Source organism: Actinacidiphila sp. bgisy167 (assembly GCF_057707665.1).
Genome location: NZ_JBYIQP010000028.1, coordinates 1 through 56078, shown reverse-complemented (window position 1 = coordinate 56078; position 56078 = coordinate 1). Strand labels below are relative to the sequence as shown.

Genomic DNA, 56078 nt, shown 5'->3' with positions numbered 1-56078 from the left:
GCACCGGTCCAGGGCGCGCTGCGGCACCCGCACGGCCACGCCGTGCTCGGCCTGGCCACGCCCCCGCCTGTGCCGCCGGCTGTGCGCCATGGTGCTTCCTCCCGGCGCCGACGGGCGCCGTCGTCACGTCACCCTGTCACGTCACCCTACGCGCCCGTCTGCCCGGAAGCACCGGAGCGGCGTGCGACACCGGTCCACCGCGCGCGTCCTGTGGGCGACGGCGCCGCGGCGCGTATCCCGTGCGCGGGTGCCTGGACGACTTCTCGCACCCGTGCGGCGCCCTGCCCGGGGGCACCGGAGCGGCGTGCGACACCGGTCCGGTGAAGCCGCGCCGTCCTCCGGCCGAAGGGCGCGACGGGCCTGCGACGACGCCGTGCCACGGACGCTTCGCACCCCCACGCGACCGCCGTGCCCCCGGGGTAGATTCGGTGAGGACCGCGGGTCACGGCGGGGATGGCGGAGGCTGCGATGACAGAGGCCGCGAACACAGCGGGCCGGACCGGGACGCTGACGCTGGGCGGGGCGGAGGGACGCTGGGTCCTCGTGGCGGTCGTCCTGGGATCGGGCATGACGCTCCTGGACAGCACCGTCGTCAACGTCGCCCTCCCGACGATCGGCAAGGATCTCGGCGCCACTCTCGCCGGCCTCCAGTGGACGATCAACGCCTACACCCTCACCCTCGCCGCCCTCATCCTGCTCGGCGGCTCGCTCGGCGACCGCTTCGGGCGGCGCAGGCTCTTCATCGTCGGCACCGTGTGGTTCGCGCTGGCGTCGCTGCTGTGCGGTGTCGCGCCCGGTATCGAGGTGCTGATCGGCGCCCGCGCGCTGCAGGGCGTCGGCGGGGCGCTGCTCACCCCCGGCTCGCTGGCGCTGATCCAGGCGTCCTTCGCGCCCCAGGACCGGGCTCGCGCGATCGGCGTGTGGTCGGGCCTGGGCGGCATCGCGGGGGCGCTGGGGCCGCTGCTCGGCGGGTGGCTGGTCGACGCCGTCAGCTGGCGCTGGGTGTTCTTCATCAACCTCCCGCTGGCGGCCCTGGTCGTCGCCGTCGCCGCCCGCCACGTCCCCGAGAGCCGCGACGAGTGCGCCACCGGTGGATTCGACGCGGCCGGCGCCGTGCTCGGAGCGGTCGGGCTCGCGGGAGTCACCTACGCCCTGATCGCCGCGGGCGGCAGCCACCCGGACGTCGCGGCCGTGTCCGTCGCCGCCACCGTGGGCCTGGCGGCGTTCGCCGGATTCGTGGTGACCGAGCGGCGCAGCCCGCACCCGATGCTGCCGCCGAGCCTGTTCGCGAACCGCCAGTTCACCGCGGCGAACCTGGTCACCTTCGCGGTCTACGCGGCACTGGGCGGCCTGTTCTTCTTCCTGGTGCTGGAGCTGCAGACGCAGGCCCGTTACTCCCCGCTGGCCTCCGGGACGGCGCTGCTGCCTATCACGGTCATCATGCTGGCGCTGTCCGAGCGTGCGGGCCGACTTGCCGAGCGCATCGGTCCTCGCATCCCCATGACGGTGGGCCCGGCGGTCTCCGCTGTCGGCCTGCTGCTGATGCTGCGGATCGGCGCCGACACCTCCTACGCCGCCGACGTCCTGCCCGCAGTGTGCGTCTTCGCCCTGGGCCTGACGGCCACCGTCGCCCCTTTGACCGCCACCGTCCTCGGCGCGGCCGACGTCCGGCTCGCGGGCACGGCGTCCGGGGTGAACAACGCCGTGGCGCGGGCGGCGGGCCTGCTCGCGGTGGCGGCCCTGCCGCTGCTGGCCGGACTCTCCGGCGACGACTACCGGGACCCTGCCGCCTTCGGCCGCGGCTTCCGTGTCGCCGTCGTGATCTGCGCCGGGATGCTGGTGGTGGGCGCGCTGCTGGCCTGGTTCGGCATCCGCTCCGACGTGCTGCGTGAGACGCCAGGGGAGCCGGCGGAGCCGGTCCCGGAGTGCAGGCACTACTGCGCGATCGACGGGCCGCCGTTGGAGAGCGGTGAGGCGCCCGTGCGTGGAACGCCGCCCGCGCGGGGGAAGGCGCCGGGCGGTGGGAGCGGTGCGGGGAAGGGCGGCCCTGAGGTCGGGTGAGCGGGCTCTCCGGCGAGACCACCGGGATCGGCCTGGTCGGTCTCCGGGTCGGATGTGCTGCGTGAGACGCCAGGGGAGCCGGCGGAGCCGGTCCCGGAGTGCAGGCACTACTGCGCGATCGACGGGCCGCCGTTGGAGAGCGGTGAGGTGCCCGTGCGTGGAACGCCGCCCGCGCGGGGGAAGGCGCCGGGCGGTGGGAGCGGTGCGGGGGAGGGCGGCCCTGAGGTCGGGTGAGCGGTGCGCTGCCTGGACGGGACGGGGTCAGTAGTCCTCGGACTCCGGGAGGAGGTGCATCGCGGCCTCTTCGGCGGAGGCGGCCGCCCCGTCGATGCCGATGTCCTGGGCGACCAGCCCTTCGGTGTCGTAGTGGGTCCCCTCGTCGGGGGCGAGCAGCCGCCCGGCGCGGGGCCCGCCGACCTCGCCGTCGATCAGCTCCCCGTCGGTGTCCCAGGTGTCCCCGATGCCGTCGCCGTCGGGGATCGGCAGGTCCGGGAGTTCCTCGGCCAGGCGTTCGTCGAGTGTCTCGCCCCGCAGGCGGCCCGCCGCTGTGGTGGCGGGCTTGTTCACCGCCCAGGGCCGCTCCGGCGGTGAGTAGCCCTCGTCGAGTATCTGGTCGACACCGTGGTAGTCCAGGGTGTCCTCAGGTTCCAGCAGCCCGGCGTCGTCCTGGACCTCTGACCCGTCCGGCTGGTAGACCTCGTCACCCATCTCGTTCTCTCGCATGTCCGTCTCCTCGTTCACGCGCCGCCACGACCGCGGCGGGCCGCCTCGCGGGCCGCGCGCCCCCTCTTTCCTCCACATTCATCCGTCCGGACGCCGATCGCCACCTGGAAGCGTGAAAGATGTCGGTGCGGGGTGTCCGCGCGGGCCCCGCCGCCCCGGCCGCGCCACCGTCTGGGTGCGCGGCGGCCGGGGCGGCGATCCGAAGAGCCGGGCCCCTTGATCAGCGACCGCCGGACCGCCGGCCGGCAAGGCCGAAGTCGTCGCAGTCGAGGCCGGAAAAGCCTCGGCCCGAACCCGAGAAGCCGCGGTCCAGGCCGGAGAATCCGCGCCCGAATCCGCCGACCACGCGGAAGGACGCCTTGGTCTGGATGCGCGGCGGGCACCGCACCGTCACGGTGTACCAGCCGGGCCGGGTGTTCTTCGGCACGCGGAAGCTGCCCGCCAGCAGGCCGCTCCTGCCCAGGGGCAGCAGGTTGACCTGGCCGCCGGCTTCGGACTGGCCCTTGGAGTAGTTGGCGTCGCGACCGCAGGCCGTGGTCGTGACGGTCAGCCGCATGCCGGGGACGGCGTAGTAGGGGGTGACCCACGCATCGGAGATGTCGCTGGCGGAAGCAGAGGGAACAGTGACACCGATGAGGGCCGCGGCCATGGCGACACCGCCAAGAACGCGTGTTGTAGGCATGAGGCAGCCTCCGAGTCGAAACAGTGGGAGAGAAGAGCCGTCCCGTTGACGGGCGGCTCACGCGGAGCAAAACAGCGGCCCGCTCTGCGCGCCACTCGAGGACGACGCCGTATCCCACCCGCACAGCCGAGCGTGCCTGCCGGCGCCGCGCGTCCCTCCAGGTCACACGCGTGCCTGGGCATCGCCGGCAAGCAAGCGGGGGCTTCCGGCGTACAGGTGACGCGGTGCCAGATCCGCGACGACGAAGGACTGACGCACAGTCACGAGCGTGTCGGCCGACCCGTCGCCCCCGCCGCGCCGTCCCACCGCATGCCTCCCGTGCCGCGCGGGTGCGGCGCGCGGCGCGCGTGCGCCGAGGGCGTCGCCGGGACGGACGCCGCCCGCCCGGTCGCTTCGGTCCGGCTACCCGGTCCCCCTCCGCTGCCGCCGTTCTCGTGGGGCCCCTGGGATACGTCCCCGACGGCGCGGACGCCCCGGCTGACCCTTCGGAACCCACTGTCCACGCCGTTGATCGCCATGCGGAACCCGCTCAACACCATGACGGCAAGCCGGAGTTGTTCCGCATCGGGGCGGGGCGAGGGCGCGGCGACGAGGACCACGGCGATCCCCAAGGAACGTGCCGTGCCGCGATCCGCGGCTCAGGCCGCCCGCTCCGCCGGCCATCGGGCCCCCGGTCCGGAGCAGTGCCTTCCTCAGGCGCACGGAGTCCCCGCGGCCCTCAGCGCGCGCACCGGCGAGATCGTGCCCGAGGGGCGGTGGGCGCCCTCGGGGCCTGTCGCGATGGCCGGCGTCCCGTTGGGGGAGGGGCGGCCGTCGGCAAGGGAGACCACCCGGTTCCCCCGGTCTCCGGCGGCGCGAGGAGCCCGCGACGACCCGGCAACACAAAACGCAGGGGAGGGCCGGGCGGGGACGGCACCCGCCCCCGCCCGGCCAGGGTGCCCGCGTGGCGGGAGCGTCAGCAGATACGGGGCAGCTGCTCGCCCAGCGGCAGGTCCACCACGCGCGTCCCGCCCAGGCCCGTACGGGCGACGACCATGCCCGCGTGCTCCGCCACGCACTCGCCGATGACGGTCGCGTCGGCCCCCAGGGGGTGCGCGCGCATCGCGGCCAGCACCTCGTCGGCCACCGCGCGGGGCACGAAGGCCACGAGCCTGCCCTCGTTCGCGACGTACATCGGGTCCAGACCCAGCACCGCGCAGGCGTTGGCGACCGCGGGCGGCACGGGCACCGCCCGCTCCTGCAGGGCCACGCCGACGCCCGAGGCGGCCGCGATCTCGTTCAGGGCGGCGGCGAGACCGCCGCGCGTGGGGTCACGCAGCACGTGCACGTCCTTCGTGACGCGCAGCACCGCCTCGACCAGGCCGCCGAGCGCCGCCGTGTCGCTCGTGATCTCGACCCCGAACTCCAGGCCCTCGCGCACACTCATCACGGCGACGCCGTGCGCCCCGATTTCCCCGCTGACGATGACGACGTCACCCGGCGCGGCCCGCTGCGGACGGATGTCGACCCCCTCGGGGACCAGCCCGATGCCCGCGGTGTTGATGTACAACCCGTCCCCGTGACCGGCCTCGACCACCTTGGTGTCCCCGGTGACGACCTCCACCCCCGCGGTGCGCGCGGCCGCGCCGAGCGCCTCGGCGACCCGGGCCACCACCGGCATCTCCACGCCCTCCTCCAGGATGAAGCCGCAGGAGAGGAAAGCGGCCCTGGCCCCGCTCATGGCCAGGTCGTTGACGGTGCCGTTGACGGCGAGGTCGCCGATGCTGCCGCCGGGGAAGAACAGTGGCCGCACCACGTACGAGTCGGTGGAGAACGCGATCCGGGCCCCGCCCAGCGTCACGGTCGCCGAGTCGGCGAGCGCCGACAGCGCCTCGCCGCCGAAGGCCGGGGCGAAGACGTGCCGAACGAGTTCCGCAGACAGCACGCCCCCGCCGCCGTGGCCCATCACCACCCGCGGCTGGTCGCGCAGCGGCACCGGGCAGGTCCAGCCGGAGAAGTCCGGGGCCGCGGGGGTCCTCGCGATGTCGACGCTGTCAGCCAACGGGGCTCGCCTCCAAGGGTGTGGTCGTCCCGCCGAGCCGGCGGTAGAGGTAGTACGCGGCACAGGCCCCCTCGCTGGAGACCATCGTGGCGCCCAGCGGGGTGCGCGGGGTGCAGGCACCGCCGAACGCCTCGCACTGGTGCGGCTTGATCAGCCCCTGCAGCACCTCGCCGCTGCGGCAGGCCGCCGGTTCCCTCGTGGTGATGCCGGTGACGGAGAACCGGTGCTCGGCGTCGTACTCCCGGTAGCGCTCCGACAGCCGCCAACCGCTGTCGGGGATGACGCCGATCCCGCGCCAGGCGCGGTCGGTGACCTCGAAGACGTCCGCGAGCATCGCCTTGGCCGCGGGGTTGCCCTCCGGGCGGACGGCGCGCGGGTAGGCGTTCTCCACCCGGAACTCACCGCGCTCCAACTGCCGCACCGCGCGCCGTACGCCCTCCAGGATGTCCAGCGGCTCGAAGCCCGTGACGACGATGGGCACACCGAAGCCGTCCGCCAATGGCGGGTACTCCTCCGTCCCCATCACGCTGCAGACATGACCGGCCGCCAGGAAACCCTGCACGCGGCAGTCCGACGAGCGCATGATGGCCTCGATGGCCGGGGGGACGCGGACGTGGGAGACCAGCATGCTGAAGTTGCCGATGCCGAGCTTGCGCGCCTGGTACACCGTCATCGCGTTGGGCGGGGCGGTGGTCTCGAAGCCGATGCCGAAGAAGACGACCTGCCGGTCCGGGTTCTCCCGGGCGATCCGCAGCGCGTCGAGCGGCGAGTAGACGACGCGCACGTCACCGCCCTCGCCGCGGACGCCGAACAGGTCGCGCCCGGTGCCGGGGACGCGCAGCATGTCGCCGAAGGAGCAGAAGACCACCCCGGGGCGGGAGGCGATCTCCAGCGCCTTGTCGATGACCTCCAGCGGGGTCACGCAGACGGGGCAGCCGGGGCCGTGGATGAGTTCCACCTCCTTCGGCAGGAGCTGGTCGATGCCGTGCCGGATGATGGTGTGGGTCTGGCCGCCGCACACCTCCATCAGCGCCCAGGGCCTGGTCACCGTCGCGTGGATGTCGTCCAGCAGTCTCCGCGCCAGCTCCGGGTCCTGGAACTCGTCGATGTACTTCACCGCTCCGCCTCCGCCGTCGTTCCCGCCTCGGCCGACGCCTGCTGCCAGGCGTCGCCGAACTCCTCCTCCAGCAGCCCGAGATCGCCGAAGAGGGCGAGCGTCTGCCGCGCCGACTCCTCGTCGAGCCGCTGCAGCGCGAAGCCGACGTGGACGATGGCGTACTCGCCGACCCGCAGGTCGGGCAGGTACTCCAGGCACACGTCCTTCACCACGCCGCCGAAGTCGACGGTCGCCATCCTGGTGCCGTCACGATCCTCGATCTCCAGCACCTTGCCGGGTACCGCCAGGCACATCAGCTGTCTCCTCGCTGTGGGTGGGGGGTCGGGCGGCCGCCGCGGGCCGCGACGACGAGCTGGCCGAGCGCCAGACCGCCGTCGTTGGGCGGCACGAGCCGGTGCCGCAGCACCGTGAACCCGTCGGCGCGCAGATCGCGCGCGCACGCGGAGGACAGCGGCGCGTTGGCGAGGACACCGCCGCTGAGCACCACCGTCGAGACGCCCTCGCGTTCCCGCAGGGCGGCGCACACACCGACGACCAGGTCGGCCACCGCCCGGTGGAAGCGCCCGGCGATCACCCCGGCGGGCACTCCCGCGGCCAGGTCGGCGACGACAGCGGCCAGCACCGGCCCGGGGTCGCAGGCGGTGGCCCCGGCGGCGCCGGCCCCGGAGCGCAGCGCGAAGGCGTAGCCCCCGGCGGGCAGCCCGCCCGCCGCCACGGCCGCGGCCTCCAGCTCGACGGCCGCCTGCGCCTCGTAACCGGCCTCGTGGCACACGCCCGCCAGGGAGGCGACGGCGTCGAAGAGCCGGCCCATGCTCGACGTCGGGACGCAGTGCAGTCCGCGCTCCAACTGAGCTGCCAGAATCACGCGTTCGGCCTTCGGGCAGGCGTCCGCGCACGGCAGGCCGGGCGACCACGGCAGACCGGCCGCCCGCAGATGAGCCAGCGCCATACGGTAGGGGCGGCGTACCGCCGCGTCCCCGCCGGGCAGCGGCACATACGCCAGGTGCGCGGGCCGCCGGAAGCCGTCGTAGTCGGCCAGCAGGAACTCGCCGCCCCACACCGCGCCGTCGTCGCCGTATCCGGTGCCGTCGAAGGCGACCCCGATCACCGGGCTCGTGCCGTCCAGCCCCGCCTCGGCCATCGCCGCCGCGACGTGCGCGTGGTGGTGCTGCACCTGCCGCAGCGGCCGGTCGCCCGCGGCGCGCCGCGCCCAGCCCACCGAGCGGTAGCCGGGGTGCCGGTCCGCGGCGAGCAGCGCCGGCCTGACCCCGGTGATCTGCTCCAATTGGCGTTCGGCGGCGGTGAACGCGCTCAGGGTCGCCAGGTCGTCCATGTCGCCGACGTGGGCCGACAGCCAGGCGTGCCGGCCCTCTCCCACGCAGAAGGTGTTCTTCAGGTCGCCGCCCACGGCGAGCGCCGGCCGGACGGGCACGGGCAGCGGCACCGGGAAGGGGGCGTAGCCGCGTGAGCGGCGCACGGGCAGTTCCTCCCCGTCGCAGATCCGCACCACCGAGTCGTCGCACGGCACGTGGATGGGCCGGTCGTGCGCCAGCCACGCGTCGGCCAGGCCCGCCAGCCGCTCCAGCGCCTCCTCGTCGTCGGTGACGATGGGCTCCCCGCCCAGGTTGCCGCTGGTCATCACCAGCAGCCGGGGCCCCGGGGGATCGCCCGGCAGCCCCAGCAGCAGATGGTGGACGGGCGTGTACGGCAGCATCAACCCGAGATCGGCCACCCGCGGCGCCACCGCCTCCGCCACGTCGCGCGCCCCCGCGCGGCGCCGCAGCAGGACGATCGGCCGGCGGGCGCCGGTCAGCAACGTCCGCTCCGCCGGTTCCAGGTGGGCCAGCCGCTCGACGTCCGCGAGCTCCCGCGCCATCAGGGCGAACGGTTTGTCGCCCCGGCCCTTGCGCCGCCGCAGCAGCCGCACGCTCTCCTCGTTGTCCGCGTCGCAGGCCAGGTGGTAGCCGCCCAGGCCCTTCACCGCGACGACGGCGCCCGCCGCCAGCAGCCGCCGCGCCCGCGCGACCGGATCCCCCTCCTGCCCGGCACGTTCCGCGCCGGGCAGGACGAGCCGCAGGCGGGGACCGCAGTCGTGGCAGGAGATCGGCTGCGCGTGGAATCGGCGGTCGGCGGGATCCTCGTACTCGGCCCGGCACCTCGCGCACATCGGGAAGCGGGCCATCGTGGTGTGGGGGCGGTCGTACGGCAGGCCGGTGACGATGGTGAAGCGGGGGCCGCAGTGCGTGCAGGTGATGAACGGGTGCCGGTGGCGGCGGTCGGCGGGGTCGCGCAACTCGGCCAGGCACGCTTCGCAGGTGGCCGTGTCGGGGGAGACCAGGGTGCGGGAGGACGCTCCACCGGGGCGCGAGGCGCTGATGGTGAAGTCCGTGCCGCCCGCCGGGGGGAGCGGGCGGTGGGACACCGACTCCACCACCGCCAGCGGCGGCGCCTCCGACCGCAGCCGGTCGCAGAAGGCCGCGACGGCGGCGGGCGTGCCCTCGACCTCGGCGACCACCCCGTCGCCGGTGTTGCCGACATGGCCCGCGAGCCCCAGCTCACGGGCGAGTCCGAACACGAACGGCCGGAAGCCGACCCCTTGCACGACCCCCTGGACCAGCACCTGGCGGCGTTGCGCGCTCGGGGCCGCGGACTCCGGCTGAGCCGGCATCAGTTCGTGTGGCCCGGAGAGCGGGTGGGGTCGACGACGTCCCCGTGCGGGCGCGCGTGCGGGTGCCGGTGCTCCTGCGGGTGTGCATGCCCGTGTCCGTGCTCTGTATCGTGCGCGTCCCCGTGTCCGTGGGCCTGCCCGTGGCCGTCGGCCACCGCGGTACGCGCCATTACCGGGCGGTGCACGGGTGCTCCCGCGTGGACGGCCAGCGCCCGCTCCAGCAGCACACCCGCGCCCTCGCCGGCCCGCGAGGACGTGAGCACCACCTCCACACCCGGGTTGACCTGGGCCACGGCCCCGCGGAAGGCCGCCTCGTCGAAGCCGACAGCCTCGGCGATGTCGTACTTCGTCACGACCACCAGATGCGCCAGGCCGAAGGCCGTGGGGTACTTCAGCGGCTTGTCCTCGCCCTCGGTGACCGAGGCCAGCACGACGCGCAGCGACTCCCCGAGGTCGTACGAGGCGGGGCAGACGAGGTTGCCGACGTTCTCCACGAACAGCAGGCGGGTGCCCTCCGGCAGCCAGGTGTCGACGTGTGCGCGCACCATCGCGGACTCCAGGTGGCACAGCCCGTCGGTGAGCACCTGCCGCACAGGCGCGCCGGAGCGGGCCAGCCGGGTCGCGTCGTTCTCGGTGGCGAGGTCGGCGGTGAGTGCCGCGACGGGTACCCCCCGCAGCCGGGCCAGCCCCAGTTCCGACTCCAGCAGCGCCGTCTTGCCGCTGCCGGGGCTCGATAGCAGATTCACCATCACGGTCCCGCGGGCGGCCAGTTCCTGCCGCAGTGCCTGAGCGCCGCGGTCGTTCCTGGCGAGCACGGACTGGCGCAGATCGGTCACCTTGCACATGGCTCTCAGCGCTCCTCGGGGAGTGGGGCGGCCGGCCGGCTCCGCTCGGCCCACCGCACCTCGGTGATCCGCAGTTCGCGGCCGGACAGCAGCTCGGTCGCCGCGCCGTCACAGCCCGGGCAGCTCAGCCGCGGGGGCATGCCGGTGGGCCAGACCCGTGCGCAGCGCGTGCAGCCGGCCCGGCCCGCGACGGTGTCGGTGGTGAGGGCCGCGCCCTCCAGCACGGTGCCGGCGCAGGCGAGGTCGAAGCTGAAGAGCAGGGCGTCCGCCACGACTCCGGCGAGTTCCCCGACCTCCAGATGGACGGACTGTGCACGGGGAACCGCACCCGTGTCGTCAGCGAGCCGGGCGGCGGCCTCCTCGACCTGCTCCACCACCGCCACTGCGATGGACATCTCGTGCATCGGTCTCTTCTCCGGTGTGCGGGGCCGGCCGGACCCCGGCTGCCGGTGGCCGGCGGGCGGTCCGGCGTGCGGTGCCGGCGGCTCACGCGGCTCCATTGAAGGCCCGCCGGCCGGGGGCCCCGGACCGCCACGCCGCCGGGCCGGCGACGGCCTACCCGTTCGGCCTCACATCGACCGGATGTGCAGGTAGCGCTTGACGTCCGGCAGGACGCGCGACACGGCGAGGGCGGCCACGGCCGCGCCCACCACGCCCAGGGCGATCTTCCACATGGCGGGGTGCTCCTTTCTGCTCGTCGCTGGTTTGCGATGTCCGGGTTCCGCTGCCGCGGCGGCCGCTCAGGCCACCGTGTGCGGGTCCGCGGGCCGGCCGCACTCCTCGCCGACGACCCGCAGCACCAGGCGCACGGCCTCGTCCACCGCGGCGGCGACGGGGGCGCTCAGGCCGATGCCTTCCTCCAGGCAGGCCGGCTCGCAGCCCACCACCAGGACCCGCGAGGGCTTGGGGGCGCCCGTTCCGGCGCTGAGGGTGTCGAGCAGCGCCAGCACGGTGTCCGGGGTCATCCGGTGCCCGTCGACGAGGAGGTCGCCCGGGCCGTCCGCGCCCGGCGGCGGCGTCTCGATGACGTGCAGTGTGCCGGGGGCGCCGCCGCGCGCCACGGCGTCGACCAGGACGACGCTGCGGTACCCGTCGAGGAGCTGGTACGCCAGGTGCACGCCCCGTACGCCGGTGTCGGTGACGCGGACGCCGTCGGGCAGCGGCTGCCGCGACAGCCGGCGCACCACCTCCACACCGAAACCGTCGTCGCCGAGGAAGATGTTGCCGATGCCCGCGACGAGCACGCCTCCGGCGCTCATATGTCCTCCAGGGGTGCGAGTTCGTCCGGCTGGAAGTAGAGGAAGCGGCCCTGCTCGCGCCGGATCTCCGCGCCGGGGTCGCCGTCGACGGTGACCGCGAGGTGGACCCCGCCGTCCACGTCGTGCAGTACGGCCTCCACCTGGGCGCTGCGCCCCTGCAGGAAGAGGTCCTGCGCGTCGGTGCGCCGCAGTCCGGGGCGCAGCACGACCCGGCTGCCGGCCGACACCCAGGTGCCGCCGACCAGGGCGCGGTCCCGGAGCGGGTCGGCCGAGCCGTCGGCGCCCGGGTCCCACCAGGGGGTCTCGGGCACCGCGCCGGAGGGCGTCTGCGCGGTGGCGACCGCGCGCCGCCCGCGCACCGCGCCGTGCAGACGCTCCATCACCTCCGGCGGCATCGAGTCGGCGAGGTCGATCACCGCCGCGGCGCGGTCGTCGGTGCCGCGCGCCTGCAGCTTCTCCTCGTCGGTGAGGGCGGCGGTTCGCAGGGCCAGGATCTCGTCGATCTCGGTGGCGTCGTAGAGCGCGCCCGGGCTCTCCGGTGCGATCCGCGGATGGTCCTCGAGGATGATGGGGGAGGACAGCACCACGTTCGCCGCGGCGTCGTCCCCCGCCAGCACCGGCCAGGTGTTCTCGTTGCGGCACTCGGCGACGGCGGCCTTCGCCCACTCCGGCGGGTCGGTCATCGACACGAAATAGCCCGCGGTCAGCCCGAGCATCAGATGGGCCGAGACCAGCGCGTGCGGCAGCGCCTCCTCCCGGCAGGCTGCGACGGCGCCCCCGGTGTTCTCGGCGACCGCGGTCAGCCGCAGCACCCGGTAGGGGCCGGGCAGTTCCTCCGCGGAGATCCGCAGGACGCCCTCGAGAGGGGCCCGGCGGCGCATGACGCGCCCGGCGGTGAGGCCGTAGGCGTCGGTCAGGAGCTCGGTGTCCTCCGTCGCCGGGACGGTGAAGGGCAGGACGACGTCCTGCGCGGTGAGCGCCGCGATGTCGACGGACACGTCGACGCGTTCCTCCACGCCCTCGTCCCAGGGCACCAGCACCCGGTCGGGCAACCGGAGCTCGTCGGTCGGCTCGAACTCGCCGTCGAGCAGCATCCGTTCCACCGTGCGCCGCTGGGCGTGCAGGAAGCGCAACTCCGCGTGGAGCACGGCGTCGGCGCGCGGCTCCATGAGGATCTGGGTCCGCTGCAGGACGGGTTCGCCGGACGCTGCCGCCCACGCCGGGGGCATGAGCACCCCGAACTGCCAGCGCATCCGGTTCTTCGCCGCGGACGCCCGGTACGGATAGAGCACATAGCCCTCGAACAGCACGGCGTCGGCCGCCTGGCGGGCGGTCGCGAAACGATCCTCGGCGGCCGTCACCGCGTACCCCCGGCCGTAGCCGCGGCGCGGGCGAGCAGGGCGTCGACGGTCGCCTCCCACGAGGGCAGGGCGTGCGCGCTGCGGAAGGAGCGCAGCGACTCCAGCGCGGCGCGGGGGAGCCGGATCCAGCCGCACCCGGGGAAGTGGGCGTCGATCGCCTCGCGCCACACGGCCACCGGCATGCGGCACACGGCCTCCTTGTCCCAGGGCACCGGCCGCACCTGGAAGCCGCCGGGCCCGGCGAAGGCCGTGCCGGAGAAGAGCAGGAGCAACGGCGCCTCACCGTCCTCCAGGGACTCGAAGTACTTCGTCGAGGCGACGTCCATGTCGTAGGTGCACGGCACCGGCAGGTCCACCTCGGTCTCCCCGGTGAAGCCCGGCACCATCAGCGCCACCTGCGCGAACTGCAGCGGCTGCAGCGTGCTGCCCCACCGCTCGCGCCCGCCGAACAGGTCACGAAGACCCCGCTCCTCCGTGTGGCCGTACGCCCGCTGCGCCGGCTCGATGCGCAACTGGCAGCGCAGCGCGAGGGCGTGCACCCGCTCCCCGCCGTGCGCGGTGATCCGCAGCCGGAAGACCAGCGTCGGTCCGGCGGCGTACGGATCGGCCCGTACCCCCGTGCAGCCGAAGTCCAGCTCGGTCACGTCGGCAACCCCTCCCGCGGCGCCGAGGCGGCCCGCTCTCTCACGTCGTCGAAGAAGGCGGCCAACTCGGCGCGGGCGCCGGAACCGCCGTCGAATCCCTGCCAGTTCAGACGGAGCCGGCCCACCAGCTCATAGGCCCGGTCGACCGGGAGGAGGAAGCACTCGCCGGAGCCACCCGTGCCGCCGCTGTCGTCTCCGCCGCCGTCGCGGTCCCGGCGGACCAGCAGCGCCTCCACGTCCGGTCGCAGCGCGTCGGCCAGCGGCGAGCCGCCGAATACGGCCCGCCAGGTGTCGGGGTCGACCTCGCTCTCGGTGGCGCCGGCCGGGCTCGGGTAGAGGACCACGGGCCGGTCGAGCGCCGAGTTGTGGAAGAAGAAGGCGACCGAGACGGGGATGCGCAGCCGCTGCCATGAGGCCGCGTCGGGCACCGAGCCCGGGTCGCTCAGCACCCGGTCGGGCACCGAGGCGAAACGCCCGCCGCCCGCCCCGGGCCGTTCGAACAGCAGCGCGCACGGGACGCAGGCGCAGGCCAGCGCGCGGTTGCCGGTGTCGACCAGATGCCGGTGCGGGCCCGTCAGCTCCACCCCGCACAGCTCGCAGCGCTCGGGCGCGGGCTGCCGGGGCGTGACGAAGCGGCGCAGTCCTGTTCCGCGGGCCCGCCCGCTCACGGCGCCCCCGGCGGACGGTCGCCGATCTGCAGCAGCGCGGGCTCTCCCGCCGCCGGACCGGAGCGCGGCATCTCGACCACCGCCACCTCCGGGGCGAAGCAGGACAGCGCGGCCTCGATGCGCTGCCGGGTGGCGTCCATGGTGCTGGGGCAGCCGCAGCCGCCGTCCTCGCGGGCACTCAGCCGCAGCGTGCCGGTCTCCGGGTCGAAGTGCTCGATGCCCACCGTCGCGCCGGCACGGGCCGCCTCCACGGCGCGCCCGACCCGGGTGAGGGTGTCCTCGGGGTGCAGGTCGTGCAGGGTCAGCAGCCCCGCCACCATCTCGTCGGCCATCAGCACGGCGAGCGGGTCGGCCGCCCCGTTCTTCAGCAGCGAGACCGCGCGGGTCAGGCCCGCGCCGTAGAACTCCATGAGGGTGCGCACCAGTTCCTCCGCGGCGCGCGCCGTCTCGTCGTCGCCAGTGGCCGCGAACGCGTCGAGGATCTCCTCGACGCGCCGCGCCGTCTGCTCGGCGCTCATCCGGCCATACCGCTCAGGCCGGTGGGGACGTGGAGCTTCTCCACGGTGCGCCCGCCGCCGACGTACATGTGCACGCCGCACGGCAGACACGGGTCGAAGCTGCGCACGGCCCGCATGATGTCGATGCCCTTGAAGTTCTCCGGCGGGTTCTCCTCGAAGATCGGCGTGTTCTGCACCGCGTCCTCATACGGGCCCGGGGTGCCGTAGCTGTCGCGGACGCTGGCGTTCCACGGGGTCGGCGGGTACGGGTGGTAGTTGGCGATCTTGCCGTCGCGGATGACCATGTGGTGCGAGAGCACACCGCGCACCGCCTCGGTGAAGCCGACGCCGATGCTCTCGTCCGGGACCTCGAACTTCTCCCACGTCTGGGTGCGGCCCGCGCGGACCTCCTCCAGACCCTTCTCGGCGAAGTGCAGGGCGCAGGCGGCGGCGTAGGCCTGGAAGTAGGTGCGGGCCCGGTTGCGCTCCAGGGCGTTGCTCCACTGCGGGATCTTCCACTCGAGGGTGGTCTCCGGCTTGGTGAGCGTCCGGGGCAGGTTGATGACCACGCTGTGGCCGGTGGCCTTCACATAGCCCAGGTCGACCAGGCCGTTGAGGGCGGTCGACCACAACCGGGCGAGCGGGCCGCCGCCGGTGTCCAGCGCCAGGTGGTCCTTGCCGTCGAACCAGCGCGGCGACATCACCCAGCTGTACTTGTCGCCGAAGTCGCGCTTCTGCGGCGCGGGGATGGTGTGCTGGTTCCAGGGGTGCCGCGGGTCGACGGCGTTGCCGAGCGGGTCGTGGGTGACGAACTGCTGCTGGCCCTCCCAGTCCTGGTAGTAGGAGCTGCCCAGCAGGATGCGGATGCCCAGGTTGATCTGCGTGAGGTCGTTGGTGACCAGTTTCCCGTCCACCACGATGCCGGGGGAGACGAACATCCTCCGTCCCCAGTCGGTCATGTTGGCGTAGGTGAAGTCGCAGTGATCCGGGTCGTTGAACGCGCCCCAGCAGCCCAGCATGACGCGGCGGCGGCCGACCTCCTCGTAGCCCGGCATGGCCTCGTAGAAGAAGTCGAAGAGGTCGTCGTGGAGCGGCACGACGCGCTTCATGAACTCCACATACCGCATCAGGCGGGTGAGGTAGTCGGTGAACAGCTGCACCGACGCGATGGTGCCGACACCGCCCGCGTAGAGGGTGGAGGGGTGGACGTGCCGGCCCTCCATCAGGCAGAACATCTCGCGGGTGTAGCGGCTGACCTGCAGCGCCTCGCGGTAGAACTCGCCCTCGAGCGGGTTGAGCGAGCGCATGATGTCGCCGATGGTGCGGTAGCCGTGGTCGGCGGCGTGCGGGGCCTCGGTGCGGTCGGCCTGCTCCATGACACCCGGATTGGTCTCGCGGACCATCTTCTCGCAGTAGTCGACCCCGACCAGGTTCTCCTGGAAGATGTTGTGGTCGAACATGAACTCCGCGGCCTCGCCGAGGTTGATGATCCACTCGCCGAGGTGCGGCGGCTTCACCCCGTACGCCATGTTCTGCGTGTAGACCGAGCAGGTGGCGTGGTTGTCGCCGCAGATGCCGCAGATGCGGCTGGTGATGAAGTGCGCGTCGCGGGGGTCCTTGCCCCGCATGAAGACGCTGTAGCCGCGGAAGACCGACGAGGTGCTGTAGCACTCCGCGACGCGCTTCTGCTTGAAGTCGATCTTCGTGTGGATGCCGAGGCTGCCCACGATCCGGGTGATCGGATCCCAGGACATCTCCATCAGGCCGCTGCCGTCTCCGGCCGTCCTCGTCTTCGGAGCCATGGTGTGTGCGTGCCCTTCGTCAAGCGGGGGAGGTGGGTGTCAGCGGCCTGGGCGGTGCCATGGGCTCACCAGGGAGCCTTGTAGCCGGTGGTGAGCTTCCGGCCGGTGTGGCGCCACTTGGGCTCCTTGTCCACGGTCCTGGCCGTGATGGAGCGCAGCCGCCGGATCGCCGCGCCGTACGCGCCGCTGGCGGCGCTGGACAGCCGCGCGCCGGGCGGCTCGTCCATGAACGGCATGAACATGTCCGGGAACCCGGGCATGGTGCAGGCGATGCAGATGCCGCCGACGTTGGGACAGCCGCCGATGCCGTCCATCCAGCCGCGCTTGGGCACGTTGCACTTGACGACCGGGCCCCAGCAGCCGATCTTGACCAGGCACTGCGGCGAGTCGTAGCGGTCGGCGAACTGGCCCTGCTCGTAGTAGCCCGCGCGGTCGCAGGTCTCGTGCACGGTCGCGGCGAACAGCCACGCCGGGCGCAGCTTGTCGTCGAGCGGGATCATCGGCGCTGAGCCGGCCGCCTGGTAGAGCAGGTACGTCAGCGTCTCGGCGAAGTTGTCGGGCTGGATCGGGCAGCCGGGCACGCAGACGATCGGGATGCCCGCCTTCGACTTCCAGTCCCAGCCCAGGTAGTCCGGCACGCCCATGGCGCCGGTCGGGTTGCCCTCCATGGCGTGGATGCCGCCGTAGGTGGCGCAGGTGCCGATGGCGACCACGGCCAGGGCCTTGGGCGCGAGACGGTCGATCCACTCGCTGGTGGTGATCGGCTGACCGGTCTCGGGGTCGTCGCCGAAGCCGCACCAGTAGCCCTCCGCCTTGATCGCCTCATTGGGGATGGACCCCTCGACGACCAGGACGAACGGCTCGATCTCGCCTCGTTCGGCCTTGAAGAACCACTCGATGAAGGTGTCGGCGCCCCCGACCGGACCGCACTCGAAGTCGATCAGCGGCCAGTGCACCTGGACCTTGGGGAGGCCGGGAAGGCCGCCCAGGGCGATCTCCTCGATGCTGGGCAACGTCGCGGCGGTCAGCGACACCGAGTCGCCGTCGCAACTCAGCCCCGCGTTGATCCAGAGGATGTGGATCGGGGCTTCCTCGTCTCCGGCTGCCGGGGTCCGCGTGGCGTCGTTCTGGGTCGAAGCAGTCGCACCCATCGGGATGCCTCCTCATCGAGCGACAAATGCCACATAAAGGCATCTATTCCCCTTCATAGCGAGTGGCTCGCCGGGACGGGACGTCGAAGAGGGCCAATACGGTGACCGCACCGCGATCGCGGGTCTCGCCGGTCGGCCTGCTGCTCTCTTTCCGCCGGTACGGCGTCGCTGTCGGGCCGCCGTTCCCGGCCGGGGGTGCTCCGCACCGCGCGGTCACCGGTCGGCCGGGCGTGAGGCCGGCGGAACGCGAGGCTGTGCCGGGGAGACGCAGCGAGCTTGGCAGTGGTGCGTCCAGCACGGGGAGAGCACCCGCCGAAAGCCCATGTAGCGGCGCGTACCAGCCGCTACTGTGGGCGCATGAGCAGCCAGAGGCAGATCAATGTGCGGGTGGACGCGGAGACGGCCGCCGGGATCGAGGCGCGCGCGGCGGCCGCCGGTATGAGCGTGACGGAATACGCCCGGCAGGTTCTCGCGGACGAGGCGAACGATCTGCGGCACCGGTTCCTCGGCGCGGGCGCGCACTTCGCCGATGCCTGGGGCGACACCTTCGCCGAGCAGTTCGGGCACCCCAAGGCCGGAGACGATGCCGGGGCCGCCGCGTGATCGTCCACATCGACCGGGCGTGGCTGCTGGACCTCACCCACCGGAACATGCCCGGTGACCCCGACGTGACCGACTTCGGGTCGATGGCGGCCGCGGTGGCGAGACACGCGGACAAGGTGATGGACACCCCGGTGTACGCGGAGGCGCACCATCGTGCGGCCGCGCTGATGCACCAGCTCATCCGGGTGCCGGCGCTGGAGCACGCGAATGAGCTGTTCGGTGCTGTGGTCGCGGCGGCGTACCTGACGGCGAGCGGGGCGATCGTGACGGTCGGCGCGAAGGAGGCGGCGGAGCTTGCGGCACGCATCGACCGGGACGCCCTGAATGTGCGGGCGGTGGCGGAGGCCCTCCGAGGGTGGGTGGCGGCGTAGGAGGGCGCACTGGGTGAGCGAGGAAGACACGTCATCGGCATCGACAGCGGCCGCCGCGCAGTCGGCGACGTGTGGCCGGACGGTCACGCGAGCTCGGCTCCGGTCGCCGTGCTGCAGGCCTGCCTCCGCGCGTGTGCTCGTCCTTGCCGGGAGGGTCCAGGTGCTGCCCGCGACGATGAGGTCGGGGTCGGTGAAGTGGCGGCCGGCGGGCAGGACTTCGAGCCGGTTGACCGGCTGGAGGCGGAGCCGGCTGACGGCGGGTGGGTCCTGGTGGTCGCGACTCGGAGAAGCGTGTCCTTGAGACGGCCCCCTGAAGACCCGACCGGGCGGTGCGTGCTCACGGGCAGGTGGCGTCCGGTGCGGCGCGCAGGTGGGGCGGGGTGCCGGCGGGCGCGCGGCGGTGCACGAAGGCGGAGCGCAGCGCGTGGTAGGGGGAACCGGGGTCGAAGAAGGCCTCGCGCATGCGGGCGAGTTCCGTCGCGCGATGGTGTGCCAGGGGGCGCTCTGCCTCACGGCGGTCCGCCTCCGCCTTCTTGGCGGCGATCCTGGACTGGATCCCGGCCGAGCGGGCCAGGCGGGCCGCGAGGCGGGCGACGTCGGCGCCGAATTCCTGCGGGCCGCACATCAGCAGCCGGTCCACCAGGCCGATCCGCAGGGCGGCGGCCGCGCCGACCGGAAGGGCCTGCTCCGTCAGGCGTGCGGCCGTGGCGGGGCCGACCCGGCGGGGCAGGGTGTACGTCCAGTACTCCGAGCCGTACAGGCCCATCAGCCGGTAGTGCGGGTTGAGCACCGCGCCCTGGCGGCACCAGACCTCGTCCGCGGCCAGGGCGAGCATCACGCCGCCCGCGCCCGCGTTGCCGCCGAGTGCGGCGACCACCAGGCGGTCGGTGGTGGTGAGGACGGCCTCGACCAGGTCGTCGATGGCGGTGATGGCGGCCCAGGACTCGGCGCCCGGATCGGCGGCGGCCTCGATGGTCTTGAGGTCGATGCCGTTGGAGAACACGTCCCGGGTGCCGCCCAGCACCAGCACCGAGGTGGGCCGTGTGCAGGCGTGGCGGTACGCCGCGAGGAGCCGGCGGCTGTCGGCGGCGGACATGGCGCCGCCCGGGAAGGTGAACGACAGGACGCCTGCCGTGCCTTCCTCGCGGTAGCGGATGTCGGCCCAGGTGTCCCGGTCGCCGGCGGACTCCGGGGGCAGCGGGTCCTCCGGCAGCGGCGGCAGGCGGTCGCCGAGAGCGGTGACGGCGGGCAGCGCGAACGTGGGCGGGCCGTCCGGAGCGGGGCGGGGCCGCAGACGGGGGATCCACACCGCGCCGTCGCGGGTGGCCCGGCACACCGCGCCCGAGCGGGTGGCCAGCAGTCTTCCGGGTGCGCCGCGCAGCCGGTCCTCGGGGTGGCCGCCGTGCAGGAACCACGGGGCGCCGAGGAGTTCGTCCAGGACGCCAGGCCTGGAGTCTGCGGCGCGTAGCTTGCGCAGCACGGTCGCGGTCGGGTCGGCGGTCCAGTCGATGCGCCGCTCGTCCTGCCGGAGCGGGGGCCGGACGCTCACGACCGCCCTGAGCGCCGGGTCGTCCTGCTGTCTGGGGACGTACGCGCCCGAGGCGAACCGGTCGACGGCCAGCAGGACGGCCTCCATCGCCGCGTCCGACACCTCGCCCCGGTACAGGTCGCTCTTGCCGACGGGCGGCACCGCGCAGTCCACCGAGGCCCACACCGGGCCCGCGTCCATCTCCTCCTCGGCCTGCAACACCGTCACGCCCCAGACCGCGGCGCCCTCCTGCACGGCGCGGTCGAGCGAGGACGGGCCGCGGTCACCGGGCGGGCCGGGGTGCACGATCAGGCAGGTCCGGGCGGCCCGGACGTCCGCGGGGATCGCCGTCGTGAGCATGGGCGCGACGACGAGTTCCGGCTCGTGGCGGGCGACGGCCGTGCGCATGGCGTCGGCGTCCGGGGTCACCTCCACGGCGACGGTGTGGCCGAGCTCGCCGAGTTCCGCGTAGGCGCGCTGCGTCAGGCTGTTGAACGCCGACGCCATGAGCAGGATGTGCATGACGACCTCCCGGGCCGCCCGGCACGATCGGGGAGGGGGAAGCACCGGCCCCGGCCTCCAGCGATGATGCCCGTCCGGAGGGCGACCGGGGGTGCGGCCCGGCCGCCGGTTCACCCGATCGCCGCCTGGGGTGCCGCTTCGGGGCCGCGGGACCGGCGTCGCCGGGCGGGCGCCGAGGGCGGCGGCGCCGCGCGGCCTGCCGTACGGGCCTGCGTGGTCGCGCGGTCGGCGCCGCGAGTTCCGCGTGGGCGCGCTCGGTGACCTGGGTGAGGACGCGGCCGGTGGCGGCCAGGTCCACGGCGGGTGTCCCGCCTCCGGACGCGGGGGTCGTGGGTGCGCTCGCTCAGGCGGGGACGACTCCAAGGCGCGCGGGCGGGGCCCGCGCCTCAGCGGGACGTCACGCGCCCGGCCCCCTGGCGGCACGGCGGGACCTGCGTCGCGCCGTCACGGGTCATCGGCCGTGTGTGCAGGGAGGCTTGACGGGGCATTGGTCTAGTCCTACCGTCGTTTCTTCATCGCCATGTTCACAAGGGCACCCATCATTCACGCTTGTGAACGCGCCGTCTCCTGGGAAGGCGTCCCCCCATGCCCCTGAGAGCACGAGGTCACCTCACCAAGGGCGTCATCGCCCTCGTCGCGGCGCTGGTCGCCGCCCTCCTGACCGCCCTGCCCGGCGGCGGCCGTGCCGAGGCCGCGCCGGCCGCCTTCAGCCACCCCGGCGTCCTGGTCAGCCGCGCCCAACTCGACTTCGTCCGCGGCAAGGTGCAGGCCGGAGCCCAGCCGTGGAAGGGTGCGTACGACCAGATGATGGCGTCGCGGTACGCCTCGCAGTCGCGCCCCCAAGCCGCGCGCCATCGTCGAGTGCGGTTCCTACTCCAACCCCAACAACGGCTGCACCGACGAGCGCGAGGACGCGATCGCGGCCTACACCAACGCCCTGGCCTGGTACATCACCCGCGACGCCAGGTACGCGCAGAAGGCGATCCAGTTGATGGACGCCTGGTCGGCCACCATCGCCGACCACACCAACAGCAACGCCCCACTGCAGACCGGCTGGGCCGGCTCCGTGTGGCCGCGCGCCGCGGAGATCATCCGCTACACCTACACCAGTTGGCCCAATGTGAACCGCTTCGCCACCATGCTGCGCGACGTCTACCTCCCCGAGGTCGCGGGCGGTTCCAGGAGCAACGGCAACTGGGAGCTCACGATGATGGAGGCCGCCGTCGGCATCTCCGTCTTCCTCGACGACCGCACCTCCTACGACAGGGCGGTCACCCGCTACCTCAACCGTGTCGCCGCCTACGTCTACCTGGACACCGATGGCGCGCTGCCGAAGACGGTGCCGGGTAGCGGGCTCGACACCCGCGACGAGATCATCAACTACTGGCAGGGGCAGTCCACCTTCGTGACCGGTCTGAGCCAGGAGACATGCCGCGACTTCACGCACACCGGCTACGGCATCTCATCGATCGCCCATGTCGCGGAGACCAGCCGCATCCAGGGCGAGGACCTCTACCCCCAGGTCGGCGAGCGGCTCCGGCACGCGCTGGGCTTCCACGCCAAGTACCAGCGGGGTGAGGCAGTGCCGTCCTGGCTGTGCGGCGGGCGCCTGACCCTGGGGCTGGGGCCGGTCACCGAGGTCGGCTACAACGCGATGCACAACCGGCTGGGCTACGCCATGACGAACACCCAGGCGCTCACCGAGTCCCAGCGCCCGGCCGGCACCAACAACCTCTTCGTCGCCTGGGAGACGCTGACCCATGGCGACAACCCGGCCTGAGCCGGGTCGAGTTGATCGGCGTCGTCAGCCGACCGGCGCGGACCGTCCAACGGGGGCCGATCCGCGCCGGTCACCCGGCCGACCCGCGGCCACCCCGACTTCCGTGGAGGTCACCGCCGCGCCGGCCGGCGCGGCGCACCGCTGTGGCCTTCGCTCGTCCGACTCCGGCGTCAGCGTCGACCGGCCCGCGGGCCTGCGGCAGACTGCAGCCATGACGCCGACCGACGCCACCGCGGTGGTACACGCACACGTGCGGGCCTTCAACGACCGCGACCTCCACGCGCTCATGGCCGGGTTCACCGACGACGCCGTATGGGTCACCGGCACCACGACGGTGAGCGGCCGCGCCGAGCTCACCGCGCTCTTCGCCGAGGCCATGCGCGGGCTGCTCCCCACCCTGCAGATCCACCACCTGATCACCGGGGGCGACCGCGCCGCCTGCGAGATGACCGAGACGCTCACCTACCACGGCGAGCGCCGCACCTGCCCCATCACCGCCTTCTACCGGCTCCGCGACGGCCGGATCGCCTCGGCGAAGGTATACCGCGAGGGCAGCGCGGACGTGGTCTGACCGGCGTCGTCAGGGCGGTGCGCCCTACCTCCACGGCCCGCGGCGACCGCGGAGCTCAGCGCGTGTTCCCGGCCCGGCGGACTGGTGACGTCATGGTGTGACGTCGGCGACGAACTCGCCCAGCACGCGGGCGAAGTCCGCCGGTGCCTCGACGTGCGGCGCGTGCCCGGCACCGGTCATGACCTGCACCGCGCCGCGCCACAACGAGGGCGCGGCGACCGCGCGGAGATAGTCGAGGCTGACCAGCTGCTCGCCCTCGCCCTGCACCACCGCCAGGGGCTGGGCCAGCCGGGACACGATCTCGACCTCGTCGGTGAAGTCGCCCGACCCCAGGCAGGCCCACAGGCCCACACGGGCCGCGCCGTCCGTGGCGAGGATGTCCGCGACGAGTTCGGCGGTCGGGACGTCGGACCCGGGAGCCAGAAAACTCTGGGCGTAGGACAACGCCGTCGCGGCGTCCACGTCACCGGTGAAGCCCGTCTGCACGGCGGGATTCGGCAGGAACGCCTTGCCGAAGTCGGCGAGGCCGCCGACGGGCGGGGCGCCGAAGAGGAAGAACCCGGCGGCCTCGGGCAGGCGGGACGCGGCCTCGAGCACGATGTGCCCGCCCAGGCTCCATCCGGCGACCACGGCGTCCCGGGCGTCCAGGGCGGTCGCGAAAGCGGCGAGAAGCGACGCGTAGGACCGGATCGAGTAGTCCTCGGGCCGCTCGTGGCGGGCCGACCTGCCGTGGCCCGGCAGATCCAGGGCCAGGCAGCGGTACCGCTGACCGAAGGGGCCTTCCAGCAGCGGGCGCCAGACCCGCGAGGACGAGGAGTTGCCGTGCACGAGGACGACGGCGCGTCCCGTGCCCTCGGATTCCGCGTAGGCGATCTCCTGCTGGGCGATGGTGATGGTGCGTTCCCTCACGATGCTTCCCTTGATCGTGGACAGGGCTGTCGGCAGCATGCGCCGCCGGCTGCGCTGACCCATGGTGTCGTCGTCCCGTGCGCCCGAGCCGCTTCCGCCGGTCCCGGCCCACGGACCCCGGCCCGCCCCGTCCGCACCCACCGGTACCTCGGGAGCGCGCGGTCCGCCCGCAGGTGGTGCGGGCGCGCGGAGGCGTCTTGATCATAGATGGCACATGCGCTCTATGCGCACGGGCCCACGGTCGCGGTTTCGCGGCAACACCGTTCATCGGGCCGCGAGTTCGTGACCGGTGGCGTGTGCGGTCGCCTCCGTTCCGGGGGAGCGGGCGCGGGCGATCGGCTCGGCGGTCGCCGCATGGGCGGGGTCCGGCGAGGGGCGCACCGACGCCGGATCCGCCCGGCGCGGGTCAGAGGTCGAGCAGATGGATGCGGCGGCGGGGCGATGCCGGGCTGCCGAGGGTGATCGCCGGACGAGTGGCGGCGGAGGCGCCGGGAACGGCGCGTTCGAGGTGGACCCGGCCGGCGAGCTCGACCAGGCCGTCCCGTCCGGGGGCGGTGAGGACCTGGGAGCCGCGGCCCTGGGAGATGTTGAGGGCGCGATGGAGGCGGTCGGTGAGCAGGAGCGCCGCCGAGCCGGTGGCCTCGACCTCCTCGACGCCGTGGCCGCGGCCCGGGAAGCCCCGGGCGCGGACGCGTCCGGCGGGTTCGTCCTCCCAGGCCCAGGCGCAGACCCACTCCCCGGGCGGCGGCACGGGCAGCGCGTCCACCTCCCCGGGTGAGTCATACTGCCGCAGCGTGCGGGGCGGCGCCCAGGAAGGGCGGGCCTCGAGCCAGGTGAACTCGCCGTCGAGGCGGACGCCGACGACGCCGGCCGGCGTGATCAGTTCCGGGGCGTCCAGCAACCAGGCGGCGCCGATGCAGGGGGCGCCGGCGAAGGGCAGCCGTCCGTCGCCGGAGTGGATGTCGATGACACCCCGTTCGGGGTCGTCGACGAACACGGTCGCGGTCAAGCCCGACCGCCGGGCGAACGCGACGCGGTCCTGCTCGCCGGTGACGGCGCTTCCGTCACGTACGACGGCGATCCTGTCGCCGCCGTCGCCGTCGGGTCCGCAGAAGACCCGCACGATGTCGTAACCGATCATGGTTGAGCCTGCCTCACGCCTGCGCGACGGGGGAGGAGGGAGCCGGGGCGGCGAACGCGGCGCCTTGGAGCGTGGTGATGCGCTCGATGACGAGGCACAGGAGCCCCCCAGCGGCGAGCATGAGCGCTTCGGTGACTGCCAGGGCGGCCCGGGAACCCGGGGCGGCCTGGGTGGTGAGCGTAAGGGCGATTCCGTGCCCGACCCAGGCCGCCCACCAGAGGTTCACCAGTGCGGAGTCGCGTCCCGGGTTCCAGGCCGGTGAGCTCGCGCGCCCGATGCCGAGGACGAACCGCCGGGGCACGAAGAGGTTCACCACGGGGATCAGCCAGGCCCCGATCAGCCAGCCGCCACCCGGGAGCGCGGCCTGCGGTGCCAGCGCCAGGGCATTGCGCCGGGACCGGGCCAGCCACACGAGGAAGAGCACGACCGCGAGTGTCATCAGATAGACGAAGATCTGGGACACGGAGCCGGAAGTGTGCAGGGTCGCGGCCGAGGGATGGATCCGCCGGTTCTGGACGGCCACCGCCCGGAACACGTCCAGGACGGCGGCCGCGGCTATCGCCGCCTGCGCGCAACGAGCAAGGATCAACGGGGATCCGGGGGGTTTGCTGGACATGGTGGAGGGCCTGTCTCGGGTCGTGCACGGCTCTGGTGGACACGGGAGCGGAGTGATCATAGGGGCTGAGGGGGGCACGTGCGTGCGAGTTCGGGTCTTCGGGGATCAGTGGTCACCGGATGCTGTCGCCGAGGCTGCCGAGGCTGCCGAGGCTGCCGAGGCTGCCGAGGCTGTCGAGGCTGTCGAGGGTGCGTCGGGGGTCGCCGCCGGTCGTGCCGTCGCCGCCGGTCGGGCCGGTGTCGCCGAGCGGGGCCGGTGCGAGGGGTGGGAAGAGAACGCGGCGCGGCGGCGTTGGGCGATAAGTGAACAGACTGGTCTACCTGGAGAAGGATGGTCGCATGCAGCCCGCCCCGCAGGACCACCACGGCGTCATCACCCTGGCATCCGGCACCGGCTCGGCGGGCGGTAGCGAGCGTCCCGCCGGCAAGCGGCCCGGCGGGCGGGGACGGCACGCATCGGCGGAGCGCCGCGGAGGCGTCGCGGGCGTGCTGCCTCAGCGCGCGGCCTTCTACCTGCTGGCCTCGATCGTCGTGTCGTTCCTGGCCGGCTCGAGCGCCCCCACCCCGCTGTACGCGGTCTACCAGGCGGAGTGGGGCTTCGGACCGGTCACCACCACGCTGGTGTTCGGCGTCTACGCGATCGCCGTCCTGGTCGCGCTGCTCACGATGGGACGGCTCTCGGACCACCTGGGCCGCCGCCCGGTGCTGCTCGGGTCGCTCGCCGCACAGGTGGCCGCGATGGTGGTGTTCGCGACAGCCCACGGGGTGCCGGAGCTGATGGTCGCCCGCGTGATCCAGGGCCTTTCCACCGGTGCGGCGCTGGGTGCGGTCGGCGCGGGCATGCTGGACATCGACCGCCTCCGCGGCACCGTCGCCAACTCCTTCGCCCCCGGTGTCGGCACCGCCGCCGGTTCCTTGGTGTCGGCCTTCCTGGTGCAGTACCTGCCCGCCCCGACGCACCTGGTCTACCTGGTTCTGGCCGCCGTGATGGCGTTGCAGGCACTGGGCGTGGTCCTGATGCGAGAGACGGTCACACCCGAGCGGGGAGCGCTCGGCTCGATGGTCCCGGACGTCAGGCTGCCCGGAACCGTGCGGCGCGCCGTCCTCACCGCGGTCCCCATGCTCATCGCGGTCTGGGCGCTGGCGGGCTTCTACGCCTCCCTGAGCCCGGCGCTCGTGCGGACCCTCAGCCACTCCACGTCCGCCGTATACGGCGGCCTGGCCCTGTCCGTCCTCGCAGGGGTGGGCGCCGCCACCACCCTCCTGCTGCGCTCTGCGCCCGCGCGCGGTGTCATGTTCACCGGGATCGCCACCACCGTCGCGGGCGTCGCCGTGACCCTGGTCTCGGTCCAGAACGGCTCGCTCGCCCTGTTCTTCGCCGGTTCGGTCATCGCCGGCATCGGCTTCGGCGGCGGCTTCCAGGGCGGCATCCGCACGGTGATGCCCCTGACCGCCGCCCATGAGCGCTCCGGGGTGCTGTCCCTGCTGTACGTGGTGTCCTATCTGGGCATGGGATTGCCCTCGGTGATCGCCGGCTACCTCGTCGTCCACGCGGGCGGCCTGATGGTCACCGCTCGCGAGTACGGCACTGCCGTCATCGTCCTGGCGCTGCTGGCCCTGATCGGACTGCTGACGGATCGGCGCGGCGGCCGCTCGCGACCCGTCATCGTCTGAGACGGGCCAAGGGGGCCGGGGAGCGGCGCCGGCCGAAGGGGGCGCGACGGCGATGGGGCGCGCGACACGCACCCCGGTGGCCGGAGCGCCGGCGCGGGGCTTCGTCAGGCCCGAGAGAGCGGCTCACTCCGGTGCGCCGCCCTGTCAGGCGGTCGGTGACCCGCAGGGCCCGCGTGCTCCGGCCGGATCCCCGCCGCCCTTCCGTCGCCGGGTCGGCTTCGGCCTCCTGCGGAACGAGCACTGCCGGCAAACCTGCGGCATCCCGATGGGACAGCCACGAGCCCTGCTGAAGCCGTTCCGCTGCCTGAGCAGGGGTGTCGTAGTAGCCAGGCTCCTCCGGCTCGTCGTCGGCTGCGAACGGAAGGGGCCGAGCAGATCAAGGTGCACGCCCGATGCTGAGGCCGGATGGGTCATCGCCCCCGCCGGTGGGCGGCTGAACGGAGCTGTCGAGGGAGCCCTTCCCTGAAGTAGAATGAACAGACCTGTCTGCGGGAAGGGTGCTTGCCATGTCAATCAAGACTGCGGCCAAGGTGTCTGCGCGTGAGCGACTGCTCGAGGCGGCTGATGAGCTCTTCTACGCCGAAGGCGTGCGGACCGTCGGCATCGACCGGGTGATCGAGCGTGCCGGGGTGGCCAAGGCTTCCCTGTACAACAGCTTCGGCAGCAAGGAAGGCCTGGTCTGCGCCTACCTCGAAGAGCGCTTCGCGCGCCGGAAGGACCGGGTCGCCCGTACCCTTACCCGCTTCCGTACCCCGCGCGAGAAGCTGCTCGGCGTCTTCGACGCGTTGGGCGAGGCGACCACCGAGCCCCGCTACAACGGCTGCCCCTTCGCACGGGCCACCTCCGAGATGCCTGTCGACAGCGCCGTCGGCAAGGTCGCCGACGACTACCGTGTCTGGTTGCGCGGCCTGTTCGCGGAACTGGCCGGCGCGGCCGGATGCGCCGACCCCGGGACGCTGGCCGTCCAGCTCCTCATGTTGTACGACGGTGCGGGGCAGGCGGCACGCATGGACCGTGATCCCTCCGCCGCCACGACCGCCCGCGCCGCCGCGGCCATCCTGCTGGACGCGGCACTGCTCACCTCGGCCGCGCCCGCGGACTCGATCCGGCCGACCACGAGGTCGTCGGTGTAGGAGGCCACACGGATAGGCGGGCCGGCGTCGCGGGTCGATGGCTCTCGCCTGGCGGCGTTGTCGTCGGTCGCCGCAGCTCGGCTGCGTCTTTCTTCTCCACCTTGCCGGACTCGGCCCGGTCACGTCCGTTGGAGGGGTGTATCGCCGGGCACTCGGTGATCTCTTCTTTGACGTCATGCGGTGAGTGCGGTGGGCAGGACGGTGTCGTCGGTATCTGACTCGATCGGGTGGAGCCGGGCCGTGGCCGGCAGGTCGCGGCCCATGTAGCGGCGGGCCTCGGTCCGCTCGTCGTTCTGGTCGGTCAGGACCGCGCCGACCAGGCGGATCACGGCGGTGCGGTCGGGGAAGACGCCGACCACGTCGGTGCGGCGCCGGATTTCTTTGTTCAGCCGTTCCGGGGGGTGTCGGACCAGGTCTGCCGCCAGACGCGCTGTAGTGGGTGTTGAGGTAACACTCCCGGTCACCACCCGCCTCGCCGTGGATGGTGGAGTGGATCTGCTGGGTGTGGGCGCCGGTGTCGGCACGAAAACCCGGGCCCAGCCGTTCAGGTTCTGGCCGAGCGTCCAGGTTCCGGTGACGGTCATCACTCCGTTGTCGCCGCGGAAGGGCGTCCAGGAGCGTGACGCCCGAGTCCTTCAGCTGGGTGCCGACGGGCTCCCCGGCGAGGAACCTCTGGCCCTCGGTGCCCTGGCGCAGGTCCACATCACCGAGCTTGCCGGGGGCGATCACCGAGTAGGACAGCCACCGGCCGCGGGCGGACAGCCATGCGGCCCGCCGCTCCACCCCTCCCGGCGCACCCCTGCCCGCCCCGTTCGGCCTCGGCCCCTTCCGCTCCCGGCGGGGCCGCGGCGGCGGCCGGGGCGTACGCCAGGACCACGAAGGGGCTGCCAGGGAGCACGCATGGGCGCCTTGACGTCCATGTTTCTGCCGCACTTATACCCACTTAACTGCAATGTGAGATGTAGTACACCACTTCAATGCAACACCAGCGTTGCATTTCCAGGGACTTTGTCTACAGTGAAGTTGCCGCCCCAATCGGGCGGCGCGCGAAACGACGAAACGAGGAACACTCAATGTCACGGAATTGGCTGATCACCGGTGGCTCGCAGGGGCTGGGCAGGGCTCTGGTTCTCGCGGCCCTCGATGCCGGCGACCGGGTCGTGGTGACCTCCCGCAAGCCCGGCTCCCTGGCCGACCTCCAGGCCGAGTACCCCGAGCGCCTGTCGGCCGTCGCCCTGGACGTCACCTCCCCGGCCCAGGCCAAGGACGTGGTGGCCGCCGCGGTCGAGCGCTTCGGCTCGATCGACGTCGTGGTCAACAACGCCGGCTACGCCACCAGCGGTTCCATCGAGGACTTCCTCGAGGACGAGTTCCGCGCCCAGATCGACGCCAACATGTGGGGCGTGATCAACGTGACCCGCGCCGTGCTTCCGGTGATGCGCGGCCAGCGCTCCGGCCACATCGTGCAGATCTCCTCCATCGGCGGCCGCGTCGGCGGGACGCCGGGCCTCAGCGCCTACCAGACCGCGAAGTTCGCGGTGGAGGGCTTCTCCGAGGTGCTGGCCAGCGAAGTGGCTCCCTTCGGCGTGAAGGTCACCATCGTCGAGCCGGGCGGCATTCGCACCGGATGGGCGGCAGGCGCCGCCGAGCCGTCCGGTCCCATCACCCCCGACTACGAGCAGACGGTCGGTGCCTGGCTGGGCAACTTCGCCGAGTACGCGGGCAACGAGCCCGGCGACCCGGCCCGCATGGCCCAGGCGATCATCGAAGCGGTCGAGGCCCCGAAGCCGCCGCGCCGTCTGCTGCTCGGCAGCGACGCCCTGGGCATCGCGATCGCCTCCGAGGAAGGCCGCCTCGCCGAGGCCAACGAGTGGGCCGAGGTCAGCCGTTCCACGGACTTCCCGAAGGCCTGACACACGAGCACGGCACCGGTCGGAACGCTCGCCGGACCGACCGGCGCCGGACCCGCGGCCCGCGGCTCGCGGGCGACCGGGGCCCCTGAGTACTGAGGGCAGGAAGCAATGACCAAGACCTTTCTGATATCCGGCGCGGCCGGCGGCCTCGGCGGTCGGGTCGTGGAAGCGGCTCTGGCCGCGGGCCACAACGTGGTGGCGACAGACCTCGCGCCGGACGCCGTCACCGTTCCCGTCGAGCACCGCGACCGACTGCTGGTGCGGGCCATGGACGTGACCGACCTGGCAGCCGTACGCGGCGCGGTCGCCCACGCGGTGGCGGAGTTCGGCACGATCGACGTGCTGGTGAACAGCGCCGGCACCCGCGGCGTCGGCTCGATCGAGGACATGTCCGAGGACGAGTTCCGCCGCAACGTCGAGGTCAACTTCTTCGGCGCGGTGAACACCGTGAGGGCGGTGCTCCCGGTGATGCGGCCCCGCCGTTCCGGCAGCATCGTGAACGTCTCCACCATCGGCGGCCGCCGCAACCAGCCCGGGCTCGGCGCCTACCAGTCGGCCAAGTGGGCGCTGGGCGGCTTCACCGAGATCCTCGCCCGTGAGGTCGCCCCCATCGGTATCCGCGCCACCCTGGTCGAGCCCGGAGGCATTCGGACCCCCTGGGCGGCCGCGCCGATGCCGGTGCCGGACATCCACGCGGAGTACGAGGAGACGGTCGGCAGGTTCGCCCGTACCTACAGCAACAACCCCGACGTGCAGCGCGGCGACCCGGCAAAGATGGCCGCCGTCATCCTGCGGCTCACCGAGGAACCCGAGCCGCCGGTGCGGCTCCTGCTCGGCTCCGACGCCGCCTGGATCGCCCCGCAGATCACCGAGGCGCGGGCCGCGGAGGACGCGGCCTGGCGCGAGGTCAGCGCCTCCACCGACCTGGACGGACTCGGCGACTTCGCCGACACCGAGGTCGCGCGGATGGTCCGCCCCGCCGGGAACTGAGCCCCGCCCCGCACGGGTGAGCCGGGCACGCCGCACGGCGGACGGCCCGCCCCCTTCACGGACTTCTGCGTGCGTCCGGGCGTGCGCCTCAGCGCCTGCGACCACGGACCCGGACGGCGGCGCAGACACCCGGTCGCACCGGCAGACCCCCCCTCCAGCCGGTGAGACTTCGCCCGGCGCGCGCATCTCACGGAGTGCGCGCCCCCCGATATCACCCCTCCACATCCTCACCCCCCACGTTTCACACGAAGGAACCGCAAAGACATGTCTGTTCGCGACAAGCTCTACATCGGCGGAGCCTGGCTCGCCCCCAGCAACCCCGACATGCTGCTCGACATCCGCTCCCCGCACGACCAGTCCGTGCTGGGCAGCGCCGCCCAGGCCGCGCCCGCCGACGTCGACGCGGCCGTCGCCGCCGCCCGCAAGGCCTTCGACCACGGCCCCTGGCCGCACACCACCCCCGAGGAGCGCCAGGCGATCGTCCGCCGTTACGACGAGCTGCGCGCCGCCCGCGCCGACGAGGTCGCTCTCGCCATCTCCGTCGAGAACGGCTCGGCCCACTGGTTCACCAAGGTCGGCCAGCCCTTCCTGAGCCGCCAGGTCAAGGCGTACCTGAAGGCGGCCGAGGAGTTCGGCTGGGAGGAGATCGTCGAGCCCTCCGACGACTCCGTCGCCTTCGACACCATCGTGCGCCGCGAGGCGATCGGCGTCGTCGCCGCCGTCATCCCGTGGAACTCCCCGTTCTCCGCCGCCACCGCGAAGTTGGTCCCGGCCCTGCTGGCCGGCAACACCGTGGTGCTGAAGGTCTCCCCGGAGAACTCCCTCAGCATGGCGCTGCTCGCCGACCTGTGGCATGAGGCCGGTCTGCCCGAGGGCGTCCTGTCCGTCCTGCCCGCCGACCGTGAGACCAGCGAGTACCTCGTCTCCCACCCCGGCATCGACAAGATCTCCTTCACCGGCTCCACCGGCGCCGGCCGCCGCATCGGTTCCATCGCCGGTGACCACCTCAAGCGGGTCGGCCTGGAGCTGGGCGGCAAGTCCGCCGCCGTCATCCTCGAGGACGCCGACCTGGAGGCCGCGATGGGCGGCCTGCGCTTCGGCTCGCTCGGCAACAACGGCGAGGCCTGCATCCTGCAGACCCGCATCCTCGCCCCGCGCAGCCGGTACGAGGAGGTCGTCGAGGCCGTCAAGACGATGGTCGAGTCCCTCAAGGTCGGCGACCCGGCCGCCGCGGACACCTTCATCGGCCCGATGATCCGCCGCGACCAGCAGCAGCGCGTCATCGACTACATCAACATCGGCATCGAGGAAGGCGCCCGCCTGGTCACCGGCGGCCCGCAGATCCCCGAGGGCCTGGAGAAGGGCAACTACGTCACCCCCACCGTCTTCGCCGAGGTCGACAACTCCATGCGCATCGCGCAGGAGGAGATCTTCGGCCCGGTCCTGGTCGTCATCGCCTACGAGGACGAGGACGACGCCGTCCGTATCGCCAACGACTCGGAGTACGGCCTGTCCGGCGGTGTCTGGAGCGCCGACCCGGACCACGCCCTGGCCGTTGCCCGCCGCCTGCGCACCGGCACCGTCACCATCAACGGCTCGTCCATGAGCTTCGACGGTCCCTTCGGCGGCTTCAAGGCCAGCGGTCTGGGCCGTGAGTACGGCAAGGTCGGCCTGACCGGCTACGTCGAGCACAAGACCATCACCCGCAACCGGTGACACCGGCGCCGTCCATGTCGAGCGGCGGCGTCTGTCGGGAGGGGCTCGGGTGTGCCCCTCCCCACCCCTCCAAGGCGTCCCGCGCGTGCCGCACCGTGCGCGGGAGGCCACTCTCCCCCGAAGGAGACGACCATGTCCGACCGAGGGAGGTTCCTCTGCCGCAGGGTCCTCGGTGAGCTGCGGTTCCACGCCCTGGGCATGTCAGGGGACGAGCCGCTCCCGGCACGCGGAACCGAGCCGCCGGCCGGCGGTCCCGGCGGCGGCCCCGCCCGGCGGTCCCGGCCGCGGCCCCGCCCGGCCGGCCGGCCGTACCGTCACCACCCCGTCCGCCCCAGGTTTCGCCGGCCTCACCCGTACAGCTGACGCCTGGTCGCATGACCGCTGCTGAGACCCTCTTGCCCCGCCACCGTACCGCCCTGTCCACCGGGCGGTCCTGACTGAGGATTCCACCCCATGCAGTCCGTACCCCCCGGCCGTCCACGGCTGCGCCGCGTTCGCCTTCCCGGCACCGTGTCCCTGCCGGCGCTCCCGCGCACCGACGACCCGCGCACCGACGACCCGCACTCCGGGCACCGCGCCGGCGACAAGCCCGCGCGCGGCACGGCGGGTGGGACGGACGTACGCCACGCATGCCGGGCGGGGCCGTCGACCACCGACCCGTTCCCCGACGGACCTCAGCCGTTCTCCGAGGCTCCTTCGATCGGGTGAGGCCCTCGGTGCAGGCGGCGTGTGGCGGATGCGCTCCGTCGGACATCCGTGCGAGGGGAGGGGGGAGGGATGTGGCGCGCCAAGAGCCGAGCCGTCGCTGCGTGTCTGCACTGCGGGTACGGCGCTTGCGGCACCCGGAGGGCCGGGAGTCACCGAGGTCCGGAGCGACGGTTGCGCGCGGCTTCGGTGCGGTAACGATCGCGAGTGCGGGCGGTACCGGACGCCGGGGCACCCGCTTCCGAACGGCTCACCGGAGAACCCGATCGAGGAGAGGTACAGGATGAGTGCCGACGAGGAGTACGAGACCGCGCTCGCGACCGCCGGGGAACTTCTGGGGCAGCGGCTCGAGTTGCCGCTGGCACCGGGTGAGCCCGCGGCGGGGGCCGACTTCCGCAAGGTGGCGACGGTGCACGCCTTCGCCGACTCCTGGACGCGCACCGCGCTGTCCACGCATGACCGGTCGCTGGTGTCGGTCGCGATCGCCGCGACGCTGGGCGCGGAGGAGCCGCTGCGCGGCCAGTTGCGCATCGCGCTCAACAACGGGGTGACCAAGGAAGAGGTCGTCGACCTGTTCATCCATCTGGCCGTCTACGCGGGAGTCGCCCGCGCCTTCGAGATGTACCAGGTGGCCGTCGCGGTGTTCGCGGAGCACCCCTCCGGCTCCTGAGTCCGCGCCGCCCACCGGATCCTCCGGTCCCGGGCAGGCGGCATCGTCACTCCGGCCGCCCCTGTCCCGGGGCGGCCGTACGGCGTTCAGGGGGTCCTTGGCACCGGCGAGCAGACCGGCGGCCGAGATTCCACGATGCCCCGCGCGCAGGCGGCGGCGGAGGTGGACGCGGACGTGCTGCTGCGGCGGTCGGGGACCGCCGCAGCAGCATGGGGCCGACGGGGGCGGCGGTGCCGCCCGGCCGTCAGTGCAGTTGGCCGTCGGGGGAGACCGACGGCGTCGTCGCCGGTTCGGCGGTGCCGGTCGCCGAGGGCGAGGCGGCCCAGGCGGCCTCGGCCGCCGCCGCCCACGCGGGGTCGGCCCAGGAGGCGTCGGCGCGTTCGTCCGGTTCGAGGACGTCCTCGCCGTACAGGTCCTGCAGCCAGTTGCTCTGGTAGATCGTGTCGAGGTAGCGCTCGCCGAGGTCCGGCGCGATCGCCACCGACGTGAGGCCGGGCGCGCCGTTCTTCTCGAGCCAGCTGGTCGCCCCGCTGACCACGGTGCCCGTCGAGCCCCCGAACAGGAAGCCGCGGCGGGCCAGCCGGTGGCAGGCGCGGATGGTGTCCGCCTCCTCGACCAGCACGACCTCGTCCACGAAGGACTCGTCGAGCAGCGGCGGATGGACGCTCATGCCCAGCCCGGGGATCATCCGGCGGCCGGGTGCCCCGCCGAAGGTCACGGAGCCGACGCTGTCCACCGCGACGACCTTGACCGGCCGGGACCACTCCCGGAACCAGCGGGCGCAGCCCATCAGGGTCCCGGTGGTGCCGGCCCCGACGAACACGACGTCGACCTCGGGGAACTGGCGCGCGATCTCCGGAGCGGTCGTCCGGTAGTGCGCCCTCCAGTTGCCCGGGTTGGTGTACTGGCTGAGCCAGACGTACCGGTCGTCCGAGGCGCACAGCGCGCGGACGAAGTCCAGCCGCGCGCCGAGGTAGCCGCCGTGGGCGTCCGGCCCGGAGATGATGTGCACCTGGCTGCCCAGGGCCTTCATCAGGAGCCTGGTCGACAGGTTGCACCGTGCGTCGGTGACGCACAGGAACCGGTAGCCCTTGCTGGCGGCGATCATGCTCAGTGCCACACCCAGATTGCCGGACGAGGACTCGACCAGGATCGAGTCCGGAGTCAGGATCCCCTCCCGCTCGGCAGTCTCCACCATCTCGGTCGCGGCTTTGAGCTTGATCGAACCGGCGAAGTTGAAGCCCTCGCACTTGAGGAAGAGTGATTGCCCGAAGATCGACTCGAGGTCGACGAAGAGCTGTTCCTCGTTGAAGGCCTGGGGAACGGATATGACTGTCACGATGGCCTCCTCATCTGCAGCGCCTGTCCCGTCCAGACGGGGGAGCAGCGCGTCAGCGGCCGCTGTGTCCTGCACTGATGAGCTTGCGTGGCTGGACCGTTGGTCTTTCCCGGAGGTACTCCCGCATGCGGCTCCTTGTGGTCGGTCGCCGTGGCGCCCGCGCCGGTGTCGGGGGCCCTGGCCCTGACCCGGGGGCCCGATGTCGTGGGGGCGGGGTCGCGGCTGTTCATCCGAACCGGCGCAGTTCGTGGAAGAAGTCGTCGACGACCTGCAGCTCGCCGGAGCGCGCCACCTCGTCGTAGACGTACTTGCCGACAGCGAGGTCGAGGACCCCGAGGCCGAAGGGCGAGAACACCACGGGGCGGTCCTCGCGGAGCGCCACCCGTCCGGCGATCACGTCGTCCAACGTGCCGGTCAGGAAGTCCCGGTTGCCCGTGAGCTGCTCCGCCAAATGCGGCGAGGTGTCCGCCTTCAGGCAGTGCTCGACGTCGTCGACCACGTTGGTCGAGCCGAGCACGATCTCCGGCGTGAGGTCGCGCAGCGACATGTGCAGCACGAGCGGCTTGTGCCCGAACCAGGTCATGTCCCGTACGTGGGGCTCGCCCGCGACGGTCGCGAAGACCACCAGGTCGCTCGCGCGGATGACCTGCTCGGGGTCCTCGTACAGGGTGACCCGCCCCGGGGCGTCCGTCTGCTCGAGGTAGCCGCAGAAGCCCTTGGCGCTCTCGGCCGACAGGTCGTGCACGCCGACCTCGTCGAAGTGCCACCCGTTCCCCACCAGGTAGGTGTGGATGTAGCGGGCGATCAGGCCCGTCCCGAAGAAGCCCACGCGCCGGGGCCGGCGGTCGGGACGGCTCAGCCGGTCGGCGGCCAGGGCCGCCATCGCCGCCGTCCTGGTGGCGCTGATGATGGAGCTCTCCAGGCAGGCGATGGGGTAACCGGTGTCGTGGTCGTTGAGGATCAGCACCGCCGAGGCCCGCGGGATCCCGGCCGCCACGTTCTCCGGGAAGCTGGAGATCCACTTCAGGCCGTCCACGCGCACGTCGCCGCCGATGGAGGCCGGCAGGGCGATGATCCGCGCCGACGGGCGGTCGGGGAACCGCAGGAAGTACGACGGCGGGTTCACCGAGTCGCCGGCGGAGTGCAGCCGGTAGGTGGACTCCACCAGCTCCGTGATCTGCTTCTCGCGCCCGTGCAGCGCGCGCTGGACCTGGACACCGGGCACCACCGCGAACGGCGGTACGGTGAGCGGCCCGGAGGGCGCGGAGCCCTGGGCGGCGGAGCGGTTGCTGGTCATGCGGTGGTCACCTCGACGGTCGGGGAGCAGTCGGCAAGGCGCACCGCGTCGGCCATGCCGACCAGCACCTCACGGGAGCCCTCGTAGGACTCGCGGCTGTGCGCGGTGCGGATGTTGTCGACGAGCATCAGGTCGCCCGTCTGCCACGGCTCGCGGGCGGTGTTGGCCTCGTAGACGGAGTTGAGCAGCTGGACGACGTCCGCGCCGATCGGGTCGCCGTTGCCGAAGCAGGTGTTGAACGGCAGGCCGTCGGATCCGTACATGTCCACGAGGTACTCGTGCACCTCGGGGTCCATCGTCCATTCGTTGAGGAACGCGATCTGGTTGAACCAGCAGCGCCGACCCGTGACCGGGTGGCGGACGACGGCGCTGCGCCGCTGGCGGGTGCGCAGGGCCCCGTCCGGCTGCCACTCGAAGGCGATGGCGTTGGCGCGGCAGTAGTCCTCGACGGCGGAGCGGTCGTCCGTGCCGAAGGCCTCGGCGACGGTCGCCCCGATCTCGTCGTTGTAGCTGCGGGTGAGCAGCCAGCCCTCCCGCTCGAAACGCTGGACCAGTTCGGGCGGCAGTGCCTCGAGCACGGTCGGCGCGTCGGCCACCGCGGTGGCCCCGCCCTTGTCCGGCGCGGTCAGGCAGGCGAACATCATCAGGCCCGGGAACTCGAGGCGGTAGCTCAGCTCGTGGTGCATGCACATCGGCTGGTTGGGCGGCCAGGTGGAGGAGGAGTACAGGCCCTCGGCGTAGGTCCGCCGGGACGCGAAGGCCTCCTTCTCGGCGGTCAGTCGGCCGGCCAGTCGCCGTACGACACCCGCCGCCTTGTCCGCGTCGGTCAGGCCGAGGCCGCGGATCAGGACCGAGCCGTGCTCGGCGACGACCGCGCGCAGAGCGTCGCGGTGCCCGTCGGCCCAGCCCGCCGGGTCCGCGACGGCCCCGGTTCGCAGAATCGGGGGTGAGCCGGGCCGCAGCTCGAGATCGAGCAGGGACGGAGGGGAAGCTGAGGTCGACAACTGCGTCTCCTCTCGGTTGCCGTTCATGGGGAGGCCAGAAGTTCGGCGGCGCGCAGGACCGCCTGCGCCACCTCGTCCGGGCAGGTGCGGGGGAAGTGGTGACCGCCGCGGGGGAGCTCGTACAGCTCGACGTGCTCGGCCAGCAGCAGCCACTCGCGGTACCGGCGGGAGTGATCCGCCGTGTACGGGTCGTCGGCGGCGACGACCACGGTGACCGGCGCCGACAGCCGCACCGGCGGTGCGGAGTCCAGGGCGTCGGCGAAGTATCGGTTGGCCGCCACGCAGTCGTGGCGGTAGGCGGCGGCGACGTGCTCGGCACGCGCCCGGTCCAGCTCGGCGAGCTGGCCGTAGCCGCCGTCTGCGCTCAGTTCGGCGGCGATCTCGGCGGCCCCGCGGGCGGCCAGTTCCTCGGCCGCTGCGCGCCGCGCGGCGGCGTCGCCGAGCAGTTGCGCGCCGAGGAACACACGCTGGACCGCCACGCCCCGCTCCCGCAGCCGCCGGGCGGTCTCCACCGCGAGGGCGGTGCCCGAGGAGTGGCCCCACAGCAGGATCCGGGAGAGCCCACGGTCGACGATCTCCTCGACCACCGCGTCGACCACCCGCTCCATCGGGACGAACGCCTCGTCGCGGGCGGCAGGGTCGTGGCCGGGCAGCTCGACGGCGTGGACCGCGCAACCCGATGGCCGCAGCGCCGCGGCCAGCGGCCGGAAGTTCACCGCGTGGCCACCGGCGTACGGGAAGCACACCAGGGTGGCGTGCGGTTCGCCGTCCGGCTCCGACAGGGTCTGCAGCAGTCCGAGCCGGCGCGCCGTGCGGCCGTCGACCACGTCGGCGAGGTCGGCGAGGACCGGGTGGGCCGTGACGTCCTTGAGGGAGATCGCGCGGTCCAGCAGGATCGCGAGCCGTACCGCCGACAGGGAGGTGCCGCCGCGGTCGAAGAAGTGGTCCAGGCGCCCGATCCGCTCCTGCGGGATGCCGAGCACCGTCGACCACGCCTTCGCCAGGCGCCGCTCGGCGGGGGTGGAGGAAGTCTGCCGGCCATCCGGCTCCGCGGCGCTCTCCTCGGGTCCCTGCTCCGCGGCGAGCGCCGTCAGCGTCTTTCGGTCGATCTTGCTGTTGGCGGTCAGCGGCAGGCTTTCCCTCCAGTGGAAGGCCGCGGGCACCATGTAGGCCGGCAGGGACTCCGAGAGGTGCTCGCGCAGCGTTTCCACCGCCACGGGCTGCGGGCCCGAGTAGAAGGCGACCAGCTGGTCGCCGTCGGCGCTGACGACGACCGCGCCGTCGTGCACGCCCGGCGCCCGCACCAGGGCGTTCTCGATCTCGCCGATCTCGATGCGGAAGCCGCGGATCTTGACCTGGTGGTCCTTGCGGCCGAGGAACTCCAGCGTGCCGTCCGGGTGCCAGCGGCCGTAGTCGCCGCCGCGGTACAGCCGTTCCCCGGCGTGGTGGGGGTCGGTCAGATACACCTGCCGGGTGCGCTCGGGGTCGTTGACGTAGCCGCGGCCCACGCAGACCCCGGAGAAGACGACCAGGCCGGGCGCGCCCAGCGGCACGGGGGACAGGTGCTCGTCGACGATGTACACGCGGACGTTGTTGACGGGCGGTCCCAGCGGAACCCAGTCGGTGTCCGGGACCCGTTCCATCACCGCGTGGTTGGTGTCGTCGCTGGTCTCGGTCAGCCCGTAGGCGTTGACCAGCTTCACACCCGGCCGGGCGGCGAACCAGCGCTTGACGAGGTCCATCTTCAGGGCCTCGCCGGTCACCGACACGCAGCGCAGGTCCGGCAGTTCGCGCGGCTGGCGCTCCAGGGCGGACAGGACGACGTCCAGGTAGGAGGGGACGAGCTGCACGACGTTCGCCCGTTCCTCGGCGATCCTGTCGAGGAAGCGGTCGGCGTCGAGGATCGTCTCCTGCTCCACCAGCAGGGTGCGCCCGCCCACGAGCAGCGCCGAGACCAGCTGCCACAGCGAGATGTCGAAGCACTGCGGGGCGGTCTGCGCGACCACCTGCCCCTCGCCGATGCCGAGGTCGTCGATCTTGGCGTAGAGGTGGTTGAGGAAGCCCGCGTGCTCGCACATCGCGCCCTTGGGCTCCCCGGTCGAGCCGGAGGTGAAGTAGATGTACGCCAGCTGGTCGCGCGCGACGGGCACGCGGGGGTCCTCGCCGGGGTGGTCCTCGGCATAGGCGTCATCGACCGGCAGGCGGTGTACGTCGGGCAGCGCGGACAGGGCCTCGTCCAGCGTCGCGGTGCTGCCGTGCTCGGTCAGCACCAGCCGGCACTCGGCGCGGGCCAAGGTGGTCCTGATCCGCCCGGCCGGGAAGTGCGGCTCGATCGGCAGGTAGGCGCCGCCGGCCTTGAAGACCGCCAGCACGGCTGCCAGCCAGTCCAGGTTCCGCTCGGTCACCACCGCGACCACGTCCTCGCGCCGCAGACCGCGCGCCAGGAGTGCGTGGGCCAGGCGGTTGGCGCGGGCGTTGAGCTCGCCGTACGTCCACCGGCGGTCCCCGTGGACGGCCGCGACCGCCTCCGGGTGGGCCCTGGCCCGCTCCTCGAAGAGCTCGTGCATCCGCCGGTCCGGCAGCTTGCGGCGCGGTCCGGCCATCTTGTGCAGTTGCAGCCTGTTCTCCTCCGCGGACAGCAGGCTCCCGCGGGTGTGCTCGGCGTCCAGGTCGGCGGCGATCCGGGCGAGTGCGGCCAGGTGGTAGCCGGCGACACGGGCCGCGGCGTCCTCGTCCATGACGTCGGTGGCGTAGCGCAGCCGCAGCGAGAGGCGGCCGTCGCGGTCCGAGACGCCGACCCACAGCACGGTGCCGGGGGCGAGTTCGACGCCGCCGCCGGACAGGTCGAAGACCGTCTCGAAGAGCGGCTCGGCCAGGTCGAGCTCCTTGCGGAGCGCGTCGACCGGGAAGTCCTGGAAGGCCAGTACCTGCTTCTCCGCATCGCGCGCGCCCTGCAGCAGGGAGCGCCACGAGCCGGGGCCCGCCGACAGCCGGCACGGCAGCACGGCTCCGCCCGCCGCGACGTAACCGGTCACGACGTCGGTCTCGCCGCAGAGCACGGCCAGCACCTTGGCGTGCGCGGCCAGCAGGACCGAGCCCAGCGGGACGGCGACCTCGTCCGCCACCCGGCGCACGGACGCCGTGAGGCCGTCGGGGACCGCCACCACGTGCTCGGCGGCGCCGGTGACCGCCGCGGAGGTCCAGCGAGGGATCGCGGTGAAACCGCCCCCGAGGAGCACTCCGCGCCAGAAGTCCCGTCCGGCCTGCGCTGCCATGTCCATCGACCTGCCTCCACTCGCGGTTTCCATGGGTCTACACACCGCTGATCAGTGCGGTGGCGCGATCGCCGCCGCTGTTCGGGTGCTTGGGGTTCTCCGGCATCTCCCGTGCGGGATTGCCGCCCCACCGGGCGTTCGCGGGCAGTTCCTCGCCCTTCATCACAAAGGAGTCCGGGGCGATCACGGCGCCGTCGCCGACGGTCACGCCGTAGTGGACGAGGGCGCCGACGCCGAGGGTGCAGCCGGCACCCAACGTGCTGTGGTCGGACTTGAAGGCGCCGTCCTCCTGGGAGTGGCTCTGGATGACGGTGCCCGCGTTGAGCGTGCAGTCGTCGCCGATGGCGGCCAGCGAGCGCTCCGGGAGGAACAGGCCGTCGTCGAAGACCCGGCGCCCGATCCGCACGCCGAGCAGACGCCAGACGACGTTCTTGTACGGGGTGCCGTTGAAGAGGTTCAGGTACTCCGTCGCGGCCGTCACCTTCCAGTAGCGCTCGTGCCGCCAGAAGTCCGGGTCGTAGATCGAGCAGTACAGCGGCCGCAGACCCTGGAACCTGGTCACGACGCGCTCGCCGAGCACGATGTAGGCGACAGTGACCACCAGGACCACGACGTTGGCGAGGGCCACCGCGGCGGCACCGTAGGCGGGGTAGAAGTCGGCCGCGCAGGACGCCGTGAGCAGCACCAGGAACAGCAGCAGCCACTGGAGCAGCAGGTGCAGCAGCGCGGTGCCGGTGTTGTGCCTGTTCTTGGCCGACAGCAGCCGGCGGAACGCCTCGCCGTCCTGCTTCAGGTGGTCGAACCTGCTGTCGCGGTCCACTGTGCGGGGAATCTCGAAGCTGGGCGAGCCCAGCAGTCCGACGTTCTCCCGGATCGGACCCTCGACGGGGACCATGACCTTCGTGGCGAGCAGGCAGTTTTCGCCGGTCCTGCCCTGCGGCGGGTAGGCGACGTGGTTGCCCAGGAAGTTGTGCGGGCCGATCGCCGTCCGGGTGACGCGGAAGGAGGTGCTCGAGTAGTCGGCATTCATGAGGGACAGCCCGTCGGCGACCATGGTGCCGGTGCCGACCTTGCTCAGGAACGGGTTCTCGTGCTTCACCTCGGTGCCGAAGTTCGAGCCGGTCTGCTCCACCGGCGACAGGTCGTACCCGATGGCGCGCAGGTAGTGCACGACGGCGGAACTGTCGCCGAACAGGACGCGGAAGAACTTCCGGTTGGTGAGGAAGCCGACGGTGCGGTGGACCCCGTAGCGGAAACCGTAGAGCGGGTGGACCATGTCGGGCTTCACGAGCGGGTGCAGCAGCCGCGGCACGGTGACCGCGGTCAGCAGGCTCAGCAGCACAGCCCCGCAGAAGAGGACGAAGGAGGCGGCTGCGGCGTCGACGTAGAAGTTCCAGCTCGTCATGGCCACGGGGCCCGGCTCCAGCAGGGAGGACAGCCGCGGGACCACCGCGAGCAGGATCGCCACACCGCCGACCGCGAGCGGTATCCAGAGGCCCAGCAGGAGCAGCAACTGGGTCAGGCAGTAGGTGACCCGGCGGCTCCTGCCGCACTCCACCGGCGCCACCACGCGGTAGTCCGCGGCGCCCGGCTGGGCCGGGGAGCCGTGCCACCGCTCGCCGGCCGGGACCGACTGGCCGGTGTGGAGCGAGGAGGAGTGGCCGAGCTGGGCGCCGTCGCCCATGCAGGTGCCGATGTCGAGCACGGTGACCTCGCCGATCAGCACGTCCTTGCCGATGGTGACCGGGCCGGTCTGGATCGCGGACGAATGGCCCCGGTAGCAGGAGAAGTACGAGTCCTTGCGGATCACGGTGCCGTCGCCGATGGTCAGCAGGTCGGTGCAGACCGGGACGTGCTTGGAGAAGACGGCCACGCCGCGGCCTATTCGCGCGCCGAGCGCCCGCAGGTACAGCACGTACAGCGGGGAACCGACGAACAGGACCATGGGGTTCGACCGGATGAGGGTCCGCACGCACCAGAACCGGAAGTACGCCAGGCTCCAGATGCGGATCTCCTGGGGCTTCCACCGTCCGACCAGGAGCCACTTGCCCACGACGGGCAGGAGGCAGACGCCCGCGAAGGCCGCACTGCCGAACGCCACGGAGCGCAGGTAGCTGTCGTACGCGCCGCTGCCGGCGGCGATCCACTCCGCGCCGCTCGTCAGCACGAGCGCCGCAAGATAGGAGTAGCCCAGGAAGAACAGGGCCTGCAGCACGCCGCAGACGAGATAGCGCGGAGTGCCCCGGGCCGCCGCTGCCTCGATGGCCTCCGGGACCGCCACGCCTGCGACCGCCGACGCGGCCACGGCGGCCTGGCCGGCGGCCGGCGGGGATTCCGCCAGGGCCGTTGCGAGGCTTCTGATCGTCGGATACCGGTAGATGTCCTTCATCGACACCGACGGCAGATCCTGGTGCTTCCTCACTCGGGCGCAGAAATGCGCCATCACCAGGGAGTCGGCACCCATTTCCGTGAAGAAGTGGCTGTCGACCGACACCCGGTCCTTGTGCATGATGCAGGCCAGGATGTCGGCGAGGATCTTTTCCGTGCCGTCGGCCGGGGCGGTGTGAGGACGCCCTGTGGTTGAAGATTCATCGGGATCCGAAGCGGGGTCGGACGCCAGGACCTCTGAAGATTTTTCCACGATGTGAGCTCCTTGAGGAAAAGTCGACCACGGGCGGCTGGTAAGGCCGGTACCCGGTGTCCCTCGCGCTCCGGCTGGGCCGGAGCGAGTAATCCGGAAGCCATGCGGTCGTGAGCTCTTCTTCTCGCCATACAACCATATGTCGCTCCTCGTAGTCTCCGCCGTCCTCGTTCGGAGTGCCACTCGAAGATGATCGAAGTGGCACTTCGTGGCCGTGGACTGCGCAAATGCTCGAGAAGGCCGGGCGAATCGACGGGTACCGTTCCGGAAAGCCGAAAAAACCATCGATTCGCAGGGTTGCGAGAAAGGCGCCGGGATGCGATAGGCGCTACCGAGCGTGTTCGGCCCGGTCAAGTGAGTTAAAAGAAAACGTATATTCGCTGAAGCACCGTCATATGACCGGGGAGGCCCGTCCGCAGACCGCGCAGGCCTTGGCGGACCCGGCGGTCAGGGGCAGCGGTAGGTGAAGTCGTCGTGACGGTGCGGTGACCCGGGGCGGCGATGCGCGGTTCCGCCCGCGCCCGGCGTGTGCCCTGCCCGCGGAGGGTCCACAGCGGGTGCGGCCGGGCCTCTCGGCGGCCGCGGGGGACCTCCTCGAGCAGCATGGCGCAGGACGCGCCGTCGTTGCGTGGTCAACGGTAACTGATCGTGCCCGGGCGGTCGTTGGGCGTGACCACCGCGACCAGGTCGACTGTGGTGTCGCAAGGGGGCGCCGTCGGGGACGCCGTCACCGTCACGTCCCGCACCCCCGAGTAGGCGCTGCCATACGAGGAGGCCGAGTACCGACGCCGGCAGCGGCGCCATCGGCGCATAGCGCCCGGTCCGGGAGGGTGTAGGCCCGACCGCGGGCTCCGGCTCCGCCTCCTGCGGTGCGGACGGCAGGGCCCAGTGCTCGGCGAGGACGGTGGCGTTGTACCCGGGGTCCTGCGCGGCCCGCGCCGGTTCGGAGTCCCGCGGAGCGGCTTCGTCAGGCGGCGTGTCCGCGGGGCGATGCGAGGCGCGTTGGCGGGGCAGAGGCGGAAGGTGCCCTCCGTCGCTCAGGGGGAGGTCGGGTGAGCCGTTCATGCGACCACGCGCTGACGGGTGAGGATGCCGGAACGACGGTCTCCGGCCGCCGCCGGGTCGGCGGTCGCGAGCGCCCCGTGCCAACAGCCGCCGCCCCGCGGGAAGATGTGCTCGACCATGAAGGGCTGCGAGGTCGATCCGCTGTGCGTGAAGGTCTGCCTGCCGTCCGTGGTGCCACGCTCGCGCCCTCGGCGTCGCTCGAGTACCAGGTCGCCGTGACGGTCACGCCGTGTGTCACCGGTACGCAGCGCGATAGTGGCCGCCGCGGCCGAATGCACCCGTCTGGGCGAAGGAGGTCACGGAGACCTCGCTCACGCGCACCGGGGTGTCGCCGACGCGGGGGCGACTCGGCCGACGAGGGGGCGGCGCCGGCGTCGCGGGGGCGGCGACCGTCGCCGGCGGTCATGGTCGGCGTCGGCGATGTGGTCGCACCGGGCGTGCCCGGCGTGATGCCCGCGGTGGCCCCGGCGGAGGACCGGGACGCGCTCTGCGGCTGCGGGGGCGACGGACTCACGGAGGCGAGGGACCACTTCCCAGCGGAGCCGTCGGCCCCGGCGCGGCAGCGCTGCCGTGCGGGATCGCTGTCGTCGTTTCCCCTGTCCAGTTGGGGTAGTCCGCCGTGGGAGCTCCCCCGAAGCCACTGCGGCGAGGGTCAGCAGTCCGGGTGGGCGCCCTGTCTGGAAAGGCGCCCCGCGCCGCCCCGGACCGCCGTCGCGGCGAGGCCGGCCGTACCAGGCCGCCCGTCCTGCCGAGGCGCGGCGACGCTGGTGACCGCGGTCATCGCGCCCGCGCACATGAGGTCGATGGAGAAACCGGGGAGGGAGCAGCGGCACCAGCGCCGCCGGCGCTGAGCTCGCGCCGACCCGCTCCTCCCGTCGCTTCCGCAGACCACTCCCGCGATCACCTCCAGTCCCGCGACGAGGGCCTCGGCGTCCGCCCAGGCGCCGCGCACCAGGGTCTTCGCCATCCCGCGCAGGTGTGCGGAACGTCGCCGACGCCGCGTACGCGTCCGCGGCCGGTGGGGCGCCCGTATTACTGCTCGGGGGCCGTGTGCGGCGGTCCCAGCCACCGCTTCGACGGTTCCGCTCCGCACGGCGACGCCGAAGTGACCGGCTTCGACGTTCTGCAAGCGCGACCAGGACGTTCTCCGGTTCGTAGTCGCGGTGCACCACCGGTGCGGTGAGCGGCGGCGAGACCGAGCGACGGCCCCTGCGGCACCGCGAGTGCCGCCTCGGGTCAGTGGCTCCTTCCTGGCGGAGCACTGCCCGCAGGGCTACGCCGTCCACCAGCTCCATGACGATGGCGTCGCCCCGCGAACCCTCCACGTACTCGTACGGACTGACGACATACGGTGTTGTGAGACCTCCCAGCAGCTGTGCCTCGGCACGGAACTCCCGTGGGAACTCCCGGTCGGTCGCTGAAGGTACTGCCGCGACGGGAGTTGACGTGGCGTCATGCAACGCGTGCACCAGCACCCGCCGCTGCCCGAGCCCTGTTCCCGGCCTCGGTGTACCCGGGGGCTCTCCAGCCGTTCATTCACTTGTCCACTGCGTGTGGCGCGGTGCCGGCGACCGCGTCGACTTCTCCTCAAGAGACACGATTCCTCCCTGGCCCGTGCCGGGGGAACCCCCCACCCGGCTGAACACCCCCCGCCGACCGTCCGTACTCCGGGGGCGTCCGCCTCGAGGTCCTGCCGTCGCTCCGTGTGCCCGGCCTCGTCGTCGCAGGTCGGCCGCCGAGCTTCGGCGGCCTCGGGCGGTGTCCCGCGGTGTGCGCATGCGGATGACCGCACGCGGGGACGGCCGGCCGCCGGCCAGGCCCGCCGCGGCCCCTGCGGCCGCCCGATCATTGCGCGGGGGGCGGTCCACCCGCGGACGGCCGTCCCGCGGCCGTCGGGAGCGTGCTGCCAGGGCGCGTGCGCTTCCGGTCCCCTGGAGCGTGCCGTCCCGCTCGGCGGCTCGGCGGCATCGTCCTCGTTTCGCCGTCCCCGCCGCCGCGCTCGCCTGGTGCCCGGAGTCGCCGGAAGGCCGTGCATCCCCCGCGCGGTGTACTCGTCGGATTCCCAAGCCCGCCGGCCGGGCTTGGGCCCCGGCTCGTGCGGAGCCGTCGGTGACAGCCGTTCCGACCTTCCGCTGTTCGCGTCCGTCGGGTTGAGCGCGGCGTTCAACGCCTCCGCGGGAGCGCGCGCACTGGGACGCATGGTCTTCGCCGCCCGCTGACAGCCCGGCGGACGGCCTCCGGCGGTCGGAGTCGGCGGAGCGCGCATGGTGCTCCGCGGACCGCGGCGCATCCGGAGAAGACTCTCCGCTCGGTAGGGTGGCCTCATGGCAGCGACCGAGAGCCGCCGATCCGCCGAACGGGGACTGCGTGCGGATGCCCTGCGCAACCGGCAGCGGATCGTGGCGGCCGCGCGCGCCATCTTCGAGGAGCGGGGCCTGGACGCGCCGTTGGACGAGGTCGCCGAGCGCGCCGGCGTCGGCGCGGGAACGCTCTACCGGCGCTTCGCCTCGCGCGAGGAGCTGGTCGAGGCCGCCTTCGCGGAGGAGCTGGCGCAGGTGGAGGCCATCGCCGAGGAGGCGCTGCTCTGCGAGGACCCGTGGACCGGCTTCAGCACTTTCGTCGAGCGGCTGTGCGCGGCCATGGCGGCCGACCGCGGCCTCAGCGACCTGCTCGTCCTCAGGCTCCCGACGTCGACGATGGGCGCTGCCTTCTGCGACCGCCAGAACCGCGCCCTGGCCCGGCTCGTGCGCCGGGGGCAGGAAGCGGGAGCGCTGCGCGTAGACGTCGTCCCGGAGGACGTCCTGCTGTTCCTCATGGCCAATGCGGGCGTGATCGAGGTGACCCGGGGCGCCGCCCCGCACGCGTGGCGGCGCCTGGTGGCGTTCCTGCTGGAGGCCTGCAGGCCGGTGCACACAGGTGCCCTGCCGGCCCCGCCGACGCCACTGCAGACGCAGCGCGCCCTGCTGGGGAACGCCGAGGCCAAGGGACTGCGAGCGCCCGGCCGCGCGGGCCCCGCCGCCGACTGACCGGACAGCCCCTGCGGCGGGACTGTGAGGTGCCGCTGTGAGGTGCGTCACCGGGGAAATAAGCGGAGATTCAGGTCCGTTTTGCTCTCCGGAAGACGATGGCGACGCGCCGCAGGGGCGACGCGGACCCGGCTGATCAGGAGGCCGCCGTGAACCCACCCCCATCCCCGGGAGATGGCTGGACGGCGCTGGGGCAGGACGCGGCGCATACGCTCGATCGGGTCCATGCCGTGGTGCCATGGCCGCTGATGGCGGTGACCCTGCTCTGGCTGGCTCACCGGCACCCCGCGGTCTACGTCCGCGTCGCGGTGGCCCTGCTGCTGTCCAGTGCGGCCGGGCTCGCCCTGTGCGCGTCGATGGGACGAGTGCCGTTGCGCGGAACGTCCCCCGCCCGTGACTACCTGGCGGACTACTTCGGGCTGCCCGGCGCGGGTGCGGGCTGGTACCTGCTGATCGCGCTGGCGGCGATCGCCACCGTCCCGGCCGTGTGGGCGCGGATCGCCGTCGCGGCGGTCGCGCTCTCCTCGGTGGGTGTGGCGGTGGCGACCGCGGACGACCCGGTGGCCGGCACCCTCCTGGCCGCGGGTCTGCCGGTGCTCGCCTGGTTCACCGCACGCCTCGTGCCCTCCCGGCGGGGGACGGCGCGGCGCGCGGCCGACGCGGCGCCGCTGCGGCAGGCGGGCTGACGGCCATGCACCTGGACGGACTGGACGGACTGATCGAGGCGGCCGGCTGGTGGACGTACATCGTCGTGTTCGCCGTGACGGCGGGGGAGACCAGTGCGTTCGTCGGCCTGCTGCTCCCCGGTGAGACCGTGATCCTCCTGGCCTCGGCCATCGCCGGCCGCGGCGACCTGCAGCCGCTGCTCCTCGCCGCCGCCGTCGTCACCGGCGGCATGGTCGGCGACAGCCTCGGCTACGCGCTGGGCCGGACCTGCGAGCGCCACCCGGGCACCTGGCTGCACCGGATACGGCCCGACAGCGGGATCGGACGCGCGCAGCACTTCCTGGTGCGCCACGGCGGGGTGGCGGTGTTCACCGGGCGTTTCGTTGGTTTCGTCCGTACGTTCCTGCCGTTCGTCGCGGGGGCGTCCGGGATGCCGTACCGCCGCTTCTTCCTCTACAGCAGTGCCGCGTCGCTCGTCTGGGGCGTCGGCAATGTGCTGCTCGGCTACTTCGCCGGTGCGGCGGCCTCCGAACTGCTCCACCGTGCCGGTGTCGTCGCGATCCCCGTGCTGGTGGTGGCGGGCGGGGCCGTCCTGCTCGGCATGCGCCTGCTCGGCCGCCGCCGCGGGACCGCGCGGGCAGCCTCGCGGATCGTGGCGTCGGGCGGGGCCGGGCGGACGCCGGAGCAGGATCCGGCCGCCCACACCTCCGTACGGGGGTCCTGAGCCCTCGGGACAGCGCACCCGCCCCCCGGGCCCGGCCGGCGCCGCAGGGTGATGCGGCTCCTATGACCCGGTTCCGCCGGGTCGCGCCTGTGGGGACTGCGCGGCCTGACCGTTCCGGCATGGCCGGCCGGTCGGTGTGGGCGTCGTAGGCGTAGTCCGTGGCCTGGAGCGCGAACCGCTCGCCGAGCGACACGCAGTCCTCGCCTTCATGGCGCCATCCGCGCGCGGGCATCGGCGCCCGCACCCGGTTCCGGGTACGGCGTTTCCCCACACTGGTGCGTATGTCGTCTCCGGAGGCCGCGACCCGGTCGAGATCGGCCGCGAGCGGGACCAGGACGTGCACGCCGAGTCCAACCCGTGGATGCGGCACGAGTGGCCGCCCCGGCGCGGCCGGTTCAGGCGGCGCCCACGAGTCCGTCGCGGCCGAAGAGCGGAGCGTAGTCGCACGGCAACTGGTGCAGGATCCGGGTGATCAGTTCCGGACCGGCCAGCCCGGCGACCACGGCGAGCACGGTGCAGCAGTCCCACCGCGCCGTGGTGGTCGTGCCGCCGGTTCGGGCGGCAAGGTCCTCGACGAAGGCGCCGCAGGTGATGGGACGGAGCTCGGGGATCTCGGCGGTGAACACGAGTGCCGCCTCGACGGGCAGGCAGGCGGCCAGCGCGACGCGTTCGTCGCCGATGAGCCTTCGGCCCAGGGCGCCGAGCACCGCCCGTACGGCTTCCTCGGCCCGTTCCCGGGTGGGATGGACGCCGTCGTACCGCACCCGCTCCACCATGTGCTCGAACGTCATGGACGCCGTGGGCCGAGCCGGTTGAGGCTGGAAGGACATCGCTGAACCTCCGCGGTGCGTGCGTGCCGACCGGTGCGTCCGGCCGTTGCTGCCGCGCCTACCCCGAAAGCCGCGGTGTATGGCCGCCGATTTCACCGCCGCGTCTGCCCGATCCTGATGGTGTTTGTCGCTTGGGTGGTGGATTGGCCTGTTCGGGGGGTGTGGGGTGATGCTGGGATATGTGAGTACGGGTGTTCCTGCGGATTCCGCTGCTCCTGCCGTTCTGCCCGCGTGGTCGCCGATGCTGGCGGTGGCGGGGCCGTTGCCGGGGCCGGAGGTGGAGGCGGAGTACGGGTTCGAGCCGTTGTTCAACGGGGCTCGGGTGCTGGTGTATCTGCCGGGTGACGGGCAGGTGCGGTTGGTGTCGGCGGTGGGGCAGGACGTGACGGCGGGGTATCCGGAGTTGCGGGGGTTGCCGGGGGTGTTGCCGCCGGGGCTGGTGGGGGTGCTGGACGGGGAGATCGTGGCGTTGGGGAAGCATGGCGGGGTGTCGGTGGAGCGGTTGCAGCGGCGGATGAGTCTGCGGCATCCGGTGGCGGTGGCGGAGGCGTCCGAGGCGATGCCGGTGCAGTTGGCGGTGTACGACATCCTGCACTTGGGGGAGCCGGTGCTGCATTCGCCGTTCACGGCGCGGCGGGCGTTGCTGGATGATCTGGGGGTGGCGGGGCCGCATGTGGTGGTGCCGCCGTACTGGCCGGCGATGGCGAGCGAGGCGTTGCACTACATCCGGCAGGAGGGGTACGACGGTGTGGTGGCCAAGCGGTTGACCAGTACGTATCTGCCGGGGCGGCGCAGCCGCGACTGGATCAAGGTCAAGAACCTCCACCCCGACGGCTCCTGACCCGAGAGCCCCGCACGCGACGGCTCGCCACCGCGACATCACCGACTGCCGCGTCGCGCCCCGGCGTACGCGTCCCTGTGACGCCTCGCCCCCGTGACGCCTTGACCGCGTCCCACCCCGGTGTTTTCGCCCCCTACGACGGCCGACCGGTGGCCCGAGGCCCGGCGCGGGTCGTCGCCGGGCCCGGGGCGGTGCGACGTCACCGCCTGCGGGTGACCGTCTTGTGCTCGACGTAGCCGGTCAGGCCGACTGCCGTACTCGCGGGCCGGCGGGCGACCGCCATCGCGCGCTCGGGGTCCGCGCTCCACACGCCTCCACAGGCCGTACTCGGAGTCGTTGGCGATCCGCACGGCGTCGTCCTCGTCGTCGTAGGCGATCACGACCAGCACCGGACCGAAGATCTCCTCCTGGGCGATGCGCATGCCGTTGTCGACGTCCGCGAACACGGTCGGGGTGACGTAGTTGCCCTTCTCCAGTCCATCCGGCCCGCTGACCAGGCGGGCGCCCTCCTCGATGCCGGGCCGTGGGGTCCGTTGAGCGACGGCACGCCCCTGGCCCTGCGATCCCCTGGTGATCACCCGGTATGCGCCATGGGGTTCCTCCTGCCAGGCGACGGGAAACCCCCATGACCCCGGGGAGGGAGGCGAGACCACAGTGGAAACTTGTTCGATAAGTGCAACATTGCCGCGGCATTGCCAGTCCCTAGTGCACCTTCTGCTGGGGTGATATATGTCTAACTGCCCAGTGGTGCTACGATGCCGCCATTATGAGAGCCGATGCCGCACGCAACCTCGCCGTGGTCCTGCGCACCGGGGCCCGGCTGCTGGCCGAGGACCCGAGCACCTCGATGTCGGCCATCGCCGGCGCGGCGGGGGTGGATCGCACGACCGTCCACCGCCGCTTCGCCACGCGCGAGGCCCTGCTCAGCGCCGTCTTCCACGCGAAACTCGACTCCGCCGAGCGGGTCCTGGACGAGGCTCGGCTCACCGAGGCGCCCGTGCCCGTCGCCCTGCACCGCTATGTGGAGGGGATCGTCCCCGTCAGCCGTGAGTGGCCCGTCGACACGCGCCGCATGATGCGGCAGGACCCCGACGCCGACCGCCGGCGAGCGGAGCAGAGTGCGCGACTGGACGCCTTCCTGCGGCGCGCCGCGGAGGAGGGTCATCTGCGCCCGGGCGTCCCCGAGGAGTGGGCGAGGGCGGTTCTCGACCAGTTGGTGGACGCCGTCGCCCACCGCTTCCCCGAGGTGGCGCCCCCGCGGGCGGCGGATCTCGTGGTGGACACGTTCCTCAACGGCTTCGGCCGGTCCTGATCCGGATCGCGTACGAAGCGCGGGGGGTCACGGTCCGAGCGCGACGGCCGTGCGGGTGAGTTCGGCGGTGCCGGAGATGCCGAGCTTGGCGCGGATGCGGCGCAGGCCGGCGTCGACGGTGTGCTTGGACAGTCCCAGGTGCCGGGCGGTCCGGCGGCAGGTGCGGCCGGCGGCGGGTCTCACGCTCGCGGGGGCGAGGTCGGGGAGTCCTGCCGCGGTGGTGGCGGCAGTGGCGTCGGGGCCCGTGGCGGCGCCGGTCCGGGGCGTGGTGGCCGCGGCGCTCATGGGGGTGTCCTTGGTGACGCCGATGCCGCGACCCGGGCCCGCCGGCCGGTCAGCCGAGAGGCGGGACCGCCTCGACGTCGAACGGCTCGGCGAGCGGGGCTCCCGCGCCGCGGTCCGGCAGCTGCTGCGCCGTCCAGATGCACTTGCCGTTCGGGGTGTAGCGGGTGCCCCACCGCTGGGACAGGGAGGCGACGAGCTGCAGTCCCCGTCCGCCCTCGTCGGTCTCGGACGCGTGGCGGATGCGTGGCATTGTCAGGCTGTCGTCGTAGACCTCGCAGACCAGGTCCATGTCCCGCAGCAGCCGCAGCGTCATGGGGCCCTTCCCGTGGCGCACGACATTGCCCACCAGCTCACTGGCGAGCAGTTCCGTGGTCGGTGTCAGCTCCTCCAGGTGCCACGCGGACAGCTGCTCCCGTACGTGCCGGCGGGCCGTTCCCGCCGCCCGCGGGTCCTCGGGAAGCCGCCAGCTGGCGATCCGCTCGGGAGCGAGCGCGTGGACGCGGGCGACGAGCAGGGCGATGTCGTCGCTGGTCGTCCCCCCGGCGGGGAGCAGCCCGCGGATGAGGGAGTCGCAGAGCGTGCCCAGGTCGGCGGTTTCCTCGCCGATCAGCAGTCGCGCCAGGTCGTCGAGCCCCTTGTCGATCTCCCGCTCGGAGGACTCGACCAGCCCGTCCGTGAACAGCACGAACAGGCTCTCCTCGGGGACGTGCAGCTCGACGCTCTCGAACGGCTGCTCCGCCGCCCCCAGCGGCGGGTTCGGCACGGCCCTCGGGAAGGACACCGATCCGTCGGGACGGACGACCGCGGGCGGCGGGTGCCCGGCGCGGGTGACCGAGCACATTCCGGTGGTCGAGTCGTAGAGGACGTACAGGCACGTGGCGTAGAAGTCCGGGCCGAGCCCGCCGACGATGTCGTTGAGGTGCCCCATGATCTCGTCGGGAGGCAGTTCCAGGCCGGCCAGGGTGTGGACGGCCGTGCGCAGCCGTCCCATGGTGACCGCCTCGGACAGGCCGTGCCCCATCACGTCGCCGATGACGAAGGCCACCCGGCCGGCGGACAGCGGGATCACGTCGTACCAGTCGCCCCCGACGTCCGCGCCCTCCTCCGTCGGCAGGTAGCGGGCGGCGAGCGTGGCCGACGGCAGCCGGGGCAGCTCCTGGGGGAGCATGGCGCTCTGCAGTTCCCGGGAGCGGCTGTGCTCGGCGTCGTAGAGCCGGGCGCGCTCCAGCGCGTGCGCCACCAGCGCGCTGATGGCGCTCAGCAGGGTGCGCTCCTCGTCCGTGAGGCGCCGTGCCTCGTCGAAGGCGAGCACGCACACGCCGAAGGTGAGCCCGGAGGCGGTCAGCGGGAGGAAGGCCCAGGACTCCTTCCCCGACTGCTGCAGGCGGCCGGCCACGGTCGGGTAGCGCGTCGCGTACTCCTCGGCCGAGGAAATGAAGACCGGCCCGTGCGAGATGGCGTCCCACAGCGGGTCCCCGGCAATCGGGTGGCCGCCCTGGAGGTCGTCCAGGATGACCTGCGGATAGCCGACGGAGCCCACGTTGTGCGTCCTGCCGCCCTCGAGGGCCTGCACCAGCAGGCCTGTGGCGCCGAACGGGGGAAGGACGCCCTGGGCGACGGCGTCCACCACGTCGCGCGAGGTCGAGGCCTTGGCGAGGGCCGCGGTCAGCTCGGCGATCCGCGCCGCCCGTTCGCCCGCGGCGCGCTCGGCGGCGGCACGCTCGGCCTCGTGCCGGCGCCGCTCGGTGACGTCGGTGAAATAGAGCGTCACTCCGTCCGACAGCGGGACCAGCCGTATCTGGTAGCGGGAGCCCGTGTCCGGTATCGCGACGTCGAAACTCGTGGGAGCCGGCTCGGCCGCGGCCTTCCGGCAGCGGGACTCCAGGCCGGGGATCTTCCGCAGCGACGGGAGCGTCCAGAGCACCCGGCCGTACAGCTCCTCCTCTGAGGAGCCGAGCAGCTGTTCGGCTTTCAGGTTGACGAAGGTGATGCGCCATTCCACGTCCGCGGAGAGGAAACCGTCGCTCATGTACCGCAGGGCGCGGCTCAGCGCGTCGCGCGCGGACCGGGACTCGTTGCTCTCCCACGCCGTGCCGATCATCCGGTAGGGCTCGCCCTGCTCGTCCACGACCACCGTGGCGCGGGTCTCGGTCCACCCGTAGCTGCCGTCCGGGCGGCGTACCCGGTACTCGGCCTCGAACGTGCCGCGGGTTCGGATCGCCTTCTCGGCGGCCGACAGGGTCCACCGCAGGTCGTCGGGGTGGACGACCTTCAGCCAGGTCTCGAGCCGGGGCGTGAAATCCGCGGGGTCGGTGCCGTAGACGGCCATGGCCGCGTCGTCCCAGGCGAGCTCGCCGGTGCGGATGTTCCAGTCCCACGTGCCCACCTCGACGGCCTTCAGCGCCTGCCGCAGCCGGCTTCCGCTGGGCTCCTCGTGCGCCGGTCTTCTCGGCGGAGGTGCCTGGGCGACCCGTTCCTGCGCCCAGGCGGTCACCGCCTCGAGGAACAGCCACTGCTCCTCGGTGGGCTTCCCGGCCCGGCCGGTGACGACGGTCAGCGACCCGACCGGGCTCACGCCGTCCGTCAGGGCCATGGCCGCCAGACCCGTGCCGGGCCACGGCGTGCCCGCACCGGGCCCGACGGTCCCGGCCGACCCGTAGGCCGCCCACACCCGGCCGCGGCTGCGCGCGGCGCGAGCGGGAACAGCGGGGCTCTCGTAGTCGATGATCTCCCACGGGCGCGCGTACCCCGGTGGCAGTCCGACGGTGGACACCAGGCGCAGCGCGGACATCGGCCCGCGCAGGTGGACCGTGCCGCCCAGTCCGTCCAGCGCGGCGACGGCGTGCTGCAGCGCGAGCCGGAGAACCTCGCCCTCGGCGATGCCCTGCTCGACCTCGGCGAGCAGGGCCAATCGGTCGTCCACTATGCAAATGTACATTCCGGGCGGGACGGGGAGATGGTCACCCATGCCCCGGGGCCCGCCCGGACCGGCGTGTCTGGCCCGGCAGACGGCCGCGGCCGTCCTCGTGCCGCACGTGCAGGAGGAAGAGGGCTTTCAGCACGTCGTCCGACATGCCGGCCAGGACGGCCTCCGGTGTGGTGGCCATCTCGTGCGCGAGATCGCGCACCAGGCGTGCCACGCCGTCGACGCCGCACTCCTCGGCGCGGTGGGCGGGGCCGGGCTGGAGGGCGCCGTGGCCGAAGGGGTCGTGGTAGGGGCTCGTCTTGTCGCTCATGCGCATCTTCCGAACGGGGCGGGGATCGCCGCGGCGGGGGCCGTGCGAGGTGTGATGGACAGGGCCAAGAGTGCGCCAAGGCGGCCGCGTCGACCACGGAACGCTGTTCCTATGCCCAGGACTACCAGGCTGGGGACCGGGGAGCCGTGTTTCCCCCCGAAACGGGGAAAAACCCCC

The 56078-nt window shown here is 72.8% G+C and carries 47 protein-coding genes and 4 pseudogenes (1 of these 51 running past the window's edge); 18 read left to right on the top strand and 33 right to left on the bottom strand.

Annotation, left to right across the window (positions count from 1 at the left end; all coding sequences use genetic code 11):
• A protein-coding gene (locus tag AC3ET4_RS13955; RefSeq protein WP_431949057.1) for a PP2C family protein-serine/threonine phosphatase crosses the window boundary here: on the bottom strand, positions 1-90 show its 5' portion. Its footprint begins 1230 nt before the window's first position; 90 of the gene's 1320 nt are visible here — the first part of the coding sequence; it begins with the start codon at positions 88-90; its stop codon lies beyond the left edge, outside the window.
• Between the two features lie 378 nt (positions 91-468).
• On the opposite strand from AC3ET4_RS13955, the gene AC3ET4_RS13950 reads away from it, so the two are divergent.
• Positions 469-2061 (top strand): MFS transporter, encoded by a 1593-nt coding sequence (locus AC3ET4_RS13950; protein WP_431949056.1) that lies wholly within the window; start codon positions 469-471, stop codon positions 2059-2061.
• A gap of 261 nt (positions 2062-2322) precedes the next feature.
• On the opposite strand, the gene AC3ET4_RS13945 is transcribed toward AC3ET4_RS13950, so the two are convergent.
• The 16 genes from AC3ET4_RS13945 to AC3ET4_RS13870 form a co-directional block, all read right to left on the bottom strand.
• On the bottom strand, positions 2323-2784 hold the full coding sequence (locus tag AC3ET4_RS13945) for a DUF5709 domain-containing protein (protein WP_431949055.1): 462 nt from the start codon (positions 2782-2784) through the stop codon (positions 2323-2325).
• A gap of 220 nt (positions 2785-3004) precedes the next feature.
• On the bottom strand, positions 3005-3466 hold the full coding sequence (locus AC3ET4_RS13940) for a hypothetical protein (RefSeq protein ID WP_431949054.1): 462 nt from the start codon (positions 3464-3466) through the stop codon (positions 3005-3007).
• Between the two features lie 955 nt (positions 3467-4421).
• Positions 4422-5507 (bottom strand): hydrogenase expression/formation protein HypE, encoded by a 1086-nt coding sequence (gene hypE, locus AC3ET4_RS13935; protein WP_431949053.1) that lies wholly within the window; start codon positions 5505-5507, stop codon positions 4422-4424.
• On the bottom strand, positions 5500-6624 hold the full coding sequence (gene hypD / locus AC3ET4_RS13930) for a hydrogenase formation protein HypD (RefSeq protein ID WP_431949052.1): 1125 nt from the start codon (positions 6622-6624) through the stop codon (positions 5500-5502). The genes hypE and hypD overlap by 8 nt, the downstream gene beginning before the upstream one ends.
• A complete protein-coding gene (locus AC3ET4_RS13925; RefSeq protein ID WP_431949051.1) occupies positions 6621-6917 on the bottom strand; it encodes a HypC/HybG/HupF family hydrogenase formation chaperone in 297 nt (98 codons plus the stop codon). The genes hypD and AC3ET4_RS13925 overlap by 4 nt, the downstream gene beginning before the upstream one ends.
• Entirely contained in the window at positions 6917-9292 is a 2376-nt protein-coding gene (hypF, locus tag AC3ET4_RS13920) for a carbamoyltransferase HypF (RefSeq protein WP_431949050.1), read from the bottom strand. Before hypF ends, AC3ET4_RS13925 begins: the two co-directional genes overlap by 1 nt.
• Positions 9292-10137, bottom strand: a complete 846-nt coding sequence (gene hypB / locus AC3ET4_RS13915; RefSeq protein ID WP_431949049.1) for a hydrogenase nickel incorporation protein HypB — start codon at positions 10135-10137, stop codon at positions 9292-9294. Before hypB ends, hypF begins: the two co-directional genes overlap by 1 nt.
• A gap of 5 nt (positions 10138-10142) precedes the next feature.
• On the bottom strand, positions 10143-10541 hold the full coding sequence (locus AC3ET4_RS13910; RefSeq protein WP_431949048.1) for a hydrogenase maturation nickel metallochaperone HypA/HybF: 399 nt from the start codon (positions 10539-10541) through the stop codon (positions 10143-10145).
• A gap of 165 nt (positions 10542-10706) precedes the next feature.
• Positions 10707-10811 carry a DUF6893 family small protein gene (locus AC3ET4_RS13905; protein ID WP_431949047.1) on the bottom strand — a complete coding sequence of 35 codons (105 nt, stop codon included), beginning with the start codon at positions 10809-10811 and terminating at the stop codon, positions 10707-10709.
• 66 nt (positions 10812-10877) lie between these two features.
• Complete coding sequence (locus AC3ET4_RS13900) at positions 10878-11396, bottom strand: hydrogenase maturation protease (protein ID WP_431949046.1); 519 nt, start codon at positions 11394-11396, stop codon at positions 10878-10880.
• Positions 11393-12757: a hypothetical protein gene (locus tag AC3ET4_RS13895; RefSeq protein ID WP_431949045.1), complete on the bottom strand. Its 1365-nt coding sequence runs from the start codon at positions 12755-12757 to the stop codon at positions 11393-11395. The genes AC3ET4_RS13900 and AC3ET4_RS13895 overlap by 4 nt, the downstream gene beginning before the upstream one ends.
• Positions 12754-13401 (bottom strand): DUF6084 family protein, encoded by a 648-nt coding sequence (locus AC3ET4_RS13890; RefSeq protein WP_431949044.1) that lies wholly within the window; start codon positions 13399-13401, stop codon positions 12754-12756. Before AC3ET4_RS13890 ends, AC3ET4_RS13895 begins: the two co-directional genes overlap by 4 nt.
• On the bottom strand, positions 13398-14069 hold the full coding sequence (locus AC3ET4_RS13885; RefSeq protein WP_431949043.1) for a DUF5947 family protein: 672 nt from the start codon (positions 14067-14069) through the stop codon (positions 13398-13400). Before AC3ET4_RS13885 ends, AC3ET4_RS13890 begins: the two co-directional genes overlap by 4 nt.
• Complete coding sequence (locus AC3ET4_RS13880; RefSeq protein WP_431949042.1) at positions 14066-14587, bottom strand: hypothetical protein; 522 nt, start codon at positions 14585-14587, stop codon at positions 14066-14068. Before AC3ET4_RS13880 ends, AC3ET4_RS13885 begins: the two co-directional genes overlap by 4 nt.
• The gene (locus AC3ET4_RS13875) at positions 14584-16368 is read right to left on the bottom strand and encodes a nickel-dependent hydrogenase large subunit (RefSeq protein WP_431949041.1); all 1785 of its coding nucleotides are present in this window, start codon (positions 16366-16368) and stop codon (positions 14584-14586) included. The genes AC3ET4_RS13880 and AC3ET4_RS13875 overlap by 4 nt, the downstream gene beginning before the upstream one ends.
• Positions 16369-16433: 65 nt before the next feature.
• A complete protein-coding gene (locus AC3ET4_RS13870; protein WP_431949040.1) occupies positions 16434-17519 on the bottom strand; it encodes an NADH-quinone oxidoreductase subunit B family protein in 1086 nt (361 codons plus the stop codon).
• A 357-nt stretch (positions 17520-17876) separates the two neighbouring features.
• On the opposite strand from AC3ET4_RS13870, the gene AC3ET4_RS13865 reads away from it, so the two are divergent.
• Together AC3ET4_RS13865 and AC3ET4_RS13860 are read left to right on the top strand one after the other, a co-directional pair.
• Positions 17877-18122: a plasmid mobilization protein gene (locus tag AC3ET4_RS13865; RefSeq protein WP_431949039.1), complete on the top strand. Its 246-nt coding sequence runs from the start codon at positions 17877-17879 to the stop codon at positions 18120-18122.
• Positions 18119-18493 carry a fic family toxin-antitoxin system, toxin component gene (locus AC3ET4_RS13860; protein WP_431949038.1) on the top strand — a complete coding sequence of 125 codons (375 nt, stop codon included), beginning with the start codon at positions 18119-18121 and terminating at the stop codon, positions 18491-18493. The genes AC3ET4_RS13865 and AC3ET4_RS13860 overlap by 4 nt, the downstream gene beginning before the upstream one ends.
• 337 nt (positions 18494-18830) lie before the next feature.
• On the opposite strand, the gene AC3ET4_RS13855 is transcribed toward AC3ET4_RS13860, so the two are convergent.
• Positions 18831-20543, bottom strand: coding sequence for a hydrogenase maturation protein (locus AC3ET4_RS13855; RefSeq protein WP_431949037.1), 1713 nt, complete (start codon positions 20541-20543; stop codon positions 18831-18833).
• Positions 20544-21128: 585 nt separating this feature from the next.
• On the opposite strand from AC3ET4_RS13855, the pseudogene AC3ET4_RS13850 reads away from it, so the two are divergent.
• Together AC3ET4_RS13850 and AC3ET4_RS13845 are read left to right on the top strand one after the other, a co-directional pair.
• A pseudogene (locus tag AC3ET4_RS13850) lies at positions 21129-22323 on the top strand (alginate lyase family protein).
• Between the two features lie 211 nt (positions 22324-22534).
• Positions 22535-22894: a nuclear transport factor 2 family protein gene (locus tag AC3ET4_RS13845; RefSeq protein ID WP_431949036.1), complete on the top strand. Its 360-nt coding sequence runs from the start codon at positions 22535-22537 to the stop codon at positions 22892-22894.
• A gap of 90 nt (positions 22895-22984) precedes the next feature.
• Here AC3ET4_RS13845 and AC3ET4_RS13840 read toward each other — a convergent pair whose 3' ends face one another.
• The 3 genes from AC3ET4_RS13840 to AC3ET4_RS13830 form a co-directional block, all read right to left on the bottom strand.
• On the bottom strand, positions 22985-23866 hold the full coding sequence (locus tag AC3ET4_RS13840) for an alpha/beta fold hydrolase (protein ID WP_431949035.1): 882 nt from the start codon (positions 23864-23866) through the stop codon (positions 22985-22987).
• Positions 23867-24209: 343 nt separating this feature from the next.
• A complete protein-coding gene (locus AC3ET4_RS13835) occupies positions 24210-24944 on the bottom strand; it encodes a PhzF family phenazine biosynthesis protein (RefSeq protein ID WP_431949034.1) in 735 nt (244 codons plus the stop codon).
• Between the two features lie 13 nt (positions 24945-24957).
• Positions 24958-25560: a DUF4328 domain-containing protein gene (locus AC3ET4_RS13830; RefSeq protein ID WP_431949033.1), complete on the bottom strand. Its 603-nt coding sequence runs from the start codon at positions 25558-25560 to the stop codon at positions 24958-24960.
• Between the two features lie 338 nt (positions 25561-25898).
• On the opposite strand from AC3ET4_RS13830, the gene AC3ET4_RS13825 reads away from it, so the two are divergent.
• Both AC3ET4_RS13825 and AC3ET4_RS13820 read left to right on the top strand, forming a co-directional pair.
• On the top strand, positions 25899-27233 hold the full coding sequence (locus AC3ET4_RS13825; RefSeq protein ID WP_431949032.1) for an MFS transporter: 1335 nt from the start codon (positions 25899-25901) through the stop codon (positions 27231-27233).
• A gap of 506 nt (positions 27234-27739) precedes the next feature.
• Positions 27740-28366: a TetR/AcrR family transcriptional regulator gene (locus AC3ET4_RS13820; RefSeq protein ID WP_431949031.1), complete on the top strand. Its 627-nt coding sequence runs from the start codon at positions 27740-27742 to the stop codon at positions 28364-28366.
• Positions 28367-28539: 173 nt separating this feature from the next.
• Here AC3ET4_RS13820 and AC3ET4_RS13815 read toward each other — a convergent pair.
• A pseudogene (locus tag AC3ET4_RS13815) lies at positions 28540-28799 on the bottom strand (transposase); the annotation flags it as partial.
• A 640-nt stretch (positions 28800-29439) separates the two neighbouring features.
• Here AC3ET4_RS13815 and AC3ET4_RS13810 point away from each other — a divergent pair.
• From AC3ET4_RS13810 to AC3ET4_RS13790, 5 genes are all read left to right on the top strand, one after another.
• Positions 29440-30279, top strand: coding sequence for an oxidoreductase (locus AC3ET4_RS13810; protein ID WP_431949030.1), 840 nt, complete (start codon positions 29440-29442; stop codon positions 30277-30279).
• 108 nt (positions 30280-30387) lie between these two features.
• Positions 30388-31269 carry an SDR family NAD(P)-dependent oxidoreductase gene (locus AC3ET4_RS13805; protein WP_431949029.1) on the top strand — a complete coding sequence of 294 codons (882 nt, stop codon included), beginning with the start codon at positions 30388-30390 and terminating at the stop codon, positions 31267-31269.
• A gap of 264 nt (positions 31270-31533) precedes the next feature.
• Positions 31534-32985: an aldehyde dehydrogenase gene (locus tag AC3ET4_RS13800; protein WP_431949028.1), complete on the top strand. Its 1452-nt coding sequence runs from the start codon at positions 31534-31536 to the stop codon at positions 32983-32985.
• Positions 32986-33438: 453 nt separating this feature from the next.
• Entirely contained in the window at positions 33439-33693 is a 255-nt protein-coding gene (locus tag AC3ET4_RS13795) for a hypothetical protein (RefSeq protein WP_431949027.1), read from the top strand.
• A 280-nt stretch (positions 33694-33973) separates the two neighbouring features.
• The gene (locus tag AC3ET4_RS13790; protein WP_319134278.1) at positions 33974-34360 is read left to right on the top strand and encodes a carboxymuconolactone decarboxylase family protein; all 387 of its coding nucleotides are present in this window, start codon (positions 33974-33976) and stop codon (positions 34358-34360) included.
• 244 nt (positions 34361-34604) lie between these two features.
• On the opposite strand, the gene sbnA is transcribed toward AC3ET4_RS13790, so the two are convergent.
• The 6 genes from sbnA to AC3ET4_RS13760 form a co-directional block, all read right to left on the bottom strand.
• A complete protein-coding gene (sbnA, locus tag AC3ET4_RS13785) occupies positions 34605-35699 on the bottom strand; it encodes a 2,3-diaminopropionate biosynthesis protein SbnA (RefSeq protein WP_431949026.1) in 1095 nt (364 codons plus the stop codon).
• A 226-nt stretch (positions 35700-35925) separates the two neighbouring features.
• Entirely contained in the window at positions 35926-36996 is a 1071-nt protein-coding gene (gene sbnB / locus AC3ET4_RS13780; RefSeq protein ID WP_431949025.1) for a 2,3-diaminopropionate biosynthesis protein SbnB, read from the bottom strand.
• Positions 36993-38027 (bottom strand): TauD/TfdA family dioxygenase, encoded by a 1035-nt coding sequence (locus AC3ET4_RS13775; protein ID WP_431949024.1) that lies wholly within the window; start codon positions 38025-38027, stop codon positions 36993-36995. Before AC3ET4_RS13775 ends, sbnB begins: the two co-directional genes overlap by 4 nt.
• Positions 38024-41281, bottom strand: a complete 3258-nt coding sequence (locus tag AC3ET4_RS13770; protein ID WP_431949023.1) for a non-ribosomal peptide synthetase — start codon at positions 41279-41281, stop codon at positions 38024-38026. Before AC3ET4_RS13770 ends, AC3ET4_RS13775 begins: the two co-directional genes overlap by 4 nt.
• A gap of 31 nt (positions 41282-41312) precedes the next feature.
• The gene (locus tag AC3ET4_RS13765; protein ID WP_431949079.1) at positions 41313-43919 is read right to left on the bottom strand and encodes a Pls/PosA family non-ribosomal peptide synthetase; all 2607 of its coding nucleotides are present in this window, start codon (positions 43917-43919) and stop codon (positions 41313-41315) included.
• Between the two features lie 1714 nt (positions 43920-45633).
• Positions 45634-45948, bottom strand: coding sequence for a hypothetical protein (locus AC3ET4_RS13760; protein ID WP_431949022.1), 315 nt, complete (start codon positions 45946-45948; stop codon positions 45634-45636).
• Positions 45949-47041: 1093 nt separating this feature from the next.
• Here AC3ET4_RS13760 and AC3ET4_RS13755 point away from each other — a divergent pair.
• The 4 genes and pseudogenes from AC3ET4_RS13755 to AC3ET4_RS13740 all read left to right on the top strand — a co-directional run.
• Positions 47042-47170, top strand: a pseudogene (locus AC3ET4_RS13755) (HAD family hydrolase); the annotation flags it as partial.
• A gap of 135 nt (positions 47171-47305) precedes the next feature.
• Entirely contained in the window at positions 47306-48007 is a 702-nt protein-coding gene (locus tag AC3ET4_RS13750; RefSeq protein ID WP_431949021.1) for a TetR/AcrR family transcriptional regulator, read from the top strand.
• A 149-nt stretch (positions 48008-48156) separates the two neighbouring features.
• Positions 48157-48693 (top strand): hypothetical protein, encoded by a 537-nt coding sequence (locus tag AC3ET4_RS13745; RefSeq protein ID WP_431949020.1) that lies wholly within the window; start codon positions 48157-48159, stop codon positions 48691-48693.
• A 5-nt stretch (positions 48694-48698) separates the two neighbouring features.
• Positions 48699-49397, top strand: a complete 699-nt coding sequence (locus tag AC3ET4_RS13740) for a DedA family protein (protein WP_431949019.1) — start codon at positions 48699-48701, stop codon at positions 49395-49397.
• Between the two features lie 395 nt (positions 49398-49792).
• Here AC3ET4_RS13740 and AC3ET4_RS13735 read toward each other — a convergent pair whose 3' ends face one another.
• Complete coding sequence (locus AC3ET4_RS13735) at positions 49793-50188, bottom strand: DUF2267 domain-containing protein (RefSeq protein WP_488175938.1); 396 nt, start codon at positions 50186-50188, stop codon at positions 49793-49795.
• A gap of 280 nt (positions 50189-50468) precedes the next feature.
• On the opposite strand from AC3ET4_RS13735, the gene AC3ET4_RS13730 reads away from it, so the two are divergent.
• The gene (locus AC3ET4_RS13730) at positions 50469-51068 is read left to right on the top strand and encodes an ATP-dependent DNA ligase (RefSeq protein WP_431949017.1); all 600 of its coding nucleotides are present in this window, start codon (positions 50469-50471) and stop codon (positions 51066-51068) included.
• A 153-nt stretch (positions 51069-51221) separates the two neighbouring features.
• Here AC3ET4_RS13730 and AC3ET4_RS13725 read toward each other — a convergent pair.
• Positions 51222-51586 (bottom strand): annotated as a pseudogene (locus AC3ET4_RS13725) (aldehyde dehydrogenase family protein); the annotation flags it as partial.
• A 248-nt stretch (positions 51587-51834) separates the two neighbouring features.
• On the opposite strand from AC3ET4_RS13725, the gene AC3ET4_RS13720 reads away from it, so the two are divergent.
• A complete protein-coding gene (locus AC3ET4_RS13720; protein WP_431949016.1) occupies positions 51835-52380 on the top strand; it encodes a TetR/AcrR family transcriptional regulator in 546 nt (181 codons plus the stop codon).
• A 27-nt stretch (positions 52381-52407) separates the two neighbouring features.
• On the opposite strand, the gene AC3ET4_RS13715 is transcribed toward AC3ET4_RS13720, so the two are convergent.
• The 3 genes from AC3ET4_RS13715 to AC3ET4_RS13705 are packed head-to-tail and all read right to left on the bottom strand — an operon-like array spanning position 52408 to position 55901.
• Positions 52408-52665, bottom strand: coding sequence for a response regulator transcription factor (locus tag AC3ET4_RS13715; RefSeq protein ID WP_431949015.1), 258 nt, complete (start codon positions 52663-52665; stop codon positions 52408-52410).
• A 49-nt stretch (positions 52666-52714) separates the two neighbouring features.
• Positions 52715-55588: a SpoIIE family protein phosphatase gene (locus AC3ET4_RS13710; RefSeq protein ID WP_431949014.1), complete on the bottom strand. Its 2874-nt coding sequence runs from the start codon at positions 55586-55588 to the stop codon at positions 52715-52717.
• Positions 55589-55625: 37 nt separating this feature from the next.
• Positions 55626-55901 (bottom strand): hypothetical protein, encoded by a 276-nt coding sequence (locus tag AC3ET4_RS13705; protein WP_431949013.1) that lies wholly within the window; start codon positions 55899-55901, stop codon positions 55626-55628.
• Between the last annotated feature and the right edge of the window lie 177 nt (positions 55902-56078).

What these genes read in the sequence shown, in the direction of transcription:
- AC3ET4_RS13830 (WP_431949033.1), bottom strand. Translation starts at nt 25,560, where the DNA reads ATGTCCAGCAAACCCCCCGGATCCCCGTTGATCCTTGCTCGTTGCGCG.
- AC3ET4_RS13870 (WP_431949040.1), bottom strand. Translation starts at nt 17,519, where the DNA reads ATGGGTGCGACTGCTTCGACCCAGAACGACGCCACGCGGACCCCGGCA.
- AC3ET4_RS13875 (WP_431949041.1), bottom strand. Translation starts at nt 16,368, where the DNA reads ATGGCTCCGAAGACGAGGACGGCCGGAGACGGCAGCGGCCTGATGGAG.
- AC3ET4_RS13760 (WP_431949022.1), bottom strand. Translation starts at nt 45,948, where the DNA reads ATGGCGAAGACCCTGGTGCGCGGCGCCTGGGCGGACGCCGAGGCCCTC.
- AC3ET4_RS13720 (WP_431949016.1), top strand. Translation starts at nt 51,835, where the DNA reads ATGAGAGCCGATGCCGCACGCAACCTCGCCGTGGTCCTGCGCACCGGG.
- AC3ET4_RS13880 (WP_431949042.1), bottom strand. Translation starts at nt 14,587, where the DNA reads ATGAGCGCCGAGCAGACGGCGCGGCGCGTCGAGGAGATCCTCGACGCG.
- AC3ET4_RS13865 (WP_431949039.1), top strand. Translation starts at nt 17,877, where the DNA reads ATGAGCAGCCAGAGGCAGATCAATGTGCGGGTGGACGCGGAGACGGCC.
- AC3ET4_RS13910 (WP_431949048.1), bottom strand. Translation starts at nt 10,541, where the DNA reads ATGCACGAGATGTCCATCGCAGTGGCGGTGGTGGAGCAGGTCGAGGAG.
- AC3ET4_RS13805 (WP_431949029.1), top strand. Translation starts at nt 30,388, where the DNA reads ATGACCAAGACCTTTCTGATATCCGGCGCGGCCGGCGGCCTCGGCGGT.
- AC3ET4_RS13925 (WP_431949051.1), bottom strand. Translation starts at nt 6,917, where the DNA reads ATGTGCCTGGCGGTACCCGGCAAGGTGCTGGAGATCGAGGATCGTGAC.
- AC3ET4_RS13790 (WP_319134278.1), top strand. Translation starts at nt 33,974, where the DNA reads ATGAGTGCCGACGAGGAGTACGAGACCGCGCTCGCGACCGCCGGGGAA.
- AC3ET4_RS13715 (WP_431949015.1), bottom strand. Translation starts at nt 52,665, where the DNA reads ATGAGCGCCGCGGCCACCACGCCCCGGACCGGCGCCGCCACGGGCCCC.
- AC3ET4_RS13730 (WP_431949017.1), top strand. Translation starts at nt 50,469, where the DNA reads ATGCTGGCGGTGGCGGGGCCGTTGCCGGGGCCGGAGGTGGAGGCGGAG.
- AC3ET4_RS13740 (WP_431949019.1), top strand. Translation starts at nt 48,699, where the DNA reads ATGCACCTGGACGGACTGGACGGACTGATCGAGGCGGCCGGCTGGTGG.
- AC3ET4_RS13940 (WP_431949054.1), bottom strand. Translation starts at nt 3,466, where the DNA reads ATGCCTACAACACGCGTTCTTGGCGGTGTCGCCATGGCCGCGGCCCTC.
- AC3ET4_RS13735 (WP_488175938.1), bottom strand. Translation starts at nt 50,188, where the DNA reads ATGACGTTCGAGCACATGGTGGAGCGGGTGCGGTACGACGGCGTCCAT.
- AC3ET4_RS13835 (WP_431949034.1), bottom strand. Translation starts at nt 24,944, where the DNA reads ATGATCGGTTACGACATCGTGCGGGTCTTCTGCGGACCCGACGGCGAC.
- AC3ET4_RS13945 (WP_431949055.1), bottom strand. Translation starts at nt 2,784, where the DNA reads ATGCGAGAGAACGAGATGGGTGACGAGGTCTACCAGCCGGACGGGTCA.
- AC3ET4_RS13795 (WP_431949027.1), top strand. Translation starts at nt 33,439, where the DNA reads ATGCAGTCCGTACCCCCCGGCCGTCCACGGCTGCGCCGCGTTCGCCTT.
- AC3ET4_RS13845 (WP_431949036.1), top strand. Translation starts at nt 22,535, where the DNA reads ATGACGCCGACCGACGCCACCGCGGTGGTACACGCACACGTGCGGGCC.
- AC3ET4_RS13820 (WP_431949031.1), top strand. Translation starts at nt 27,740, where the DNA reads ATGTCAATCAAGACTGCGGCCAAGGTGTCTGCGCGTGAGCGACTGCTC.
- AC3ET4_RS13800 (WP_431949028.1), top strand. Translation starts at nt 31,534, where the DNA reads ATGTCTGTTCGCGACAAGCTCTACATCGGCGGAGCCTGGCTCGCCCCC.
- AC3ET4_RS13750 (WP_431949021.1), top strand. Translation starts at nt 47,306, where the DNA reads ATGGCAGCGACCGAGAGCCGCCGATCCGCCGAACGGGGACTGCGTGCG.
- AC3ET4_RS13810 (WP_431949030.1), top strand. Translation starts at nt 29,440, where the DNA reads ATGTCACGGAATTGGCTGATCACCGGTGGCTCGCAGGGGCTGGGCAGG.
- AC3ET4_RS13775 (WP_431949024.1), bottom strand. Translation starts at nt 38,027, where the DNA reads ATGAACGGCAACCGAGAGGAGACGCAGTTGTCGACCTCAGCTTCCCCT.
- AC3ET4_RS13900 (WP_431949046.1), bottom strand. Translation starts at nt 11,396, where the DNA reads ATGAGCGCCGGAGGCGTGCTCGTCGCGGGCATCGGCAACATCTTCCTC.
- AC3ET4_RS13840 (WP_431949035.1), bottom strand. Translation starts at nt 23,866, where the DNA reads ATGGGTCAGCGCAGCCGGCGGCGCATGCTGCCGACAGCCCTGTCCACG.
- hypF (WP_431949050.1), bottom strand. Translation starts at nt 9,292, where the DNA reads ATGCCGGCTCAGCCGGAGTCCGCGGCCCCGAGCGCGCAACGCCGCCAG.
- AC3ET4_RS13905 (WP_431949047.1), bottom strand. Translation starts at nt 10,811, where the DNA reads ATGTGGAAGATCGCCCTGGGCGTGGTGGGCGCGGCCGTGGCCGCCCTC.
- AC3ET4_RS13950 (WP_431949056.1), top strand. Translation starts at nt 469, where the DNA reads ATGACAGAGGCCGCGAACACAGCGGGCCGGACCGGGACGCTGACGCTG.
- AC3ET4_RS13855 (WP_431949037.1), bottom strand. Translation starts at nt 20,543, where the DNA reads ATGCACATCCTGCTCATGGCGTCGGCGTTCAACAGCCTGACGCAGCGC.
- sbnB (WP_431949025.1), bottom strand. Translation starts at nt 36,996, where the DNA reads ATGACCAGCAACCGCTCCGCCGCCCAGGGCTCCGCGCCCTCCGGGCCG.
- AC3ET4_RS13770 (WP_431949023.1), bottom strand. Translation starts at nt 41,281, where the DNA reads ATGGACATGGCAGCGCAGGCCGGACGGGACTTCTGGCGCGGAGTGCTC.
- hypB (WP_431949049.1), bottom strand. Translation starts at nt 10,137, where the DNA reads ATGTGCAAGGTGACCGATCTGCGCCAGTCCGTGCTCGCCAGGAACGAC.
- AC3ET4_RS13825 (WP_431949032.1), top strand. Translation starts at nt 25,899, where the DNA reads ATGCAGCCCGCCCCGCAGGACCACCACGGCGTCATCACCCTGGCATCC.
- AC3ET4_RS13705 (WP_431949013.1), bottom strand. Translation starts at nt 55,901, where the DNA reads ATGAGCGACAAGACGAGCCCCTACCACGACCCCTTCGGCCACGGCGCC.